Source organism: Paraburkholderia phytofirmans PsJN, assembly GCF_000020125.1.
Classification (GTDB): domain Bacteria; phylum Pseudomonadota; class Gammaproteobacteria; order Burkholderiales; family Burkholderiaceae; genus Paraburkholderia; species Paraburkholderia phytofirmans.
Genome location: NC_010676.1, coordinates 1,148,865 through 1,206,535, shown reverse-complemented (window position 1 = coordinate 1,206,535; position 57,671 = coordinate 1,148,865). Strand labels below are relative to the sequence as shown.

The following is a 57,671-nucleotide window of genomic DNA, read 5'->3' as shown; positions in this document are numbered from 1 at the left end:
GGCAGCCTTGCGTGTGCATCCATTGCTCGCGATGCACACCGCGCGGGTTCTTGCGCATGAACAGGTAGTCGCCCCACTCGCGGTCGGTGAGCTTCTCGGTGTCGAGCGGACGGGCAATGTCCGCTTCGCCGCCGCAGGAAAATTCGGTTTCGGCGCGGGGCCCGCACCACGGGCATTCGATCAATAGCATTTCTTTGTCCTCGTCCCAGTGCGTGACGTTAGTGGGCAACAGCGGCGGCGCCGTGTTCGTCGATCAGGTGGCCGGTATAGAACCGGTCCAGCGAGAACGCCGCGTTCAACGCATGCGGCTCATCCTTGGCAATGGTGTGCGCGTACGCCCATCCGGAACCCGGCGTGGCCTTGAAGCCGCCCGTGCCCCAACCGCAATTGAAGTACAGCCCCTTCACGTCGGTCTTGCTGATGATCGGGCATGCATCCGGCGAGACATCCACGATGCCGCCCCACTGGCGGTTCATCCGCACGCGCGAGAACACCGGGAACATTTCGACGATCGCTTCGAGCGTGCCTTCGATAATCTGGAAACTGCCGCGCTGACCGAAGCCCGTGTACTGGTCCACGCCCGCGCCGATCACCAGATCGCCCTTGTCGGACTGGCTGATATACGCGTGCACCGCGTTCGACATCACCACCGTGTTGACGACCGGCTTGATCGGTTCCGACACCAGCGCCTGCAACGGATGGCTCTCCAGCGGCAGCCTCACGCCGGCCATGTCGGCGAGCGTCGAAGTATTGCCCGCCGCGACGATCGCGACTTTCTTCGCCTTGATGAAACCCTTCGTGGTGTCCACGCCGACCACCTGACTGCCGTTGCGGCGAATGCCCGTTACCTGGCAGTTCTGCACGATATCGACGCCGGCCTGATCCGCGCCGCGCGCGAAGCCCCAGGCCACCGCGTCGTGACGCGCTACGCCGCCGCGCCGCTGGATCGAAGCGCCGAGCACCGGATAGCGGCTGTTCAGATTGATGGTCGGCTCGATTTCCTTGATCTGTGCAGGCGTGAGGAATTCGGCGTCCACGCCGTTCAGCCGGTTCGCATTCACGCGGCGTTCGGTGTCGCGTACGTCCTGCAGCGTGTGCGCGAGATTCATCACGCCGCGCTGGCTGAACATGACGTTGTAGTTCAGATCCTGCGAGAGCCCTTCCCACAGCTTCATCGCTTTTTCATAGAGCGCAGCGGACTCGTCCCACAGATAATTCGAGCGCACGATGGTCGTGTTGCGCGCCGTATTGCCGCCGCCGATCCAGCCCTTCTCCAGCACGGCGACATTGCGCACGCCATGTTCCTTGGCGAGGTAATACGCGGTGGCAAGACCATGCCCGCCGCCGCCGACGATCACGACGTCGTATTCACGTTTGGGCTCAGGGCTCTTCCACTGTCGCTCCCAGTTCTCGTGATACGACATCCCGTTGCGCAACAGGCTGAATATCGAATAGCGGCTCATCGTTAATCCTTGTGGGTACTGTGCTGAATGCTGGCGCTGGTGCTGATGCTGCCTCTCAGGTTCCTGCTTTACTATTTGCGGCTTTCCCTGCGTTACTTCGCGATTCCGTTCTCAACACTCGATGACGTTGACGGCCAATCCGCCGCGCGACGTCTCCTTGTATTTCGTCTTCATGTCCGCGCCGGTTTCGCGCATGGTTTTGATCACATTGTCGAGCGACACGTAATGCTGGCCGTCACCCTTCATCGCCATGCGCGCGGCGTTCAGTGCCTTGATCGCGCCCATTGCGTTGCGTTCGATGCACGGAATCTGCACGAGGCCGCCGACCGGATCGCAGGTCATGCCGAGGTTGTGTTCCATGCCGATTTCGGCGGCGTTTTCGACTTGCGTCGGCGTGCCGCCCATCACGGCGGCGAGCGCCGCGGCGGCCATCGAGCAGGCCACGCCCACTTCGCCCTGGCAGCCCACTTCGGCGCCCGAGATCGACGCCGTCTCTTTGTAGATGATGCCGATCGCCGCCGCCGTCAGCAGGAAGTTGACGATGCCCTCGTCGTTCGACGCGTGCATGAACTTCACGTAGTAGTGCAGCACCGCGGGAATCACGCCGGCCGCACCGTTGGTCGGCGCCGTGACGACGCGGCCGCCCGCCGCGTTTTCTTCGTTGACGGCCATCGCGTAGAGGTTGACCCAGTCGAGCATGGAGAGCGGATCGCGCAGCGACTCTTCCGAGCGCGAACGCAATTGTCCGCACAGATCGGCGGCGCGGCGCTTCACGTGCATCGGACCGGGCAACTCGCCGCGCACCTTGCAGCCGCGTTCGACGCACGCGGACATGGTGCGCCAGATCGCCAGCAAACCTTCGCGCACTTCCTGTTCGGGGCGCGCCGCGCATTCGTTGCGCAACGTGATCTGCGCGATCGACAATCCGGTCTCACGGCACACGCGCATCAGATCGTCGCCGGTACGAAACGGATATGGCACTTCGGCGCCGGCGCGCACGCCGTTCACGCGATCGCCTTCGCGGTTCACCACGAAGCCGCCGCCGACCGAGTAATACTCTTTCTCCACCAGCAGTTGGCCGTTTTCGTCGAAAGCCTGAAAGCGCATGCCATTCGGATGCACGATGCCCGAACCCGGCGCACCCGGCATCAGCTTGCGGAAAAAGCCCAGATGCTCGCGCTCGTCGAATTTGACCGGGTGCTTGCCGAGCAGCACCAGCTGTTTTGTCACGCGGATCGCTTGCAGGCGCGGCTCGATCAGGTCCGGGTCGATGGAATCGGGCAGATTGCCTTCGAGTCCCAACAGCACCGCTTTGTCCGTGCCGTGCCCCTTGCCGGTCGCGCCGAGCGAGCCGAACAGGTCGACCTTCACGCCGCGCACGAAGCCGAGCAGATTGGCGTCTTCGATATGCGAAGCGAAGCGGCATGCAGCGATCATCGGCCCCACGGTGTGCGAGCTTGACGGACCGATACCGATCTTGAACAGATCGAAGACGCTGACGTTCATGGCGTGCCTTGTGCGTTGCGATGCTTTGGGTGGATTGGCCTCTATTGCACCGCAGGTCAAATTGAACCGATAGAATAAAAACGGCATGGCAGTGGGATAGTGGCGTCAACAAAGCCGCGCGCCAAGCGGCACGGCGTTTTTACGACGAGTCCTGACGCATTTGCGAAAGGCCCACGGTTCGCGCGGGCCGCCGCGAGCATGGCTGGCGCTGCCGCCCGCGTTACTGCACGATGCCGGGCGCAGGACGCACCCGGCGCGGTGCTATGCTTGATCCAACCCTTTCCCTTGCTGGCTGCATGCATGAATTCCGCTGAACCGCTTCCCCCTCAATCGATCGACGGCACTTCGAAGCAGCGCATCCGCTTCGGCATCATCCTGTTGCCGAACTTCACGCTGACGGCGTTTTCGGGTTTCGTCGACCTGCTGCGCCTGTCCGCCGATGAAGGCGATTTCAGCAAGCCCGTGCGCTGTTCATGGAGCGTGATAGGGGAAACCCTTGCTCCGGTGCGGGCGAGTTGCGGCATCCAGATCACGCCGTGGGAGACGTTCGATACCGCCGAGCCGTTCGATTACGTCGTGGTGGTCGGCGGCTTGCTGCATTCCGGGCCGGCCGCGAACGATGCCACGCTCGCTTTCATCCGGCGGGCCGCCGCCACCGATGCGACGCTCGTCGGCATGTGCACGGGCGTGTTTTCGCTGATGCGCGCCGGCGTGCTCGACGGTTACCGCATTTGCGTGAGCTGGTTTCACTACTGGGATTTCATCGAGCGTTTTCCGTCGGTGAACGAGGAAGCGCTGATCGCCGACCGGCTGTTCGTGATCGACCGGCGGCGCATTACGTGTTCCGGCGGGCGCGCGTCGATCGACGTGGCCGCCGCGATCCTGTTGCGTCACTTCGAAACCGCCACGGTGCAGAAGGCGCTGCGCATTCTGCTCGTCGACGACATGCAGAAAGGCAACGCACCGCAACCGCATCCGCCGGGGCTCGCGCCCGCCACGCATCCGAAGGTCAAGCGCGCGATTCTGCTGATGGAGCAGCATGTGGGGCGCTCGCTGTCGCTCGATGAACTTGCGGGGAAACTCGATCTTTCGCCGCGTCAGTTGGAACGGCTTTTCAAGGCGGAAACGGGTAAGGCGCCGCAGGCCTACGCGAAGCAGGTGCGGTTGCGGACAGCCGCGTGGTTGTTGACAAGTTCGGATAAGACGGTGGCGGATATTGCTTCGAGTTGCGGGTTTTCCGATGCTTCGCACCTGGGGCGGGAATTCCGCAAGCAATTCGGTTTGCCGCCGATGATGTATCGCGAGCAGCGCGGCACGGCGGCGGAAGCTGAGGATAGTGGGGATTATGATGAGACGTTTCCGGGGCGGGCGCAGGCGATTTGAGGTCATCTCACGCGCCATGGCACTGCCAGCCACGCCTCTGATATGCGCGCGTGTCACGGACTGTTGATCGGGACACGCACGCGACGGCGAAAAATCAAAAACTCAACGCGGGTTCTCGTAAAACCCGATCACCTGCGAATGATCTTGCGCAGGCTTGGGCGCAAACGTGGGATGCGGAAACGAAGCGACGTGTCGCGTCGTTTCCGGTTTGGCTGACTTCCAGATCTATCGCAAGCTATTCAACGATTCTGAACCCTTTAGCCGCGCGCCCGCGGTAGCGCGTGCCTACAGGTCATGAAACTCGGCCGGGCCGTCGACAAAGATTCGCTTTTCCATTTCACTTTAGCCTGATCTTGATTGTCTTCGTGCCGTCGATATAAACGTCTGCGCTCGGCAAGCCTGCGTTCGACTCGTCTCGAACAGTGCATCGTTTATCACCTTTGGTAACCCTCGGTACCTTGCAAGGACAGTAGCGAGCGAAAAATTGCATGCTTCTCAAATTATGGAATTTTTCCAATCGTTGTGACTGGCCTTGAACAGGCTGACGGAGTCAGCCTGTTCGCTCAGAAAAGCGAGAAATTTAATCGCTTATCACAAACCCAGGATTTGTTTTATGGACCTCAAAGGGGTAATGCTGACGTGCAAACTCCAGAACTTCGGGTGGTCCTGCCATCGCGGCCAACTCCTGGTCCCGATCCGCGTAAATCGCCCATTCACCACTGAGCGGAAAAACGATGTACCGCTCAGAGTTTGCGTCGAATGCATCCGCCAAACTCCCTCCCGGATCAGAGTTGAGTGATACGACAAAATCCTCGTCCGAATGGTCAGGTCGAAAAATGAGCGCAGAAAATTTTGAAAAATGATGAAAAAAGTATGCCTCCGGGTCTGGCCGTAAAACGAGCGCCGCAAATTCCGCCTCGCCTCTCTCGGAAAGAAGCGCCCGCAAAAATTTGTGATATCGAAAAGTGCAAATATCGGAAGAGTCAAAGAAAATCGCCGCATTGGATGCAACTGCGGTAGTGACCATTTTCAGCCCCGCGGCCGCTCGCTTCCGCAGGCGATCAAAGGATTGACGGTCTGTCAGATATTCGCTTTTACTCATTTCCCCCCCAGCCTGATCTTCGCTATATTCACCCCGCTAACTTTTACGTCCGCGGTCATAGCGCCAGAGTTTGAATATTCGCGGACAGTATACTGACTTTCACCTTTGGTAAAGATATCGGCCTTTCCGTCTTTGCTCAGCGTCTGCGCGTACCCGCTCTCTGCCAGATTAGCTTCGAACTCCGCCTTGCCTACATCAGTACGAATGTTCCGCATACTATTGCCGGTTGTGATATCCGTATATTCCGAAGTGATCCGCCCCGGCGGGATCCCATCCACCTCCGTCTCCGCAGCGGGCTTGCACATCTGCTTGATGCGATCCCAGTTCTCGGCAGCTTTTCTGGCGCCCTGGCCGATGCCATAGCGCACCACCGGGTTCTGCAACAGCCGATAGACCATCGCGATACCGCGGACCGTGCCGTCGATCAGCCCGGCCGAAAAATGACAGCCGCTGCAAACGGTTGACGTGCCCAGGAAGTTATCCCCCAGCAGTCGACGCGCGCCCTGAAGGTTCGCAGGCGGCCCCACCGGCGAGTCACCATAGTTATAGTTATCGATCCACTGATTGGTTTCGTCGCCGGAGATCGGAATGTCCGTGCCATCGTTCAGGTCAAGAACGCTGCCGTCGTTCGCAACCGTACCTGTGCGCGATACCACCCGTCCGTCTGGCGAGTAGCCGAACCTCGCCTTGAACACGCGTCGAATTCCGCCGTTCGCCGGACTCGCATATTCATTGAACTTGAAGTTGTCGATGCGTCCGCGCCGGTCATAACGGAGATAAAAATCGCCCGTTGGGTTATAGCCGTACTGGACACGATGTGCCGCGTCGCGCGAGATGAACTCGGTCGCTTGTGGAATGTCTCCTAGCGCGATAATGGCGAACACATTGCCCGTTAAGTCACGATTGACCTTCCACTGAGCCGCGGACTTTCCGTCCGCTAGTTGCATCACAAAAGCAAGCCGGTTGTTGGCGTCGTAGGTCATGCCGTACGCGGTAGTCACCCCATCCGCCTTCGCGGCATCGAAAGCGCTGGCGCCCGTCGCGTCCGTAGTCGGCGTCTCACTTATCCCTGTGACATTGCCGTTCGCGTCGTACACGAAAGACTGGATCAACCTTGGAGATGCGATCATCGACGGACGCAGGCCACTGGCCTCGTAGTAACGGATCGTCGTGATTGATGTGCCGCCCGCACTCTTTACCGTCGCCCGAACCGGGCGCCCGGTATCGTCGTAGCTGTATTCAGACGTGCCACCGCTCGCGTCAGTGTCTTTCAGCAAATTGCCTGACGCATCCCACCCCGAGTTCGTATTGCCCGCGGTCGAGGCGCTCCCGGTCGGCCGGAGCATGCCGCCGATCGACGACAGACTCAGCGTGGTGGAACCTTTGCTAGCGGTAATAATCGTCGAGCCCGCGTTGTAGGCCAACTGCACGTTCTGTCCAGCATTCGGATGACTCACCTCCACCGCACGACCTTGAGCGTCGTAGCTCCACGTCGCCATGCGATTGCCCGACTCGTCGATCTCTCCGGTCAATGCGTTCCTGAACCGCGTGTCGTCGTAGACGTAGCGGCGCACGTTTCCATCCGGCCACGTGACCGAAACAAGATTGCCATTCGCGTCGTATCCGTACTGGGTCAGACCGCCCAGTGGATCATTGAGACGCGACAGACGACGCTTGTCGTCGTAGTCAAGCCGAAGCGTGACGTCCTTGTTGGTGTCCGTGCCTTCGGCATGCTGCGTAACAGTGGTCAGCAGACCGGAACCGTCATAGCTCAGCGTGCGAACAAAACCTGTCTTCGTGCGTTCAGCCAGCAGCACGCCTTGGCCGGAGTACGATTCAACGGTCTCTGTGCTGAGGTCGGTGAGTGTCCATCCAGAATCGTTCTGCGCCAGCGCTAATCCAGTGAAGGCCTTGGTGCGCCAGGTACCAGCCGACCAGACGAAGGTAATGGGCTCACCACTCTGCCGATAGGCCAGCACCGTTGACGTGCTGCCGTTATTGGCATTCGCTAGTCCGAGGTTACGCTGCCAGCTATGGAACCAGACCGGCCCCATCGCCGTCGCCGATGCTGTCAGCGGCTTTGAACGATACGTCCGCGCGAAAAGCATCGGAATCTCGTCACCGCTGACAAAATCGGCCTCCGTCAACGTGACTGCTCCGCTGCCGGGATACACCGGGTCAGCAACCGGACAACTGGCCTCAGGCTGATCATCCGCCGGTGTCGCGCACCACGCGTCGATCAGCGGCAAACTCACGCAGTTGTAGTACTGTATGCCGCCAGGTACACCGGCGTAAGCATCCCACCGGCAAGTGGGTGAACCTGGCTTCGCGCCAGTGGCTGCCCACACCGCATTACAATCAGCGGCGTTCGCCCCGAACGCCACCATTAGCAGGATGAACGCGGCCAGCAAGCGGGCCGCCATTCCCGCCGAACTCTCGTTAATTCCGTTTCTTATCATCGTTGCTCCTATTAGTTGTACTTGGTAAAGCCCAAGCACCCTATAGGAACAGGCACAACCGAAATATCCGACAACTCTTAAAATTACAACATGCTTGCGCCGACCCTAACGCGAGTCGAAAAAGCCCGACGCACGTCGAAGGAACATCGAATCGCGGTGACCAGACAACGCCGAGCTACTCTATGGAAATGTCCGATCCGACATCGGCTTGGCAAATTTCCGGTTAAGCGTCCGTCAGGTTGCAAGCACAAGAACAAAAGAGGCGGCGTAGAGACATTCTGCGCGAACGTCCCTACCCGCCAAATGCTACAAATCCCACCTATTTCCCCGCCACATACGCCTTCACAGCCGGCAGCCCATCCTTCCCATCATACGTCTTCACCCCCGCCAGCCATTTGTCCAGCACCGCCGGATTCGCCTTCAGCCATTCGCGCGCGGCTTTGTTCGGATCGGTTTTATTCATGATCGGCAGCATTACGTGATTCTCGATATCGGTCGTGAACTGCAGATTCGACACCAGCTTCGCGACGTTCGGGCAGCGCGTCGAATAATCGCTCGGCGTCACCGTCAGCACCTTGGCTTCACCATAGTTCGGCCCGAACACCGCATCGCCGCCGGACAGATAATCGATCTTCATCTGCACATTCATGGGATGCGGCTCCCAGCCGAGAAACACGATCGGTTTCTTGTCGCGAATCGCGCGGTTCACTTCGACCAGCATGCCCGCCTCGCTCGATTCCACCAGCTTGAACTTGCCGAGCCCATATTGATTGGTGTCGATCATCTTCTTGATCAACGCATTGCCGTCGTTGCCCGGCTCGATCCCGTAGATCTTGCCGTCGAGCTTGTCGTAGTTTTTCGCGATGTCGGCGAACGTCTTGATGCCGGACTGATACGCGTAATCCGGCACCGCCAGCGTGTATTTCGCGCCGGTCAGATTCGGCGTCGGCAATACGCTCAGCTGGCCGGACTTTTTGAACGGGTCGATCATCGGGTCCATGGTCGGCGACCAGTAGCCGAGGAATACGTCGATCTGCTTGCTCTTCACGCCGGCGAACGTGATCGGCACCGAAGCGATCGTCTTGGTCGGCTTGTAGCCGAGCCCTTCGAGCACGGTCGACGCCAGCCCGGTAGTCGCCGCGATATCGGTCCAGCCGACGTCGGCGAATCGCACGTCGCGGCAAGTGGCAGGTTCCGCGGCCAACACAGACGACACAGACAGCGCGCACAACGACGCAGCCCACAAACGTTTCATGGCGTTCCCTCAGGGTGATTGATGTTTTGACTGGATTGGATGAAGCGGATTGTTTTACGCCGCTCATTACGCGGCCAATGAGCGGCCACTAAGCAGACAAGCGCCGCTCGACACTCGGCGCATGACCGAACTGCGCGCGATACGCCTTGCTGAAATGACACGCCGAATGAAAACCGCACACGGTCGTCACACGCGCAATCGACGCGTCCGTATTCCGCAGCAACTCGCGCGCGCGCCGCAATCTCAGCGTCAGGTAATAGTGCGTGGGCGACACGCTCAGGAACATCTTGAACATGCGCTGCAAATGCCGCTGCGAAAGATGCACGAGCCGCGCGAGTTCGTCGAGCGATAAGGGCTCCTCGATATTCGCTTCCATCAGCCGCACCACCTCGACGAGTTCCGCGCGCGAGAAACCGACCCGCGCGTCGACGGGAATATGCTGGTAATCGGTCGAGCCGCGAATCCGTTCGACGATGAACTGCTCGGACACCTGCGCCGCCACCGCATGACCGAGCCGCATGCCCACCAGTTTCAGCATCAGGTCGAGCGGCGCGGTGCCGCCGGTGCAGGTCATGCGATCCCGGTCGATCACGAACAGTTCGTCGGCAAAACGCACGTGCGGGTAGCTCTTGTGCAACGGCGACATGTCTTCCCAGTGCACCGTGCAGCGATAGCCGTCGAGCAGGCCCGCGGCCAGCAACGCAAACGGGCCCGTGCAAATACCGCCGAGCGGCACGCCCTTTTGCGCGACCTCGCGCAGCAGCGCGATCACCGTATCGTCCACGTAATCTCGCACGTGCCAGCCGGCGCAGACGATCAGCACATCCGGCATGCCGGCTTCAGCGAGCGTCGTGGTGGGCTTCACCGTGATGCCGTTGCTCGCTCGCGCAGGCTCGCCGTCCGGCGTAATCACCGACCACCGGTAGTGCTGCGCGCGGCCCACGTAGTTGGCCATGCGCAGTACCTCGACCGCGCTGGTGAACGCGATCATCGAAAAGTTCGGCAGCGTCAGAAAACCGACGTGCGCGAGCCCGGACAGCGGCGAATCGGCCTCGGGCTCGACAGGCGTGAGCGCGTCGCGCTTCATAGGCGGCTCAGCCGTGTTGCGCGGCCGGCTGGCGGCGCACTTTCATGACGCTACGCAGGCCCGACAGCAGCGGCGCGCGCGCCGTGCCCGGCGAACGGCCGAAGCTCTCCGTGATGCGGTCAAGAATGATCGCGAGCATCACCACCGAGAGTCCGCTTTCAAAGCCGAGCCCGATGTCGAGCCGCTGAATACTGGCCAGCACGTCGTTGCCGAGACCGCCCGCGCCGACCATCGACGCGATGATCACCATGGAGAGCGCCATCATGATGGTCTGGTTGACGCCGGTCATGATGGACGGCAGCGCATTCGGAAACTGCACCTTGTAGAGCAGTTGCAACGGCGTGCAGCCGAACGCCTGCCCTGCTTCGACGATCTCGCGATTCACATGCTTGATGCCGAGCGACGTGAGACGCACCGCCGGCGGCATGGCGAAAATCACGGTGGAGAGAATCCCCGGCACGCGGCCGAGACCGAACAGCATCGCGGCCGGAATCAGGTAGACGAACGCCGGCATGGTCTGCATCAAATCCAGCACGGGGCGCACGATCATCTCGACGGTACGGCTCTTCGCGGTCCAGATGCCGAGCGGCACGCCAAGCAGCAGACTGATCAACGTCGACGACAAGGTCAGGCCGAGGGTGATCACCATCTGATCCCAGAACCCGGTGCCATAGATCAGCAGCATGGCGAGCAGCGTGAACAGCGCGAAACGCCAGCCCACCCGCCATAGCCCGATGCCGACGAAGAACGCCATCAGCGCCCACATCGGCACTGCTTGCAAGCCGTGTTCGATCACCGCGGCAAAGCTCTCGATCACCTTGCCGATCGAATCGAAAGTTTTTGCGTCGTGGTCGAGCAGGTAGTGAACGCCGTGATCGACCCAGGCGCCAAGTGGAATGACTTCAGACATGGGAACTCCGATGGCGCGTGAGAACGTTCAGCACGTTCGTCTTGTTGACCGAACCACAGTAAGAACCGTCGGCTTCGACGACCGGCAGCGGCGCGCGGCTCGCCACCACGAGTTCGACCACGTCGTCGAGCGGCGTGGTGCGGCGGATGCATTCGATCTGGTTGACCTGCGGCGAGGCACTGCCCATCGCGTCGCGGCATACGAAGCCGCGAATCTTGCGCTCGCTGTCCAGCACGAACGCGTAGTCGGCGCTGCCGTTGAGGGTGGCGGCCACGCTCGACGCGTCGATCTGCGGCGAGTGCTGCATGAGCGGCACGGCGTCGGTCTGCATCAGATCGCCGGCGGTCAGATAACGGCTGGTGTCGATGCCTTCGAAGAAGGCGCGCACGTAATCGTCGGCGGGATTGGTGATGATCTGCTGCGGCGTGCCGACCTGCACGACCCGGCCGCCTTCCATGATCGCGATACGGGTGCCGATGCGCATCGCCTCTTCCAGATCGTGCGACACGAACAGGATGGTGCGCTGCTGTTCGCGTTGCAGATCGAGCAGCACGTTCTGCATTTCCTTGCGCTTGAGCGGATCGAGGGCGGAAAATGCCTCGTCCATGATCATCAGCGACGGGTTGACCGCGAGCGCCCGCGCGAGGCCCACGCGCTGCTGCATGCCGCCGGACAGTTGCGCGGGCAGCTTTTGCGCGAACGGCGCGAGGCCGACCTGCTCGAGCACGGTCATCGCGCGCTTCTCGCGCTCCTTGCGACCCACGCCCGCCACTTCGAGCCCGAACGCCGCGTTGGACAGCACGGTGCGCTGCGGCATCAGCGCGAAGGACTGGAACACCATGCTCATGTCCTTGCGGCGCAGCGCCGTCAACTCGGAGCGCGGCACGCTGGCCACGTCGCGGCCGTCGATCAGCACCTTGCCGGCCGTCGGCTCGACGAGGCGGTTGATCAGGCGGATCAGCGTCGACTTGCCGGAGCCGGACAGGCCCATCAGCACGAAGATCTCGCCTTCCTTGACTTCGAACGATACGTTGTGGACGCCGACAATCTGACCGGTGCGCGCAAACACTTCCTCTTTCGTCGCGCCACCTGCCAGCATGCCGATCGCCTGTTTCGGGTTGGTGCCGAACACCTTGCACAACCCTTCGACCACGACCTTCGGGGAATTCATTGAATACTCTCCTATGTCGACCGCAGTTAGCGCTTTAGCGCTTACTGCGGTCCCATGCAACGCTTCGACCGCAGTTGGCGCTTTAGCGCTCACTCTGGTCCCATGCAACGCTTCGACCGCAGTTAGCGCTTCAGCGCTTACCTGGCCCCATGCAAGATAGTTGTTGCGGTGACAAACGCTCGTCCGCGCTGTGCATACATAGTTGCCAGAAAAAAGTATCGCTAGCCGACTATTTGCGACAGGCACATGTGGAAATGCGACACCCGTTTTTTGGGCACGTTGGCGGGCGGGGTGCGGAGCCTTGTGGGGCAAGGGTTTGGCGGGTGTCGAGGCGCGTTGTGAGGCATGTCGCGTTCGAGCAAGTGGAGGAGATGCGACGCAGGAAAACGCTATTCGCGGAGGTCTTCCAACCTTGTTGCCGCAGCGCAGCAAGCGCACATCCCCAAAACCCAAGCCGAAAAACCGTCGTTCCTGCCATGCAACGGCGAAATACGCTTGCCAGGGCAAGCGCTCACGACACCGACACGCCCAGCAACCGCCCCACCCCGAACGTGAACGCAGCCGCGATCAGTCCGATCACGACCTGCCGCAACGCGGAAAACCCCGCGCTGCGTCCGTTGAAAAGCGACGTGAACACACCGATCGAAGCGAGCGCCAGCATGCTGAGCACCACGCATTGCATGATCGCGCTATACCCATGCGTCCACAGAAACGGCATTACCGGAAAAATCGCGCCCACGGAGAACAGGCAGAACGACACGCCCGCCGCGGACCATGGATTGCCGCCCAACTCCGCCGGATCGAGTCCGAGTTCTTCGCGAGTGAGCGTGTCGAGCGCCTTGCTTTTGTCGCGCATCATTTGCGAGGCGACCCGTTTGGCCTCGCCCGCGTCGAGACCCTTGGCGCGATAGATCAGCGCAAGTTCGTGTTCTTCGGCTTCCGGCGATTCTTCGAGTTCCTGCGCCTCTTTCGCGACCTGCGTGCTGGCCAGCTCGCGCGCATTGGTCACCGAGAGCCATTCGCCCAGCGCCATCGAACACGCGCCGGCGATGAGTCCCGCCAGCCCCGTCAACAGAATCGCCTTGTTGCCGGTGCCCGCGCCGGCCACGCCCATGATCAGGCAGAAGTTCGAGACGAGGCCGTCGTTGGCGCCGAGCACGGCGGCGCGCAAGTCGTTGCCCGACCCCGCGCCCTTGTGCCACGATTCAGCCGCGGCGATCCGCGCGCCCGGCGCGAGGCTCGCGTCGCCGCCGCCATGAGCCAGCGCCTGCACCATCGCGGCGTGATGATGTTCGTCGGCCGACATGCGGCCCGCGTCCGGCTGCCCCTGGTATTTGTTGCGATCGGCGTACTCCGCGGCCGCCAGCGTGGGCAGCACGAAGCCCGCACCGAACAGGCGGACCAGTCCTTTCATCAAACGCGTTTTGACGGCCTGACCGGTGCCTTTCGGATCAAGGCCGTTGGCTCTCAGCTTGTCGGCCCAGACTTGCGCATGATCGCGCTCGGATCTGGCAAGCTCGCTGTAGACCTGCTTGCGAGCGCCGTCTTGCTCGACCTTCGCGAGCGTTTCGTACAGCGCGGCGCTGTGCAGTTCATCGGAGAGATTGGCTTTGTATCGTTCTACTTCGCGTCTGGATGCCATGGTGCTGTGCCCGCGTGTCGAGTCCACAGCATCAAAGCGTAATCGATTCAGATACGCAAAAGATCAAAGCCCTAAAGCGCGTTGTGAGCGAGAACGACAACGCTTCTCATGACCATTCGAGCGGACTGGATCATTGTGCCGCGTGCGCTGTCCGATACCCGCGCCGGCCGACCGCCAACGTGAGCAAAGCCGAAACCGCGAGACTCGCCGCCACCACATAGAGCCCGGCGGCATATCCGCCCGTCACGCTTTTGAGCCAGCCGATCGCGAACGGTCCGACGAAGCCGCCCAGGTTGCCGATCGAATTGATCATGGCGATGCCGGCGGCGGCCCCGGCGCCCGAGAGAAACGTGCTCGGCATCGCCCACAGCGGGGCCTTCGCCGCGCTGATGCCGACATTCACCACCACCAGCGCCAGCACGACGCCAACCGCCGTATCCGCGAGACCGGCCCAGGCGAGCCCGATGGCGGCCGCCACGCAAGGAATCACCACGTGCCACGTGCGCTCGCCGCGGCGGTCCGAATGACGCGCCCACACCACCATGCCGAGCACCGCCAGCACGCTCGGAATCGCATTCAATGCGCCTGTGCCGAGCGCGCTGAAGCCGAACTGGCGAATGATGAGCGGCGCCCACAAACCGAGCGTGTAGAGTCCCGCGGAGGTGCCGAAATAGATCATCGACATGATCCACACGCGCGAGTCGCGCAGTGCGGCGAGCGCGCCGGCGGCATGGCCTGCCTGCGATTCGCGTCCCATGCGTTCGTCGCGCAAGGTGGCGATGAGCCACGCTTTTTCATCGGCGGCGAGCCATTTGGCTTTGTCCGGCGAATCGGTGAGCGCCTTCAACACCACGAAGCCGAGCAGCACGGCGGGAATTGCTTCGATGACGAACAGCCATTGCCAGTCCTTCAGGCCGAACAACGCGGGCATCTGCATGATCGCGCCGGAAATCGGCGAGCCGATGGCCGTCGAGAGCGGCGCAGCCGCCATGAACGCGGCGGCCGCGACGGCGCGCTGGCGGGCGGGAAACCACTGGCTCAGATACAGGATGATGCCGGGAAAAAATCCGGCTTCGGCCACGCCGAGCAGAAAGCGCAGCGTATAGAACGAAGTCGGCCCCGCCACGAATGCCGAGGCCGCCGAAACCAGCCCCCACGTCACCATCACGCGTGCAATCCAGATGCGCGCGCCGACCTTGTTGAGGATGAGATTCGACGGCACCTCGAACAGAAAATAGCCAAGGAAGAAAATGCCGCCGCCGAGCCCGAACATGGTCGGCGTGAGGCCGAGATCCTTGTTCATGGTGATGGCCGCAAAGCCGACGTTCACCCGGTCGAGAAAGCTGACAAAGTAAAGCAGCATCACAAAAGGCAGGATGCGCCAGGTCAGCTTGCGCACCACTCGGGCCTGCAGTTCATTGTTCATACCTGTCTCCACTCAAGCTCTGCTCGATGCAGCGAGATCGCCCGTGACGCGTTCGTCCGGGCGTTATGTTTTGTGTGACTCTTTGCGCGTGGCGGCCGGCTTCAGGCGGCCTTGACGCTCGCCACCGGTTCGGCTCGTGCAGAGGTAGACGCATCGGTCGGCGAGGCCGCCGCCAGGATCGCGCACACGGCATCGGTCACCCGCGCGGTCGTGGCCGTGCCGCCCAGGTCGCCCGTGTGCAGCGACGGGTCCGCCGTGACGCGCTCGATTGCCGCCATCAATTGCTGTGCGGCGGCGTGCTCGCCGAGATGCTCCAGCATCATCACCACCGACCAGAAAGTGCCGACCGGATTCGCGAGACCCTTGCCCATGATGTCGAATGCGGAGCCATGAATCGGCTCGAACATGGACGGATAGCGACGTTCGGGGTCGAGATTGGCGGTCGGCGCGATGCCGAGACTGCCGGCCAGCGCCGCGGCCAGGTCGCTGAGAATATCGGCGTGCAGATTGGTGGCGACGATCGTGTCGAGCGTGGCCGGCCGGTTGACCATGCGCGCGGTGGCGGCGTCGACGAGTTCCTTGTCCCAGCGCACGTCCGGGAACTCCTTCGAGACCTGCACGGCGATCTCGTCCCACATGACCATGGCGTGACGCTGCGCGTTGCTCTTGGTGATCACGGTAAGCAGCTTGCGGGGCCGCGATTGCGCGAGCTGGAACGCGAAACGCAGAATGCGTTCGACGCCCGCGCGGGTCATCATCGAAACGTCGGTGGCGACTTCGATCGGATGGCCTTGGTGCGCGCGGCCGCCTACGCCGGCATATTCGCCTTCCGAGTTCTCGCGCACGATCACCCAGTCGAGATCCTCCGGTCCGCAGCGCTTCAGCGGTGCGTCGATGCCGGGCAGGATGCGCGTGGGGCGCACGTTCGCGTACTGGTCGAAGCCCTGGCAGATTTTCAGGCGCAGCCCCCACAGCGTCACGTGGTCGGGAATATCCGGGTCGCCCGCCGAGCCGAACAGAATCGCATCCTTGTGACGAATCGCATCGAGTCCGTCGGCCGGCATCATCACGCCATGCTCGCGGTAATAGTCGCCGCCCCAGTCGAAATTCTCGAACTCGAAACCGAAAGCGTCGCCGCTCCCGGCGATGGCTTCCAGAACGCGCCGGCCAGCGGGTACGACTTCCTTGCCGATGCCGTCGCCGGGAATGGTTGCGATGCGATAGGTCTTCATTGGGCGTCTCCATGATGTTGAAAGCATGGAGCGCATCGTAGAACGGCCACTGCCTGGAAAAACGCTGCTAGACTCAAAGCATCCTTAACTTCAGGTTAACAATAGGCCGTTTCATGACCTCGTCGATCCAGCCGGACGATCTCGCTTTTTTCTCCACACTCGCCGCGAGCGGCAGCCTCACGGCGGCCGCACGCGAACTCGGGCTGAGCACGGCGGCCGTGAGCAAGCATCTGGCGCAGATGGAATCGCGGGCGGCCGTCTCGCTCGTCAACCGCACGACGCGGCGCATGAGCCTCACGCCGGAGGGCGAGCTGTATCTGACGCGCGCGCGGCGCATTCTGAGCGAGATGGACGACCTCGCCCAATTGCTCGGCGGTTCGCAGGCGGCACCGAAAGGCCTGCTGCGCGTGAACGCGACGCTCGGATTCGGCCGCAGCCACGTGGCTCCGCTGATCTCGCGGTTCGTGCGGCGCTTTCCCGAGGTGGATGTGCAGTTGCAGCTTTCGGTCGATCCGCCGCCGCTCAGCGACGACGCCTTCGACGTCTGCGTGCGTTTCGGCGAACCGCCGGATGCCCGAGTGATCGCGCGCCGGGTCGCGTCGAACCGGCGCCTGTTGTGCGCCTCGCCGCGCTATCTTGCCGAGCGGCGCGCGCCGCGCAGTCCGGCGGAACTGGCGCAGCACAATTGCATCGGCATTCGCCAGGGCGGCGACGCTTACGGCGTCTGGCGTCTGACCAGCGGACGCGGCGCCGCGGAAAAAACCGAGACAGTGCGCGTGCGCGGCAACCTGACCACCAACGACGGCGAAATCGCGGTGAAGTGGGCGCTGGACGGCCAAGGCATTCTGATGCGCGCCGAATGGGATATCGCGGAATATCTCGCCGATGGCCGGCTCGTGCACGTCCTGCCCGAGTACCGCACGCCGGGCGCGGATATCTATGCAGTGTACCCGCAGCAGTTACAGATGACGGCGCGGGTCAAGGCGTTCGTCGACATGCTGGTCGAGACGCTCGGCGTGCGTTGAATGTGGGTCGTTGAGTCGATGCGGATGAAGTGGGCTGAACCGCGTTGCATGGCTCGCGGACGCGATCCGTACCGGCAGCCGCGCGACATTCAGTCACGTCGTGCGGCTGCCTGGGCGATAGCTGCCTGGGTGACTACTGGCTCGCGCCTGCTCCGACGCCGGCCTTCTTCTGCGCTTTCTGCAGTTTGTCCGGATAGTTCGGGTCGTTCTCGGACGGCTGATAGCCTGCGTCTTCGAGCTTCTTCAACTCGGCATTCTTCTTGGCTCGGGCTTGCTTGCGGGCCTCTTTGCGCTCGGCTTTGGTGGGTTTCGCACTGCTCGCCGCCATACCGGGCGCAGCCGACATGGCAGCGTCGCTCGCGCCTTGAGCCGCGGCGAGCGGAATGGTGCCGGCGACCATGGCGGTAACGGCAACGCCGAGCATGATCTGTTTGATGGCAAAGCTCTTCATTTTCAGTTCCCCTCTCGAAAGTTGGCAATAGCAGTCAAGCGCAGTCAAGCTTGTCTGCGAGTCTTCTATTCACCACGGCAAGCCGCGCACAATACTCAGTACGGACTCGCGCTCAAAGCTTACAGGCAAACCATCAAAAGAGTCAGTTCAGCGCCACGAGCGGTGTTTCATCAAGCAGACGAATCTCGTGAACCGGCCACGCGCGCCGCATCCTGTTCTTGCAATGTGCGCCACAAGATTTTGCCGCTGCCCGACTTCGGCAGCGACGCCACGAACTCGACGATGCGCGGGGCCTTGTACGCGGCCATCTGCTCATGCGCCCAGTCGATGATTTCCTGCGCAGTAATCGTGCCCGCATGCGCGGCGTCCGGCACCACCAGCGCCTTCACGGTCTCGCCGCGCTTTTCGTCCTTCACGCCGATCACACAGACCTCGTGAATCGCCGGATGCCGGTACATCAGCGCCTCGACTTCAGCCGGCCATACCTTGTAACCGGACGCGTTGATCATGCGTTTGAGACGGTCGGTCATGAAGAAATAACCGTCTTCGTCGATATGGCCGAGATCGCCGGTTCGCAGAAACCGCTTGCCGTCGAGTTCGATGAAGACTTCCGCCGTCGCCTTCGGATTTCTCCAGTAGCCCTGCATGACTTGCGGCGCGTGAGTGACAATCTCGCCGGTTTCGCCTTGCGGCAGTTCCTCCAGCGAGACCGGATCGATCACGCGCGAGTCCACGTCGAACACGGGAATGCCGAGGCACTGCGGCTTCGGACGATGCGGCGGATTGATGTGCGTGCCGGCAATCGTCTCCGTCATGCCGTAGCCTTCGACATAGTCGAGTCCGGTCAGCGCCTTGAGCTTTCTGGCAATCGCGTCCGGCATCGCCGCGCCGCCGCCGCGCGTGCCGGTGAGGCTCGACAGATCGTATTCGTCGAGCTTCGGGTTCGAGAGGAAATCGACCATCATCGTCGAGATGGACTGCCATGCGGTGACGCGATATTTCTGCATGCATAGCGCGGCGGCCTCGCGGTCCCAGCGCGGCAACAGCACGATGGTCGTACCGGAAAAGACCGCGCTGTTCATGCCGCCTTGCATGCCGGTCACGTGAAAGAGCGGCAGCACGGATAGATAAACGCCGTCCGGCGGCGACGAGAACCAGACGCAGCCGCCCAGCGCCGTGCTCATCACGCTGCGGTGCGTATGCATGCAGCCTTTGGGCTTGCCGGTGGTGCCCGACGTGTAAGGCATCACGCACAGATCGTCGGGACCGGCGGTGAGCGGCCCCGGCGCAATGTGCCGATCGAGCACTTCCTGCCAGGACGTGACGCCGGCAATCGCGAACGTCTTGCGTGACGCGGCGATGAATTCAGGCACGGGAATCGGCGAGGTTTTCTTCAGATAATCGCTATACGTCGCGACGATTGCGTGCTCGACGCCCTTTCCTGGTCCGCTGCCGATCAACGGCTCGACATTCGAGAACAGGCATTGCGGCGCGATGATCGTGGTCGCGCCGCTGTCCTCGACGTAATGCGCCAATTCGCCCGTCATGTTCATCGGATTGACCGGCACCGCCACCGCGTTCGCCCGCAGGATGCCGTAGTAAGCGATGATCCATTGCGGGCTGTTCTGCATATACAGCAGCACGCGGTCGCCGGCCTTGACCCGACACTCCTGTTGCAGGAAACCCGCTATCCGTTCGGCTTCGTCCTTGAACTCGGCGAACGTGATCGCCGTGTCGTAGAAGACGATGAACGGCTTATTCGGGTAGCGCGCCGCCGAGACTTCGGCGTTGTAGAAGAGATTGGTCTCGGGCAGCGTCAAGTGCAGTGGCAGTTGCGGCGGCCAATGCGGGTGATGGCGTTCGTTCATCAGCGTCTCCAGCTTGTTACTGTCGGTGGGCGTTGGCTTGCTGCCGGGCGCTTCTTTCACAGCGCCGCGTAGAACCCGCGTGACGCTCAGATGATGATCGCGCCGCCATCCACCGCGAACTCCTGGCCGGTGATGTGGCGCGACGCTTCGCTCGCGAGAAACACGATCGGACCTTTGAGATCTTCTTCGCCGCCCAAACGCTGCAAGGGTGTATGTGCGACGATCGTTTCTCCGAGCTTGTCGAGCAGACCCGCCGTCATCTTCGAAGGAAAAAAGCCCGGGCAGATCGCATTGACGTTGATGTTGTACTTGCCCCACTCGGCCGCGAGCGCCCGCGTGAAATTGATCGCGGCGGCCTTGGACGTGTTGTACGCGATCGTGTTCATGCCCGGCGGCGAACCCTTCAAGCCCGCCACCGAAGCGATATTGACGATCTTGCCGGCGCGCCGCGGGATCATGCTGCGCTTGCCGACTTCGCGAGCGAGAAAGAACGGTGCGTTGACGTTCAGGTTCATGACCTTGTGCCACGCTTCGTCGGGATAATCTTCGGCGGGTGCGCCCCATGTCGCGCCCGCGTTGTTGACGAGAATATCGATGCGGCCGTGAAGGCCCAGCACTTCATCCACGAGACCGGGGATGCCTTCGAAGCGCTGCAGATCGTTGACCACCGTTTGCACTTCGATACCGAGTTGTTGCAGATGCGTTTTCGCCTCGGCAAGTTCATCGGCCTTGCGCGCGGTGATGGCGACGCGGCAGCCCATTTCGCCGAGTGCCTCGGCCATTTGCAGACCGAGGCCGCGCGAGCCGCCGGTGATGAGTGCCACTTTGCCGTCCAGTTGAAACAGGTCCTTCACAGACATTGCGTCGCTCCTCCAGATTTGTTCTGCTATGCAGATCGGTATGCCGTGCTTTGCGCCCATCATACGTGCGGGAATTCGGCCTGTAAATAAAAGCACGATCATTCACTTTCGAGATAAACTGGCATGCATGATAGGGGGGCGAAGCATCGGGAATTACCCGAATGCCGCGCCTTTCAGCCGCACCGAGCCGACATGTTCGGGGGCGCTTTTACGCTTTGCTTTACGTCGCTGTTCCGCACGGCGGCTTACTTTTTCACGGGTCTTCTCTCATGCAAGATGCGCAGATCATCAACTCACGTGATCTCGAGTTTCAGTTGTTCGAAGTACTCGAAGTAGAGACGCTCACACGCCGCGCGCGTCACGCCGATCACAGCCGCGAGACCTTCGACGCTGCGCTCGACACCGCGCATACAGTCGCCGTGGAAAAGTTCGCGACACACAACCGTCTCGCGGACGAACACGAGCCGCAGTTCGACGGACAACGCGTCACCCTGCCCGCCGAAGTGAAAGACGCGCTCGACGCCATGCGCGCCAGCGGCTTCCTCGCCGCGGGCAAGGATTACGAATGGGGCGGCATGCAGTTGCCGTCGGTGATTTCGTTTGCGTGCCTGTCGCTCTTCAAGAGCGCGAACATCGCGACCGCGTCGTATGCCATGCTGACCACGGCGAACGCGAACGTGATCGAGCGCTTCGGCAGCGAAACGCAAAAGCGCAAGTATCTGCAAGCGCTCTTCGAAGGGCGCGCGTTCGGCACCATGGCGTTGACGGAGCCGCAAGCGGGTTCGAGCCTGTCCGATCTCGTCACGAGCGCCACGCCCAATGCGGACGGCACTTATTCGATTCGCGGCAACAAGATTTTCATTTCAGGCGGCGACCACGAGTTGAGCGAGAACATCGTGCATCTGGTGCTGGCGCGCATTCCCGGCGGGCCGCCGGGCGTCAAGGGCATATCGCTCTTCACCGTGCCGAAGTTCCATGTCAACGAAGACGGCAGCCTCGGCGCGCGCAACGACGTCGCCCTTGCGGGACTGATTCACAAGATGGGCTGGCGCGGCACGACGTCGACCATGCTGTCGTTCGGCGAACATGGCGAATGCATCGGCGAGCTGGTGGGCGAGCCGCATCACGGTCTCGCGTATATGTTCCATATGATGAACGAGGCGCGCATCGGCGTAGGTCTCGGCGCGGTCATGCTGGGCTACCGCGGCTATCTCGCGTCGCTTGATTACGCGCGCGAACGGCCGCAAGGGCGCCGCCCCGACAACAAGAATCCGCTCGACCCGCAATTGCCGCTGATCGAACATGCCGACGTGCGCCGCATGCTGCTCGCACAAAAAGCCTACGTGGAAGGCGCTTATGCGTTGTGCCTGTACGCGGCGCGTCTCGTCGACGAACAGAACACCGGCGAGAGCGAAACCGTGCGCGCCGAAGCGGGCCTGCTGCTCGATCTGCTCACGCCGGTGGTGAAATCCTGGCCGTCCCAATGGTGTCTCGAAGCAAACAGTCTCGCGATCCAGATTCACGGCGGCTACGGCTACACGCGTGAATATCCAGTCGAGCAGTTCTATCGCGACAATCGGCTCAACATGATTCACGAAGGCACGCACGGCATTCAGGCCATCGATCTGCTCGGCCGCAAGGTGACGATGAAACAGGGCGCGGCGCTCAAACAACTGGCCCGCGAAATCCAGCAGACAATCGGTACAGCGCGCGAGCACCCGGCACTGCACGCACATGCCGATGCGCTCGGCGCAGCATGGACCGATCTGACTGCCACTGTCGAGGCGCTGCTGCCCACGCTGACCCATGAAAGCGAACGCGCGCTCGCCAACGCGAATGCGTTTCTCGAAGCCTTCGGTCATATCGTGATTGCGTGGACATGGCTGCGTCAGGCGATCGTGGCAAACGCCGCGTTGTCTGCTTCGCATAGCGAAGCAGACGCGGACTTCTATCGTGGCAAGCTGCATGCGTGTCAGTGGTTCTTCCGCTGGGAACTGCCGCGCGTCGCGTTGATGCTCGCCACGTTGCGCACCCTGGACGACACCACGCTCGCCATGGCGCCGCAATGGTTCTAGGCGTCGCCGCCGACGCGCGCCTCGGCGCGCAGTGACAAACCGCCAACCCGATATGTGGAACGTCGTAGTCACACGTGCGCAACACAAGCCCTCACCATGATTGCCGGAACGGCTGCCAATGCGGCGTTCAGGGTAGTTTTTCCAGCATGAGCGCTTCGGCTGGAGTATTGTTTAAGCGCGCCGGGAGCGTCGCAACATCACTCTTCTACAAGACAGGGTGCTCCTCGTGGGCGGAGAAGGGCTCGCAAGCGCGTGGTTTTTTGCATGCAACGAAGCGACATCAACTTTTCGAGGATGGAGAAAACGTGAAAACAGTCAATCTTTTGAAGGCGCTCGGCATCGCATTGTGTTTGGCAACGGCGTCCAGCGCCTATGCGCAGGCGAGCGACGCGATGGCGTCCGGCGACATGGCGGCGCCCAGTGCCAAAACGGTCAAGAAGGCAGACCGCGCGCTGGGTCTGCAAGTGCGCAAGGCTCTCTCGAGGGCGCAGGGTTTTGACGTGTCGAACGTGTTCGTCCGGGCCCGTGGCGGCGCGGTGACGATCACCGGATCTGTGCCCGACGGCGCGCAGATTCCGCAGGCAGAGGAAGTGGCGAAAGGTGTGGCCGGCGTGAAGTCGGTGAACAACAGGCTCACCATCGGCACGCAAGGCGGCGGAGGTTGAGCGCCCGCTTTCACCCGATGAGTTGCCGGTGACCTCAGGCAACGCCGCTCGCCGCTCGATGCGAGCGTGAGGCGTTGCCTGTCGTCCTAGTATTTGAAACGCTTATTGAAGCGCCCGTTGAAACCTACGTGCGAGCGCCTATCGTCGGACGAGGCCGACCACGTAACGGCACACGTCTTTGCCCACGTTGAAGAATTCGCATTCGAGCGGCGCCCCGAGTTGCAGACAATCCCCCGCTTCCAGCCGATAAACCTGCTTGCCCTCCCGGAAGGTCAACACCCCGAGCGTCACCCAGATCTGTTGATGCTGGAACACGAAAGCATCCGGCGGGTACGGTACTTTCACGCCCGGCGGCAGTTCTATCTCCAGCAATTCCAGCACACCGCCCGTGGGCGGCGAGATGCGCCGGCGCGTGTAGCCGGTTTCCGGGTCTTGCCAGACTAACTGGTCCGCATGCCGCACGAGCCGTTCGCCAGTCTGCTCGGCGAGCGCCAGCAAGGTCGACAAGGTCAGGCCGAACGCGCCAGACAGACGCCCGAGCACCGTCGCCGTAGGGCTCGCCTCGCCTCGTTCGATCTTGCTGATCATCGCCTTCGACACGCCCGAGCGCTCCGCCAGTTCGCTCAGCGACCAGTTGCGCGCCTCGCGCTCGGTCTTCACGCGCAAGGAGATCGCCTGGGTCAGATCGATGGCAGCGGATTCGGACATGGAAAGATGGACGCGTTGGAGAGTGAGGAAGATGGGCCCCGCAAATTATATCGAGGCCGTGTGGTCATCGACGCTGATCGCTGCGCTCGCCTCGCCGCTCATTAAAAGCCGAAATCAATGTCTTGCATAGTGATTTTTCGTCCACTATATTAAACGCAAGATCGCGACAGCAAGCCGCAAAAGAGCACGCGACTCGAACGCCCAGCCATGAGCATTCGTCCACCCAGCCGGAAGACACCATGCCGAAGGAAATCGTTCTCAACGCTTTTGACATGAACTGCGTCGGCCACATCCAGCAAGGCATGTGGACCCATCCGCGCGATCAGTCCGCGCGCTATACGGATCTACAGTACTGGACCGACTACGCCCGCACGCTCGAAGCGGGCCTGTTCGACGGCATCTTTTTCGCCGATGTCGCCGGCGTCTACGACGTCTACGGCGGCAATCCCGACGCAGCCATTCGCGGCGCCGTGCAGGTACCGGTCAACGACCCGACGCTGCTGATTCCCGCCATGGCCGCGGTGACGCGTCATCTGTCGTTCGGCGTCACGTCCAATCTCACGGTCGAGCAGCCGTATCTGTTCGCCCGGCGCATGTCGACGCTCGATCATCTGACGCGCGGCCGGGTCGGCTGGAACATCGTCACCGGTTATCTGGACAGCGCCTCGCGCGCGATCGGCCTGAGCGGCCAGATGGCGCACGACGACCGCTACGACCTCGCCGACGAATACATGGAACTGGTCTACAAACTGTGGGAATGCAGTTGGGAAGACAGCGCGGTGTTGCGCGACAAGATCCAGGGCGTGTATGCGGACGCGTCGAAGGTGCACGTGATCCACCATCACGGCAAGCAGTATCGGGTCGACGCCATGCATCTGAGCGAGCCGTCGCCGCAGCGCACGCCGGTGCTGTATCAGGCGGGGTCGTCGGCGCGCGGCAAACGGTTCGCCGCGGCGCACGCGGAGTGTGTGTTCGTCAACGGCCAGGCGAGGCCGGCCGTGAAGGCAATCGTCGACGATATCCGCGCGCACGCGGTTGCAGGCGGCCGCAAAGCCGACGACATCAAGGTGCTGCTCGGGCAAACCGTCATCACCGGACGCACGGACAGCGAGGCGCAGGAGAAGTACGCGGAGTACCGCCGTTATGTCAGCTCCGAGGCGGCGCTCGTGCATGCGGCAGCCTCGCTCGGGATCGACTTCGCGCGCTACGACCTCGACGAGCCGATCGAAACCGGCAAGAGCCAGGCCATCGTATCGAACGTCGAGGCCATGACGCGCGCGGCGGGCCCGCAGTGGACGAGACGCAAGCTGCTTGAACAGATGGTGCTGGGCAGCCGTCAGGCGCCGCTGGTCGGCTCGGCCGAGCGAGTGGCGAACGAGCTGATCGCGTGGACCGAAGTAGCGGGCGTGGATGGTTTCAACCTGTCGCGTACGGTCGCGCCGGAATGCTTCGAGGATTTCATCACGCACGTCGTGCCGGTTCTGCAGGAACGCGGCGCTTACAAGCATGCGTATCGTGACGGCACGTTGCGCGAGAAACTCTTCGGGCATGCGCGTCTGCCTGCGAACCATACGGCGGCGAAATTCCGCTCGCCGGATTGTGCCGCCGCGCCCATCTCAAACGATGCCTGACACCAGCAACGTGATACACGCTTCAGTCGCGCGCATTCGGCTGCCAGGCGCGAAGCTGCAAGATACCGCTCGCCGGTTTGCACCGCCGCACTGGTTCCTGGTCATCCTTATCAATGGCATCGTCATGCAGATTCTCACTTCGTGCCGGCCGCGCCGTCATGCTGCGGCACAACGATTCTTTCGCAGAGGCTCACATGCTTGACAGGAGCACTTTCCGCGACGCGATGGCCGGTCTCGGCGCCGCCGTCAACATCATCACGAGCGACGGCGCGGCGGGCCTGGCCGGTTGCACCGCGTCCGCGGTGTGCGGAGTGACCGACGAGCCGCCCACCCTGCTCGTCTGCATCAATCGCAGCAGCCGCAACAACGCGGCTTTCCGCGCCAACGGCAAACTCTGCGTCAATGTGCTCAGCGCCGAACAGCAGACGCTCGCCGCGCACTTCGCCACCGGCACGCTGCCGATAGCCGAACGCTTTGCCGCCGCGCAATGGGACACCCTCGCGACGGGCGCACCGGTCCTGCACGGCGCGCTCGCTTCGCTGGACTGCGAGATCGAATCGGTGACCGAAGTCGGCACGCACACGGTGTTCTTCTGCGCGGTAAAAGCGGCGCATACGCATGTCGAAGGCGACGCGCTGATCTACTACGGCCGCCGCTATCACCGCGTCGGCACGCGCTCCCTGCACGCGACGCATGCGGCCGCGGCCAGCGACGCGCTCGCTGCCGAATCGGCCGGTTAACGGACGATGAAGCGCACGATGTCCCGCACAACACTCGCATGAAAGAAGCCTCGGCAAACCCGCACCGACCGAGCCGCGCGGCAGCCGGCAAGACGCGTTCGCTCGCGATTCTGCTGCTTTGCCAGGTGGGCGCGATGAGCGTGTGGTTTTCATCGTCGGCGGTGGTGGCGATCGTCAGGCAGGCCGAGAGTCTGTCCGCCATGCAAGCGACCCTGCTCACCAGCGCCGTGCAGGCCGGGTTCGTGGCCGGCACTGTCACGAGCGCCCTGCTCTCGCTTGCGGACCGCTTCGATCCACGGCGGCTCTTCATGCTCAGCGCGCTGACGGCGGGCGCGGCCACCGCGTGTCTCGTCTTCCTCACGCCGGCGAGTCCGCTCGCGATCCTGCTGCGGCTGCTGACCGGCATCTGCATGGCCGGCGTTTATCCCGTCGGCATGCGGCTCGCGGCGACGTGGGCGAAAGGCGATCTCGGTCTGTTGATCGGGCTGCTGGTCGGCGCGCTGACCTTCGGCTCGGCGAGTCCGCATCTGCTGGCGGCGCTCGGCGGTTCGAACTGGCGCGCGATCTATGGCATCTCGGCGTGCTGCGCGCTATTGGCGGGCGTCGCGATTCTGCTGTGCGGCGTCGGGCCGAATATGGCGCGCGCGACGCGCATCGAATGGTCCGCGCTGGCCGGCGCCTGGCGCAACCGCGCGCTGCGGCTCGCGAACCTCGGTTATCTCGGCCACATGTGGGAGTTGTACGCGATGTGGGCATGGCTCGCCGTCTTCCTGCAAGCGAGCTTTGCGGCAGCCGGCATGCGAGAGCCGCGCGCGGCGGCCGAATGGCTCACCTTCGGCGCGGTCGCGGCAGGCGCGCTCGGCGCGTGGCTCGGCGGCGTGCTGGCGGACCGGCTCGGCCGCACCACGGTGACGATCGGCGCGATGGCCGTGAGCGGCGCGTGCGCGGCCTTGATGGGCTGGCTGCTCGGCGCGCCGGTCTGGCTGGTCGGCTGCGTGGCGCTGTGCTGGGGGATCTCCGTGATCGCCGATTCCGCGCAGTTCTCGGCGAGCATTGCGGAGCTCGCCGAGCCGGCGTCGATCGGCACGTTATTGACCGCGCAAACCTGCGCGGGTTTTCTGTTGACGCTGGTGAGCATTCATCTGGTGCCGGACGTCGTCGGGTTGGCGGGTTGGCGCGGCGCCTTCAGCATGCTTGCCGTCGGGCCGCTGCTCGGTTGTATCGCGATGGCGCGGTTGCGGCGCTTACCGGATGCGCGACGGCTTGCGGGCGGCCGGCGTTAGAACGCCGGCCGCTACTTGCCTGGTCATCCTCTCCAATGTCCCGGCACCCACGCCCAATGATTGCCTTCCCAACGATAATGGCCCTTCACCCAGTGATAACCGGGCGCGGGCGCGGCGGGCACCACCTCGACGAGCGGCTCGGGTTGCGGCGGACGCGCCGGCTCGACCACGCAGGCCGATAATAGTGCGGCGCAAAGAGCCGCGAGCGATGCGGCGCGTACGTTCGATCTGATTTTCAAGTTTCCTCTCCTGAGTGTTTTCGTTTGGATGTGAGCCGCTCATCTTGCCGACTCGCTGGATGACACCGTGTGTCCCGGCAACATGCCGGCTCGCCGGGCGACTTCATGTGAGCGGCTCGCTTTGCAGCTCTTTGAACAACATCCTCTGCGCCGGTCCCGTTGGCGGATCTCTGCCCGGCAACATGGACAAAAGTGGACTGATTCGCTGCATCCGGCCAGTGTCCATGCGCCGCTACGCGCGCACGATGCCGCTCAGCGGCCGCCCCGCCGACGTCCGCCCGAACAGCGCGGACGCCGTGCGTTGCGGATCGAGCCCGAGACTTTCGCTCGCGGTGCCGGCGATCAACGCGTCGAGCGAGGTGGTCGGCTTGAGATCGCGCGCCTCGTACAGATTGTGAGGCGCGAGACCCGGCCAGTCGGCAATCACGCGTCCGCCCTGCACCGAGCCGCCGAGCACCATCGCCACCGACCCCGTGCCGTGATCGGTGCCGCCCGTGCCGTTGGCGGCGGCTGTTCTGCCGAACTCCGTCGCGACCAGCACGGTGGTCTTGCTCCACAGCGGGCCCATGCCGTCGCGCAACGACGCAAGCATGGTGTCGAGCGCCTTCAACTGGTTGCCGAGGCGCGCGTTCTGCGCGCTGTGCGTATCCCAGCCGCCAGTTTCGATCATCGCGATGCGTGGCCCGTTCTCGCGCGACAGGAACCCCGCGGCGAGCTTGCCGAGACTCGCGGGATCCTGGCGCGCACCGGCGTCGCCCGCGAGACCGCGCGCGGTCATCGCCGACTCCCACAGCGGACGCAATTGCGCGTCCTGATCGTAGAGTTGCGAGACGCGCGCGAGAAGATCGTCAGGGGCTTGCGGCAGCGCCGAAGGCGCATACGACGTGACCGACGCCGGCCCGCGCAGCGCCATCGGCACGGTCGGCGCGAACGCGATCGCGTTCTCACGCGTGGCGGGCAGTTGCGCGACGAGCCGGTTCAGCCAGCCGTCTTTCATCTGATACGGCGAGGTGCCGCCGGTCTCGAGCACGTTCTGTCCGTCGAAGTGCGAACGGTCGCGATACGGCGACGCCACTGCGTGGACGAACAGCGCCTGATGGTTCGCATACATTGCGGCGGTCTGGACCATCGCGGGATGCAGCGCGAAGCTGCCGTCCAGACGCGGCGCGTTCGAAGTGTCGACGGCAAGCGCGCCGCGCAATGTGGCGTAGGCCGGTTCGGCGTACGGCACGACGATGTTCAGACCGTCGGCGGCGCCGCGCTGGATCACGAACACGAAACGGCGCTCGGTGGCGACGCTCGCGAACGCGATGTGCGGCGACACGAGCATCGCGCCCGCGCCCGCAGCGGCGACGCTCAGAAACTTGCGGCGTGACAGCATGGCATTCATCTCCGTTGAAAATCCGGCGAGACCAGCAACAAAGCGATCGCCGTCGAGGCGCTTTCGGCGCGCGAGACTGCGGTGGCAGTCGGCGCACTGAGCGAACCGGCGAGCAGCGTCTGGCCGAGTGCGCGTGCATCGAGCCGGTCGCCGACTTGCGACGCGAAACGCTGCGCCACTTCGACCCGGCGCACGAGCGCGTCGGGCGCGGCCCAGCTCGCGGCGATGTCGTCGTAACCGGCGGGCGAGCCGGGACGCCAGACCGGCTGACCGAGCTGCGTGAGAATGGGCGCCGTCTGCAGCTTGCCGAGGTCCTGCCAGCCGAGGCCGCGCATCGAGGAAATGGTCCACTCCCACGGCGTTTTGAATTTCACTGCGGTGGGCGACCACGCTTGCGGCATATCGATCAACGCGCGATACACGGCCGGCAGATCGCCGCCGCTGCGCTCGAACGCGCTAGCCAGATGTTCGCTCACGCCGGGCGGCGGATTGTCGGCAACGAAATGACGTGCCAGCTTGCCGCCGATATGCTGCGCGGTCGCCGGCGCGCTCGCGAGGTCGTGCAGGATCGCGAGCGCCTGCTCTTCTCCGAGCTGATCGTAGCGACGTCCCATGATGGTCCGCGAACCGGGTTCGTGCAGCGCGGCGCGAAACACGAAGGTGCCCGGCGCGGTGTTCTGCTGCATGGCTAGCCGACCCGCGTTGCCGGGGTTGGCCGGATTGCCCGCGACGCTCCAGCCGGTCAGCGCACGGGCGAATTCGGTGACGTCGTCCTGGCTGTAGCCGCTGCGCACGCCGAGCGTGTGCAGTTCCATGATTTCGCGCGCGAGGTTTTCGTTCAGACCGCGCTTGCGCTCCGGGTTGCGCTGCGCGGCACGCATGGCCGCCGTGCTGTCCGGTCCGACCGAGCGCGTCTGATCGAGGAACACCTGCATGGCCGGATGACGTTCGACGGCCACCAGCATGTCTTCGAAACGGCCCAGCACGTGCGGGCGAATGGCTTCGGCCTCGAACGAACCGGCCAGCGCAGCGACGCCGGGCTTCTCGGTGGAAACCGCGAAATGATTGGCCCAGAAATGCACCAGCCGCTCGATGAACGGCGTCTGCGTGGTCAGCGCACTCGTCACCCGTGCATTCACCGATGAGCGGTACATGTCGAGTATTTCACCGCGAATTGCTTTTCGTTCGGCCTGCCTGGCGGTTTGCGCGTTCGCTTGCGTTGAGTTGGGCGTGTCTGCCTGTGCGTTTGTTTGTGGGTTTGCCTGAGCACGGATTTGCCCGTCAGGCACGGCCACGTTTTGCACGTTCGCGGCACTCGTCGCCGTGCCCTCAGTCGCACTCTGACGAGCCTGCTGATTGAACTGCATGCGCTGCTGCACGAGTTCAGTAGAAAGCGCCACGGAGTCGGGCTGATTCGCCCACGCGGCCGGCCGTGCCTGGTACTGTTCGAACTGCGCGAGCAGCCAGCCTTTCGGATCGGCGGGCGGCGTGTCGTCGGCACGTGCGCCCAGGCCGAAGCGGTTGAGCGCAATCGCCGCGGCGTTCAGGTTCGGTGAGTTGGCCATACCATCCTCTTCGGCTGTGGATAGTCCTTAAACGGCTGTCACGCGAAACTCCGTCGCAGGTGCCGCAGTTTTTTTACTCGCCCGAAGTTCCGCTCGATGCCTGACTCGCCGGCTTCTTCGCATTCGGCGCGGGCGCGGGTTCGCGCCATTGCCCACGCAGCTTCAGACTGTCGGCGAATTGAACGCGCTCCTCGGGCGACAAGGTCGCCGCGAAGTCGGCCACGCTGCCTTCCACCTGCGCGCGCAGATGGCTGTCGGCCTCGCGCGTGCGTTCGAGCGCGGCGTCCAGCGCGGCACGATCGAACTGCGGCGCCGCCAGCAGACGCAACACTTCGCGACGCCCTTCGCGGCCTTCGCGGGCATATTGCCGGCCGTCGCGGCGTGCTTCTTTCAGGCCGTCGATAAAGGCTTTCTGCCGCTCAGCGGATAGCGTTTGCGCGGCGAAGCGCAGCGCGCGCTGCTGCGCCAGCACGGGCGCCGCTGCGCCGCGCGCGGCAAACCATTGATAGGCACCCCCGACGATCGCGCCCACCAGAAACACATTCAGCACCAGCGAGGCTACCAGCACGACTTTCCACGATCGGCCGTTCATTCGTCGCTCCAATCGGCGGATGCCCCACCGAAGCTCGAAGTCAAATAAGACGACTCATGCGCGAGCGGCGCCTGCGCCGCGGTCTCCGTCAACACGAAGAACGACACGGCGAAAGCGCCGGCTACGCCGCCCAGTAGCCCAACGCCCGCGACCGCCGCGCCCGACCACCACAGGCGGCGTCGTGGCGGCGCCGGCTGCCGCACCGGTGCGCTGTCGAGCACGCGCTCGAGCAGGGCCGCGCCCGGCGGCTCGACCTTGTCGGCGGCGAGCCACGCGTCGACGCCGGCCGCCTGCGCCAGCAGCGCGTCGGCTTCGGCGTGATGCGAGTGCGCCCACGCCTGCGCCGCCGCGCGCTCCTGTTGCGGCCAGCGGCGCGGCTCGGCGCCGTAGGCCTCGACGATCTGCTGAAATCTTTCGGGCGTCATGACTTGTCCTTGCTAAGGCCGCTGCCGGCCAGTTGAGCGCGCAGATTGCGGCGCGCGCGTGCCAGCAGACTTTCCAACGCATCGACGCTGATGCCCATCAGGGCTGCGGCGTCGATGTTCGACATCTCCTGGTAGTAGTTGAGCACCAGCGCCTCGCGCTGGCGTGCCGGCAACGCGGCGAGTGCGTCGCGAACCCGCTGGTCCTGGGCGCGCGCTTCGAGTCCGGCCTCGGGCAACGGCGCGGGATCGGCCTCCTCGGGCAGCTCGTCGCGCGGCTCTTCGCGCCGGCCGCGCAGCCGGTCATAGCAGAGATTGAGCGCGACGCGATGAATCCACGTGTCGAACTTCGCCTCGCCTTCGCGCCAGCGCGACGCCTGTTTCCAGATGCGCACGAACACCTCCTGCGCCACGTCTTCCGCTTCCATGCGGTCGCCCAGCATGCGAGTGGCGAGCGCAAGCAGACGCGGCAGCTTGCGCGCGACGAGCGAGCGGACGGCGGCCGGATCTTGCCGGCCGATCTGTTCGAGCAATTGCGCGTCGGGGTCGCGTTCGCTCAAGACATGGCGCTCCTCAGCGCGAGTGCGTGGCGCCGCACGAAACGCGCCGCGGGACGGACGTCAGTCGCGCACAAGCCGCTCATTCCGATGCCTCTCATGCCGGCTACACCTCATATGGATGGTTGCACGCGCACCGGTTCGAACGGTGCGCGCGGATGGCGAAGACGGCATGTCTCGCCATGCATAAGCGCAATCAATATACGACGACCGCCGGCCGATAGTAGGCCGGCCGCGCCGGGTACACCACACAGCCGGCGAGCGTAGCCGCCAGCAGAATCATCACGAGCGTTTTCATATCAGTCTGCCTGGTTGGAGAACGCAGCGGGTCGAAAAAGATCGACCGCCGTGGCGCTCGCGGGTCATGCCCAGTGGCCTTCCACCCAGCGCCAGTTCGGACCGCGCGCCACCCAGTGTCCCGGCACCCAGCGATGACCGACGCGCACCGCCTGCCAGTGGCCGCCCACCCACACATAACGGCCCTGGACCCAGCGCCAGTGGCCCGGATCCCATGCGTAACCCGCGCGCGGCGCCGGCACCACTTCGACGCGCGCCGGCGGCGGCGCCGTCGGCGCGACGATCACTGCTTGCGCGAAGGCCGGCGCGGCGCTGAACGTGGCGGCGCCGGTCAGCGCGGCAGTCAGCATGACGGTAAGCAGGCGAACCGGTTTATTGGATGTCATGTTGGTTTCTCCCATTAAAAGCCGAAGCCGGAAAGCGGCTCCGTTTCCTGTTGAACGCAGCAGCGACAACAATCCGTCGCGGCGGCAGTGTGAAAAATCAAAAAGGAAAGAAGGATGCGGGAAAAAACGCGGTGAAACGCGAGGCGCAGCGTCGCAGCCGGTTCCGCATCGCAATGCGGCGTCAGCAGAATGACAGCAAGAGTTAGGCAATTGAATAAAAAGCGAGGGATTCGGTAAGGTTCGCGCCCCGAAATCTTAATTAACGAATGGTCCAATGCGCGCAGTTTGTCGCGGTAAGACCACTAGCGCCAACTGTATTTCCAACAATATTCCCAGCGAAACATCCACACCTGCGTCGATGCAAACGCTGAACGGCGAAGTCGAATCTGGAGCCTTTCAAATGTTCCGTAGAACCCTCTTACCCATCCCGTTCGCGGCGTTGCTTACGCTCGCAGCCTGCGGCAACAACAGCGTGAACTCGCCCGCGCCGGTGGTATCGGCTCAGGACGCGGTGGCCACGGCCACGCCGATCAAGCACGTGGTGGTGATTTTCGGCGAGAACGTTTCGTTCGATCATTACTTCGGCACCTATCCGAACGCTTCCAACCCGACCGGCGAGCCGCAATTCGTGGCAGCCGCCGGCACGCCCACGGTCAACAACCTCAGCAGCAACAACCTGATCACGGCGAATCCGAACGCGCTGGCCACTTCGCCGAACACGGCGGGCCGCACGGTCGGCAGCGTGACGATCGCGGGCCTCGGCCTGCCGGCAGCCGATCTGCTGCCGTTCCGCCTGGACCGCTCGCAAGCCAATACGTCGAGCCAGAACCACGCCTATGCGGCCGAACAACTCGCCTACAACAACGGCGCGATGGACGCGTTCCCGCTCTTCACGGCAGCCAATTCGACCATCGCCGGCAGCACCGGCGCGTTCGCCACGAAAGGTCAGGTGCTCGGCTACTTCGACGGCAACACGGTCACGGCTCTGTGGAACTACGCGCAGAACTTCGCGATGAACCAGAACGCGTACACGGACACGTACGGTCCGTCGACGCCGGGTGCGCTCGCAGTGGTGTCCGGCCAGAACAACGGCGTGGTCCTGACCGGCGGCACGTCGGCTAACGCGATTCCCGACTCGGCAGGCAGCTTCACGATGATCGGCGACCTCGACCCGACCGGCGACGTCTGCACGATCGCGGCAAAAAGCTCGCCGACCGGCGCGATGTCGTCGAATAACAAGAATATCGGCGACCTGCTCAACGCGAAGGGGCTGACGTGGGGCGGCTTCATGGGCGGCTTCAATCTGCAGACCGTCAACGCCAACGGCACGACCGGCTGCGCGCGTTCGACCTTCTCGCAAGTGCTGAACGCGACCAAGACAGACTACGTGCAGCATCACGCGTGGTTCCAGTATTACGCGAGCACGGCTAACCTGGCGCATACGCGTCCGTCGTCGGCGGCGGTGATCGGCTCCACGGATCCGCTCGACAACACGGCAACGCCGGTGCACCACCAGTACGACACCGACGACTTCTTCGCCGCGGTAAAGGCGGGCAACTATCCGTCCGTCAACTTCCTGAAGGCGCCGGCGATCGGCGACGGCCACCCGGGCAATTCGGACCCGATCGACGAACAGGCTTTCGTCACGAAGGTGATCAACTTCCTGCAACAGCAGCCTGACTGGAAGAACACCGCCGTGATCATCGCCTACGACGATTCGGACGGCTGGTACGACCACCGTTTCAAGGCACCGACGAGCGCCTCGTTCGATTCGACCACCGCGCAATCCGCGGGCGGCAAGACGGTGGCGGGCACCGACAACCTGAGCGGCGTGGGTCAATGCACGGCAGCGGGCGCGGTGCAGCCGCAGGGCGTGAACGGCGGCGCGGTGAACGGCCGTTGCGGCCCGGGTACGCGTACGCCGTTTATCGTGGTGTCGCCGTGGGCCAAGGTCAACTTCGTCGACGATACGCCGATCACCCAGGCTTCCGTGGTGCGCTTTATCGAGGACAACTGGCTGGGCGGTCAACGCCTGGGCGGCGGTTCGTTCGACGCGACGGCGGGCAGCATCATGAACATGTTCAACTTCACGGGCTCCGGCAACAATCCGGCGCTGTTCCTGGATCAGAACCTGGGTACCAAACTGGCAGCCGCGCCGGCAATCTGATCCGCGGACGTGCCTCGCGCTCTTCTCCTGCGCTTGCCGTTGCGTGATGCACGAGTCGCATGCGTGCCTCACGCCGCGCGGCGCCGCGTAGTGAAAAGCGTCGCGCATCCCAAGTCGTAGTTGGGCGTCGAGCCAGTGCAAACGTGCTGGCTCGACTTTGCATTTTTATCGCAGCCGATCGAATCAACTGTCATCACCGCCATGAACCATCCTTCTGACGCCGCCTTGTCTTCGCCTCTGCCCGCAGGCGGCGAGCCCGGCCCCGTGATTACCCGCCGCTCGTGGCTCAGGCTGCTCGCGTGGAGCGCGGCAGGTATCGTGCTCGCGATCATCGTCTATTGCGCGTATGCGCTCGTGTACCCGGAGCGCGCGCCGTCCGCTATCGGCGAGATCGTCGAGGAAATCACCGGCGCGAATCCGCATCCTGTGACGTTGATGCGTCCGCAAAATGCGCCGCTGAGCGCCGTGGCGCTGCTAGGCAAACAGATTTTCTTCGACCAGAGTTTGTCGGCCTCGGGCACGCAGTCGTGTGCTTCGTGTCACTCGCCGCAGCATTCGTATGGGCCGGACAACGCGTTTCCGGTGCAACTCGGCGGCGCGCATATGAACCTGGCGGGTTATCGTCCGCCGCCGTCGCTCACCTATCTGTACCGTCAGGCGCCGTTCAGCATCGGCCCGGATCAGGGCGACACCGACGTGCCGGTGGATATGACGCAACTGGCAACGCAAGCCGCCGGCGTGCAGCGCGCGCAAAAGACCGCGCTCGCCGCGCCCGCCGCTCCGGCAATGGTGCCGCAAGGCGGTTTGTTCTGGGACGGCCGTGCCGATACTTTGCAGGACCAGGCACTCGGACCTTTGACCAACCCGGTGGAAATGGCCAACGCAACGCCGGCAGATGTCGCTCACAAGCTGCTGGCGACCAAATATGTGGATCAATTCAAGCAGATCTTCGGACCGGGTATCGTCACCAACCCGAGCCTGATGGTGTCCGAGGCGATGTTCGCCGTGGGGCGTTATCAGATCGAGGATCAATCGTTCCACGCTTTCAGCAGCAAGTACGACTACTGGCTCGAAGGCAAGGCGCGTTTGACGCATGCCGAGCTGCACGGCTTGCAGTTGTTCAACGACAAGGACAAGGCGAACTGCGCCGGCTGCCACTTGAGCCAGCCGAGCAAGGACGGCTTGCCGCCAGTGTTCACCGACACGCAATACGAAGCGCTCGGCGTGCCGCGCAATCCGGCGATTCCGGCCAACAAGGATCCGAAGTTCTTCGACATGGGCGTGTGCGGCCCATTCCGCAACGACCTTGCCAAACAGACACAGTATTGCGGCATGTTCCTCACGCCGACGCTGCGCAATTCGGCTGAACGCAAGGTGTTTTTCCACAACGGCGTGTACCACGATCTCAAGCAGGTGATGGACTTCTACAACCTGCGCAATACGTCGCCGGAGAAAATCTATCCGCGCGATGCGTCGGGCAAGGTGCAGAAGTACAACGATCTGCCGGCTCAGTACCACGCCAACGTGGACGTGGCCGACGCGCCGTTCGACCGCAAGTTCGGCGATCAGCCGGCCATGAGCGATGAGGATATTCAGGACATCATCGCGTTCATGAAGACGCTGAGCGACGGGTACAAGAACTGAGTTGCATGTGTCGTCGTGCCGTGAAGGCCGCACACGCGGCCTTCACGCTGCGGCGCGCGAGCCGGTGAGGTATCCTTGCCGGTTCCGCGAACTTTATCCGTCCCCTGCCCGATGGCCGATTTCCCCTTCGACGCCGTACTCTTCGACTGCGACGGCGTGCTCGTCGACTCCGAACCCATCACCAACCGCGTGCTCACCGACATGCTCGGCGAGCTGGGCTGGCATTTGAGCGTCGAAGAGACCATGCGTATTTTCGTCGGCAAAGCCGTTCGGGACGAAGCCGCGTTGATCGAAGCGCGCACCGGTGTCGCGATCACGACCGACTGGCTCATGCAGTTTCGCGAGCGACGCAATGCCGCGCTGGATCTCGAACTGGTCGCGATCCCCGGCGCGCCGGATGCGGTGCGCGCGCTTCATGCGGCGCTGAATGGGCGCATTGCGGTGGCGTCAGGCGCGGATCGTATCAAGGTGGAAATGCAGTTGGTGAAGGCCGGCATTTTCGACTGCTTCGAAGGACGCATTTTCAGCGGCCATGAAATGCCTCGCAGCAAGCCCTTTCCTGACGTCTACCTGGCGGCGGCCGCGGCGCTGGATGTGGATCCGCGCCGTTGCGCGGTGATCGAAGACACGGTGACAGGCGCGACCGCAGGCGTGGCTGCGGGCGCGACGGTGTTCGGTTATTGCCCGCTCGAACTCGGCCACAGCAGCGCGACCGCCTTGCATGGCGCGGGTGCCGCGCATGTGTTCAGGGACATGGGTGCGTTGCCCGCTTTGCTGGCGGGATGGCGCGCTCAAACGCACTGACGAAGGTGCAGACTGCGGCGCCGGCCTGCGCGCCGCATCCCGCTTCGACGACGGCGCGCGAAAAAATCGCGCCGACTCTGACGCTTGCCGCCGCGCTTACTCGAAAGCCGGATCGATCGGCACGCGGTATCCCACTGCCAGCCGGTTCGTCTCGTTGGCCATGCCCACGACCGCGAGCAATTCGCCGAACATCTCGTCAGTCATGCCGGCGCGGCGCGCGGCCGCCGTGTGACTCGCCACGCAGTAGCCGCAGTTGTTCGTCACGCTCACCGCGACGTAGAGCAATTCCTTGATGAACGGATCGAGCGCACCGGGCGCCATCACGTCCTTCAGGCTGTCCCACGTGCGCGCGAGAGTTGGCGGATGCTGGGCGATGTACTTCCAGAAGTTGTTGACGTCGTCGACCTGACGGGTCTGTTTGATATCGTCGTACACGGCTTTGACTTCCGGCGACGCCGCAGCGTATTCGACGGCTTTGAGCTGGCTCATGCGTTCTCCTTTCCTTGCTGACGAGATTCCGTGAACCCTGCGCGCCTTGTGCACGATTCGCGGTAGCGGTCTATTGTGACGTGATTTTCAGCGGGCCTCACAACTGCATGACGCGCCAGACGGATGTCGCTGATTCGCCGACACTCGTTGTGCGCCGAGTTGGCCGCTCGCCATCACACCACGCCGGGGAAATCGCGGCAAAGCATATGGCGCGCCGCTTTAGCGCCGATGGCATGGTGCGTGCATTCCGGGGACATGAGCGCGGCATTTTTCCGCTCTCCTCGATCCACCTCGATGCACTCACTCCGCTGGAGATCCACCATGAAAACGCTCGTCCTCAAAGACCTCGCCCGCCTCGACGAACTCGACCGCGCGGCATCGCTATCCGTTCGCGGCGGCACTGGCTGCCTGACGCGCCAGCCACCTTCCGGTTATGGCGGACTGGATCAGCCGATGCACATCGAACGCGGCTGGAGCCCATGCCCGCCGGTTCATTTCGGCTGCGGACCGGTCTACTTCCCGTTCGACCCGCTGCCTTCGCACAAGGAACTGAAGGTGGTGCCGCTGTAGTGCCGCAGCAGGCCGAAAGGCAAACGGCGCCGCCTGTTTGCGCCGTGGCGTGGCGAGCGCGCAAGCCTGAACGCGCTCACCACGCCTTTTTTTCGTGCTACTCCGTCTGGTCACGCAGTCGCAATACCTGGCCGCCCGCGCTGTCTTCCACCAGCCAGCCGGCCGCCGTCATCACGTCGCGCAGACGATCCGCTTCGCTCCATTGCTTTGCGGCGCGGGCTCTTTCGCGTTGATCCGCGAGGGCCGCGATCTCCGCCGGAAGCTCGGGCGTATCGACGTCCTTCCAATCGGCGAGACCCAGTCCAAGCACGACGTCGAAGCAATCGACGCTCGCCCTTCGCGTTGCCGGCGGCAGATCGCTTCTGACCACGTCCCACAGCACCGCGAGCGCGCGCGGCAGGTTCAGGTCGTGATCGACCTCCGCCTTGAAACGCGCCACGCTCGCTGCGTCCGGCTTGCCGCCTTGCGGCCATCGCGCGTAGCTGCGGCGCAAACGGTCCAGTGCGGCTTGCGCGGCATCCAGCGCGGCCTCGCTGAAGCGCAGACTGCTGCGGTAATGCGCGCTCAGGCATAAATAGCGATACGCGAGCGGATCGTTGCCCCGTTCGCTCAACGTCTGCAAACGTAAGAAGTCACCGCCCGACTTCGACATCTTGCCGGCGTCCAGCAACAAAAAATGGCCGTGCATCCAGAAGTTGGCCAGACGCGTGCCGTAGCGCGCCTGGGTTTGCGCGATCTCGTTGCTGTGATGCACCGGAATGTGATCTTCGCCGCCGCAATGAATGTCGAACCACGGGCTCAAATACTTCGCCGACATCGCCGAGCACTCGATATGCCAGCCGGGAAAGCCGCGTCCCCACGGACTGTCCCACTCCATTTGCCGCGTGGCGCCGGGCGGACTGAATTTCCACAGCGCGAAATCGGTCGCGCGCTGCTTCTCGCCGGGCGCGACGCGTTTGCCCGCCTGCAAACCCGCCACATCCAGACGCGCCAGATAGCCGTAGTCATCCTGCCTGCTGGTGTCGAAATAGACGCCGTCGGCCGTGCGGTACGTAAAGCCGTTACGCTCGAGTTCGGCAATGAAGTCGATCTGCTCCGCAATGTGATCCGTCGCGCGGCACCAGAGCGCGGGCTCCAGCAAGTTGAGCGCGCGCCAGTCGTTCATGAAGGCCGCCGTGTACCGCTCGGCGATCGCCCACGCCGATTCGCCAGTGCGCCGGCTGCCCTTCTCCATCTTGTCCTCGCCTTCGTCGGCGTCGGATACGAGATGGCCAACGTCGGTGATATTCACCACGTGCCGCACGTTATATCCGTTCAACACCAGCGCGCGCCGCAGTACGTCTTCGAACACGTAGGTCCGCAGATTGCCGATGTGCGCATGGTCGTACACCGTCGGGCCGCAGCAATACAGGCCGACGTGATCCGGATGAATCGGCGTGAATTCGCGCACGGTGCGCGTCCAGGTGTCGTACAGGCGAAGCGGCATGTGATGTCTCCAGGCGAAGGGTGTTCAACAAGCGTTCAAAAGCAAAAAGGCCACCGGTCGTATGACGGGTGGCCTCAGGGATGCGAATGTGCGCAGATCGACTTGCTAGACGCAAGCTCCCATCGGCAGGCTGTGACAGCATGCGCGCAAAGAATGCGGACGGGAAAGGATAGAAGCGATCATGGCAACGATCCTAACGCGGGTTTGCCGGTTCGGTCAATCTTCAGCGCACCTCAGGCAGCCAGATGCGCCCGCGTTCGTCGCATGAAAAAGCCCCGCAGGACTTTCGCCTTGCGGGGCTTCGTTTCGAACGGAATGTTCGTTCGTTCAGCGCGACATCATGTGCATGCTGACATTGTGCATGACCCACAACGTGCCGCCGATCACGATGACCGCGGTCAGCAGCGTGAAGGCGAACGCCATCACATTCCAGCGCTGCTCCGACGACGTATTCAGATGCAGGAAGAAAATCAGGTGCACGACGATCTGCACGAGCGCGAGGCCCGCGATCGCGAGCAGCGCGTTCTCGCCGGTCAACGTGCCGGTCATGACGAGGCCGAAAGCGGCGACGGTCAGAACGACGGAGAGAATGAAGCCGGTCGTATAGCTGCCGATGCTGCCGTGACTTTCACCTGCGTGGGCGTTATGGCTATGGTCCATTTAGATCACGCTCGCGAGATAGACAAAGGTGAAGACGCCGATCCACACGACGTCCAGAAAGTGCCAGAAAAGGCTCAGGCACGTCAGGCGGATCATGTCGCGTTCGGTCAGATCACGATGGCTGATCACCTGAATGGCGAGCACCACCATCCAGATCAGGCCGCACGTGACGTGCAGGCCGTGCGTGCCGACCAGCGTGAAGAACGACGACAGGAATGCGCTGCGGCTCGGGCCCGCGCCTTCGGCGATCAGGTGCGAGAACTCGCGCAGTTCCAGCACGAGAAACGCGAGACCGAGCAGGAACGTCACGCCGAGCCAGAAGAGCAGCACGCCCTTGCGGTTCTTGTGCGCGCCGAGCATCGCGAAGCCGTACGTGATACTGCTCAGGAGCAGCATGGTCGTCTCGAGCGCGACGCCCGGAATCTCGAACAGATCCTTGCCGCTCGGACCGCCCGCGAACTGGTGGCCCATCACTGCGAACACCGCGAACAGCGCCGCGAAGATGATGCAGTCGGTCATCAGATACAGCCAGAAGCCGAACACCGATTGCGACGGTACGTGGTCCGCGTCGTGATGCGAGTGCGCATCCATAGTCTTGGTCAACATCAATCCACCTCCAACGCGACTCGCGCACCGGCGCCAGAGCGTTTCTCTTCAATTTCCGCGACCGTGGCGGCCGGGATGTAATAGCCTTCGTTCTTCTGGAAGCTATAGACGATCACGGTGCCGATCGCGCCGACCAGGCCGACGATCGCCAGCCACCAGATGTGCCAGACACCGGCAAAGCCGAGCACCAGCGAGAACAGACCGGCGATCACACCCGCGGACGTATTCGACGGCATGTGAATGTCGCGATACACCGGCTTCGCTTGCGTATCCTTGCGCGCCTTCATGTCGGTGAACGCGTCGAGCTTGTGCACCGTCGGGATGATCGCGAAGTTGTAGACCGGCGGCGGCGAGCTCATCGCCCATTCCAGCGTGTGGCCGTTCCACGGATCGCCCGTGAGGTCGCGATTCCGCGGCAGATTGCGGTCGCGAATGCTGACGACGATCTGCAACACCTGCAACGCGATACCGATAGCGATCAGCGCCGCACCGCCCGCGGCCAGGATCAGCCACGGGTGCCACAGCGGGTTGTCATAGTGGTTGATACGGCGCGTCATGCCCATGAAGCCGAGCACGTACAGCGGCGTGAACGCCACCCAGAAACCGATCTGCCAGAACCAGAACGATGCCTTGCCCAGCTTTTCGTTCAGCTTGAAACCGAACGCCTTCGGGAACCAGTAGTTGAAGCCGGCCAGATAACCGAACAGCACGCCACCGATGATCACGTTGTGGAAGTGAGCGATCAGGAACAGGCTGTTGTGCAGCACGAAGTCCGCGCCCGGGATCGCCATCATCACGCCGGTCATACCGCCGATCGTGAACGTGATCATGAAGCCGATGGTCCACAGGATGGGCGGCGTGAATGTCAGCCGGCCCTTGTAGATCGTGAACAGCCAGTTGAACACCTTCACGCCGGTCGGAATTGCAATGACCATGGTGGCGATACCGAAGAACGCATTGACGTCCGCGCCCGAACCCATCGTGAAGAAGTGATGCAGCCACACGAGGAACGACAGCACCATGATCGCGCAGGTCGCCCATACCATCGTCTTGTAGCCGAACAGCGGCTTTTTGGCGAAGGTCGCCACGACTTCCGAGAAGATACCGAAGGCCGGCAGGATCAGGATGTACACCTCGGGGTGACCCCATGCCCAGATCAGGTTCAGGTACATCATGGCATTGCCGCCGCCATCGTTCGTGAAGAAGTGCATGCCGAGGTAGCGGTCCAGACCCAGCAGCGCGAGCGTCACGGTCAGGATCGGGAACGAAGCCATGATCAGCACGTTCGTGCACAGCGCGGTCCACGTGAACACCGGCATCTTCATGAACGTCATGCCCGGCGCGCGCATCTTCACGATCGTCGCGAAGAAGTTCACGCCGGTCAGCAAGGTGCCGATACCGGAAAGCTGCAGGCTCCACAGGTAATAGTCGACACCGACACCCGGACTGAATTGCAGTTCGGAGAGCGGCGGATACGCCAGCCAACCCGTTTGCGCAAACTCACCGATCACCAGCGAGATGTTGATCAGGATCGCGCTGACCGCGGTCATCCAGAACGAGAGCGAGTTGATGAACGGGAACGCGACGTCGCGTGCGCCAATCTGCAGCGGCACGATGATGTTCATCAGGCCGATCATGAACGCCATCGCCATGAAGAAAATCATGATGACGCCGTGCGCCGTGAACACCTGGTCGTAGTGATGCGGCGGCAGGTAACCCGGGTTCGCATAAGCGAGCGCCTGTTGCAGACGCATCATGATCGCGTCCGCGAAACCGCGGAACAGCATGATCAGCGCCACGACGATGTACATCACGCCGAGCTTCTTGTGGTCCACCGACGTGAGCCACTCGGTCCACAGATAGCGCCACTTGCCGAAATAGGTGATCAAACCCAGCAGCGTCGCACCGCCGATGGCGATCATCGCGGCCGTGACCATGATGATCGGCTCGTGGTACGGAATCGCGTCTAGTGAAAGTTTACCGAACATGCGTTACCCCTTGCCCTTTGGCGCACAGTTGGCGTCCTTCATGTTGTCGAGGACGTTGCCGTTGTTGTATCGGGCAATGATGTTGTGAAAGAGCTTCGGATCGACGCTCGAGAAGTAGCGCACCGGCTCTTTCTCGGTCGGCGCGGACACCGTGTGGTAACGGTCCATGCTGAGGTTGTCCGACGATGCGCGCACTTTCGCAACCCATGCGTTGAACTCTTCAGGCGAGGTGGCGAGCGCGCGGAACTTCATGTCCGAGAAGCCCTTGCCGCTGAAATTCGCCGAGGCGCCCGCGTAATTGCCGGCTTCGTCCGCGATCAGATGCAGGCGCGTTTGCATGCCCGCCATCGCGTAGATCTGGCCGCCAAGTTGCGGAATGAAGAACGAGTTCATCACCGTGTCCGACGTGATCGTGAAGTTCACCGGCGTGCCGACCGGGAACGCCAGCTGGTTCACCGATGCAATGCCGAGGTCCGGATAGATGAACAGCCACTTCCAGTCGAGCGCGACGACTTCGACGTTGATCGGCTTGACCTGCGACTCGAGCGGCTTGTACGGATCGAGCTCGTGCGTGGTCTTCCACGTCAGCACGGCGAGGAACAGAATGATCAGCGTCGGAATCGTCCAGATGGCGATTTCAATACCGGTGGAATGCACCCAGCCCGGGCGGTAATCGGCGGCTTTATTCGACGCGCGATAACGCCACGCGAACAGCAGCGTGAGCGCGATCACCGGCACGACCACGATCAGCATGGCCCAGGTGGACGTGGCAATCAGCTCACGTTCCGCCAGACCTACGCTCCCCTTCGGATTCAGAATATCGAGGTTGCTGCAACCCGAGAGCAGCAACACGAGGCTCGCGGAAATGAAACTCATCGACCCTCGCAGAGTCTTTCCTTTCATATCCATTGCCTCTTTTTTACGTCTTCAACGAACGTCATTCGACCGCTCTCCAATAGTAAGCGCTCGCATAATAGGGGCACGCAAGGCCGTAATAAACACTCGATTTAGCAACGATCTATTGCGTCGCAGCACAGTGCGACACGTTGCCGCACAGCTGCGCGCGAATGAGCGTTTGCAATGCCATTTGCCGAGTATCGACATGCCGGCGAAACGCGAAAACCCCTTTAAACAAGCGCAAAAACGCAGCACGGCCTGAGGGGCCGCGCCGCGCGTCATGCGTGCACAGAGACTTGATCCCTAAGGGAAAAGCGCGTTGGCGGCGCGGCATTCGCCGAGTGAATGCTGCGCCTGCGCAATGCCTCGTTCGATTAGCCCGGCGAGCGGGCCGTCGCGGCTGCCGGCGCCGGCACTGCGGCTTGCAGATGCTCACCGCCATCAGCCGGCGCGGTGCCCGAAGGATGAGCCGAGCGCTCCGATTGAGCCAGCAGCGTGCCAACCGACGGATCGATCGCGTCGGTGAACGGCTTCGGATTGATGCCGATGGCGAGCACCAGCAGCGCCATCGCGCCGAGCAGCACGAATTCGCGCTTGCCGAGATCCTTGAGGTTCGCGACGCGCGCGTTGGCGATCGCGCCGAAGATCACGCGCTTGTACATCCACAGCGTGTAGGCCGCGCTCAGGATTAGCGTGGTGGCCGCCATCGCGCCGATCCAGAAATTGAAGCGGATCGCGCCCATCAGCACCATGAATTCGCCGACGAAACCCGACGTGCCGGGCAGGCCGATGTTGGCCATGGAGAACAGCATCACGAACGCGGCGAAGCGCGGCATGGTGTTGGCCACACCGCCGTACTCGGCGATCGACGCGGTCTTCGTGCGGTCGTAGAGCATGCCCGTGCACAACAGCATCGCGCCCGACACGACGCCGTACGACAGCATCTGCACGATCGCGCCGGCCTGGCCGATGCGGTTGAACACGAACAGGCCGAGCGTGACGAGGCCCATGTGCGCGACCGTCGAATACGCGAGCAGGCGGCGCATGTCGGTCTGCACGAGTGCGAGCAGGCTCGCGTAGATCACCGCGACGAGCGAGAGCGTGATCATCATCGGCGCGAAGAAGTGGCTGGCCTGCGGCGCGATCGGCAAAGCGAAACGCAGCAGACCGTAGCCGCCCAGCTTCAGCATGCCGATCATCACGGCGGCGCCCGTCGGACCATCGAGGTGGACGTCCGGTAGCCACGTGTGCAGCGGCCACATCGGCACCTTCACGCCGAACGCGGCGAGGAAACCGAGGAAGATCAGAACCTGCGGCCACGTGCCGAGGTGCGTCTCACGCCACAGCGCGAGGTCGAAGCTGTGCGTCTGGCTGTATAGATACAGCATCGACATGAGCATCAGCAGCGAGCCGAGAAACGACACGAAAAAGAACTTCACCGCGGCGTACGAGCGGTTCGACTGGCCCCACGTGCCGATCAGCAGATACAGCGGAATCAGCGTCGCTTCGAACGAGATGAAGAACAGCATGCCGTCGAGCGATGTGAACACGCCCTGCATGAAACCCGACAGCATCAGAAACGCGCCGAAGTACTGGGCGGTCCGCTCGGTGATCGATTCCCACGAGGCAACCACGATGATGATCGTGGTGAGCGCGGTCAGTGCGACGAGCCACAGCGAAATTCCGTCCACGCCCACATGCCAGGCGATATCGAAGCTGGGCGACCAGCGTGCGTTCTCGACGAACTGCATCGACGTGACGTCGTTGCGGAAATTCGTCACCAACGGAATCACCGGCAGGAAACCCGCAATTGCGCCGATCAGCGCGAGCCACCGGGTGCGACTGCGTGCCGCGTCGGATCCGGCGCGCAAAACCACCACGCCGGCGACAATAGGAATCCAGATTAGAAGGCTAAGAAGAGGCAATGGCATGTGCTCTATCGAAAACTTGAAGTACAAAACGCCGCATCAACGCTTTCAAAATGAAAAGCGCTGAAATGGATATGTAGGCTGGATTTCGCTGAAATGGACGTGGAGTCGGGGTTGTCCGCTACACGTTTACCCGCAGTCGAATGACCAAGGGTGGGAGATTACCAAGATAAGAATACTTTTGCAGCGCAACAACGCGGCAAAGCCGCTGGCAATGTATTGTTGCGACGCCTGCGCTTGCGAAATGGATAAAAATGTGCAGACGCACAAACCCGGCGGCGCGGTGTCGCGGCGGCGAATTTTGCCCGAAAAAGCGCGCAGTTGACGATCATTTGGGAACCGTTGCGCCAGTGCGTCGGTGTGCATCTCTGCCCGGAACGGAACATGCTGACGCATGGTGCGGTGGAGGCATGGGTTTCGGGCGTCCGGAGAAAATTTTCCTCGTCGACACGCGGAAAAATTTTTTGATCGCGTGCTCTAAATAATCCGCATCGCGACGCTGAAATTTTTCCGGACGCGGTCGAGCGGGGTTCGGTTTTTTCAGGCCAGACCTGGGCACGGAGGCTTCTGCGTGCCTTACAGAAGCCGAATATACTTCGGCGATTCAAGCACCAATGTTCGTGCACGCGTGCACCGTTTTCCGGTCCGCGTTTCGCCCGCCCGGACGCCGCCCTCGCCGGCCACACTTTTCGGAAAACGCATGCTACGTGACGAAGGCGTCGTTCCCGCTCTCGAGTGCCGCGGGCTCAGCAAGACCTACGGCGCAGGCCGCATCGTGCTGGCGCAACTGGATTTCATACTCGGACCGGGTGAGTTCGTCGCGATCATGGGCGATTCCGGCGTCGGCAAGTCGACGCTGCTCAATCTGGTGGCCGGCCTCGACAGTGCGGACAGCGGCGAGGTGATCATCGACGGCAGCGCCGTTTCGCGTCTGGACGACGACGCGGCGACGCGCCTGCGACGGCAAAAACTCGGCTTTGTCTTCCAGGCGTTTCACGTGCTGCCGCATCTGACGCTTGCGCAGAATGTGGCGCTGCCACTGCTGCTCAACGAACTGCCCACCGCCGCCGCGCTCGACATGCTCGCGGCGGTCGGACTTGGTGGACGCGGCGATGATTTTCCGCGTCAACTCTCGGGCGGCGAATTGCAGCGCGTCGCGATTGCGCGAGCGCTGGTGCATCGCCCGAAACTGCTGCTCGCCGACGAACCCACGGGCAACCTCGATCCCGATACCGCACACGAAGTGCTCGGCCTGTTCCGTGCGCAAAGCAAGGCAACCGGCGCGGCCACGATCATGGTGACGCACTCGGAAGCCGCCGCGGCCGTCGCCGATCGGATCCTGATCCTGAGCGACGGCGGTTTGCATGCGACGCGTCCTTCCACCGCCACGACCTCCGGTATCTGCACACCTTCCGCCGATGACGTCCGCTGATTCTCGTCATCTACCGCGCTTGCGAGGCCATCGTGCTCTCGCGCGCTGGCTGCTCGGCGCCGAATGGCGCAGTCATCGCGGGCGCGCTCTGGTTGCGATTGCTACGATCGCGCTCGGCGTCGCGCTCGGTTACGCCGTGCAGTTGATCAACAGCGCGGCCTTCAATGAATTCTCCGCGGCGGCCCGCAGCCTGTCGGGCGAAGCCGATCTGCAGGTGCGCGGCGCCCAACCATTAGTCGACGAAGCCATCTATCCGCTGCTCGCCAACGCGCCCGGAGTCGCGCTGGCCAGTCCCGTGCTTGCACTCGATGTCACCGTGCCCGACCGGAGCGCCGCACTGCCGGTGCTCGGCATCGACGTTTTCAAAGCGGGCCGTATTGCGCCCGATCTGATCGGCGTGCCGTCGCCGGATAAACCGTTCGACAGCCTCGCGACCGACACCGTATTTCTCTCGACAGCAGCCCAGCAATGGCTGAAGGTGAAAGCAGGCGACGAGGTGGCGCTGCGAAGCGGCACCTCGATCGTGCATTTGCGCGTGGCGGGCGGCATCGTGAGAACACGGCCGGGCCAGCGGCTCGCCGTCATGGATATCGCCGCCGCGCAGTGGAAATTCGGCAAATTGGGCAAGCTGTCGCGAGTCGACGTGCAACTCGAACGCGGCGTCGACCGCGAGCGCTTCAGACGTGAACTGCAAGCGCGACTCGGCAACCAGTGGGTCATTGCCGAAACGCGTGACGCCGAAAGCCGCACCGATCGCCTTTCACGGGCGTATCGGATCAATATGAACGTGCTCGCGCTGGTGGCCTTGTTCACGGGCGCATTTCTGGTGTTTTCGACGCAGGCGCTGAGCGTCGTGCGACGCCGCGCGCAATTCGCCATGCTGCGTGTGCTCGGGTTGACGCGCGGCCAACTGCTGCGCCAGATCCTGGTGGAAGGCGCGCTGCTCGGTCTGCTGGGCTCGCTCGCGGGGCTCGCGCTCGGCTACGCGATGGCGAGCAGCGCGCTGCATTTTTTCGGCAGCGATCTGGGCGGCGGCTACTTTCCTGGTGTGCAGCCGCGAGTCGGCTTCGAACCGCTGGCGAGCGCGTTGTTTCTGATGCTCGGGCTGGCCGTATCGGTGTTGGGCAGTCTCGCCCCCGCGCTGGAAGCGGCGCGTGCGCGGCCGGCCACAGCGCTCAAGGCGGGCGCCGAAGAAGGCGCGTTGGCGCGGCTCGCCACACCGTGGCCCGCCCTGCTGTGTCTGCTGGCCGCCGCAGCGCTCACCCAGTTGCCGCCGCTCTTCGATGCGCCGATCGGCGGCTATCTGGCCGTCGCATTGCTGCTGGTCGGCGGAATTGCGCTGATGCCGCGCGTGACCGCGCTCATCTTCGGCGCGGCGAGCCGTGCTTTCGCCACGCGACGCCGGACCGGCGCGGCCGGCACGCTGGCGCTCGCGCGTCTCGCGAATGCGCCTGGGCACGCGTCGATCGCCATGGGCGGTGTGCTGTCGAGCTTTGCGCTGATCGTCGCGATGGCCATTATGGTCGCCAGCTTCCGGGTTTCCGTCGAAGACTGGCTGGTTCATCTGCTCTCCGCCGATCTCTATGTCCGCGTGGCGCCGAACGGCGACACCGGCGGTTTGCGGTTGGACGAACAGAGCCGGCTCGCGGCCGTTCCCGGTATTAAAACAGCCGCATTCGCCCGCACTTCGCATCTGACGCTCGACCCTGCGCGGCCCGACATCGCGCTGCTCGCGCGCGAGATCGACGCAGCCGATCCGGGCGCGAATCTGCAGATAACTGGAGCTGTGCTGCCGCCTGCGGAACTTCACGCCGGCGAAACGCCTGTTTGGGTATCCGAAGCAATGGTCGACCTGTATCAATACAAGCTGGGTCAGCGAGTTCGATTGCCGTTCGGCGAGCGCGGCCATGTGTTCGTGGTGGCGGGCGTATGGCGCGATTACGTGCGGCAGACCGGAGCCATTCAGATACGGCTTGCCGATTTCCGGCGCTTGACCGGTGACACGAGTGCAACCGATGTCGCCGTCACCGTTCAGCCGGGAACGAGTGTCGATCAGGTGGTCGAGGGGCTGCGCGCACTGCCCTTCGGCGCATCGCTGGATTTGTCGCTACCTGGTGAAATCCGCGCGCGCACGCTGGTGATTTTCGATCGCAGTTTTGCGGTCACCTATCTTCTCGAAGCGGTCGCTATCGTGATCGGCCTGTTCGGCGTGGCAGCCACGTTCTCCGCGCAGACGCTCGCTCGGTCGCGTGAGTTCGGCATGCTGCGGCACGTCGGCGTGACGCGCTCGCAGGTGCTCGCCATTCTCGCGCTCGAAGGCGGCATGCTCACCGCGTGCGGCATCGCACTGGGCTTCGTGCTCGGCTCTGCGATCAGTCTGATTCTGGTGTTCGTCGTCAATCCGCAGTCGTTTCATTGGAGCATGTCACTGCATGTGCCGTGGATCGCGCTTGCTACCGTCGCGGTGGTGATGCTCGCTTCGTCGTGTTCGACAGCAGTGATCGCGGGACGCGACGCAGTATCGGTGGATGCTGTGCGTGCCGTGAAGGAGGATTGGTGATGCGGTCTTTGTCCCGCGATTTGGCGCGGTGGGTTATGCGGACAGTGGCGGCGCGCTTTGATCGCGCTTTGTGGCGGCGTGAACCGGGGATGGTGGTCGTGGTTTCGGACGGGAGCACGTCGGAAGACGCGTCGATTGGGCGCGAGGTGTCGTGGGCGGGAGCGCGCTTCGATTTGGCCTCTGGCGGCCGGTATTGCGCCACTCTGCAAGTGCGTGAGTCGCGGATCATGGGCGTGGTTTGGAGCGAGAGTGTCCCGCGCGACGGGCGGATCGGCCGCGAAGTGTCATGGATGTCGGCTCGCTTGGCTGTCGCCAGTGGCGGATCGGATGTCGCCCTGCGATCACGTGCGCTGCGGCTGGCGCGCGCGGCGTCGGGCCAGAATATGCGGCACTGCAAGCCGCCGGTTAAGCCCGCTCGCGTGACGAATCGGCGCATAGGTCGGCGTATTCGCAGCTTGCTGTCCATCTTGATGCTGACTGCGTCGCCCGCGTTCGCCGAGTCGCCCGAATTCGCAGCGGTCACACCCGATCACGCAATCTCCCTGCCGCAAGACACCGGTGCGCACGCGGGCTTTCGCACCGAGTGGTGGTATGCGACGGGCTGGCTCACCACGCCGGATAATCAGCCACTCGGATTTCAGATCACATTCTTCCGTTCCGCAACCGGGCATGATGCCGCCGATCCGAGTGCTTTCGCGCCTTCGCAATTGATCATTGCCCATGCCGCGTTAAGCGATCCCTCGCTCGGCCATCTTGCGCATGATCAGCGCATTGCCCGTCAAGGCTTCGGCCTGGCGTATGCGAAGCCGGCCAACACCGACGTCAAACTCGACGCATGGAAAATGATTCGGGCCGCCGACGGTCATTACGATGTCGTTGCGGATGCGAACGGCTTTTCGCTGCATCTCAAGTTGACACCGACGCAGGCACCGCTGATTCAGGGTGAACGCGGCTATTCACGCAAAGGTCCGCGGCCTGAGCAGGCGAGTTATTACTATAGCGAGCCGCAATTGCGCGTTACTGGCGGTGTGGTTCGACCGGTCGCGGCAGGCGGTCCGTCGCGTGGCGAGACTACTGTAACGGGAATGGCGTGGCTCGATCACGAATGGTCGAGCACGTTGCTCGATGCCAATGCGGCAGGCTGGGATTGGCTGGGTGCCAACCTCGCCGACGGCTCCGCGCTGATGGCATTCAAGGTGCGAAGTCGCGACGGACACGCCGTGTGGGCGCATGCGGCATTTCGCAAACCCGACGGCGAGGTGACGACATTCGGTCCCAATCAAGTCGACTTTACGCCGCTTCGCACATGGCGCTCGCCCCGCACGAACACTTCTTATCCCGTCTCGATGGCGGTCAAAACCGGCCTGCTGACATGGAAACTCGACCCGCTGATGGACGATCAAGAACTCGATTCGCGGCAATCGACGGGCGCGGTGTACTGGGAAGGCGCGGTGCGGGTAAGCCGCGAAGGTGTGGATGCCGGACGGGCCTATCTGGAACTGACGGGCTACGCGAACGCGTTGCGACTGGGCGGGGAATGAAGGCGGCTGTATTGCGCGGGATTGTCTGAGTATTTCTGCGGCGTAAACGCAGAAACCCCACCTTTGATGGGGTGGGGTTTCTGATGCTGCAGGGGAGCCTGACGATTACCTACTTTCACACGGGTAATCCGCACTATCATCGGCGTGGAGTCGTTTCACGGTCCTGTTCGGGATGGGAAGGGGTGGGACCGACTCGCTATGGTCATCAGGCTTTGACGGGTTGCCGTGTCGCCGGTTGGGCGGCACAGCCAATCTGGAAGAAGTAGTTTCTGGTGATGCTCACCAGGGGTAAAGCTGTTGGGGTTGTGTTGATTCTGGCACAACACGATCACTTAACCTGAGTGTTCCTGCCCCCTTCGGGGGTTGACCTGAGCAAGCGCTGAAGCGCTGACTCATGTCGAAACACACCTGTTATAGGATCAAGCCTTACGGGCAATTAGTATCAGTTAGCTTAACGCATTACTGCGCTTCCACACCTGACCTATCAACGTCCTGGTCTTGAACGACCCTTCAAGGGGCTCGAAGCCCCGGGGATATCTCATCTTAAGGCGAGTTTCCCGCTTAGATGCTTTCAGCGGTTATCTCTTCCGAACATAGCTACCCGGCGATGCCACTGGCGTGACAACCGGTACACCAGAGGTTCGTCCACTCCGGTCCTCTCGTACTAGGAGCAGCCCCCTTCAAATATCCAGCGCCCACGGCAGATAGGGACCAAACTGTCTCACGACGTTTTAAACCCAGCTCACGTACCTCTTTAAATGGCGAACAGCCATACCCTTGGGACCGGCTACAGCCCCAGGATGAGATGAGCCGACATCGAGGTGCCAAACACCGCCGTCGATATGAACTCTTGGGCGGTATCAGCCTGTTATCCCCAGAGTACCTTTTATCCGTTGAGCGATGGCCCTTCCATACAGAACCACCGGATCACTATGACCTGCTTTCGCACCTGCTCGACTTGTCGGTCTCGCAGTTAAGCACGCTTATGCCATTGCACTATCAGCACGATTTCCGACCGTACCTAGCGTACCTTCGTACTCCTCCGTTACACTTTGGGAGGAGACCGCCCCAGTCAAACTGCCTACCATGCACTGTCCCCGATCCGGATTACGGACCAAGGTTAGAACCTCAAACAAACCAGGGTGGTATTTCAAGGATGGCTCCACGCAGACTGGCGTCCACGCTTCAAAGCCTCCCACCTATCCTACACAGACCGGTTCAAAGTCCAATGCAAAGCTACAGTAAAGGTTCATGGGGTCTTTCCGTCTAGCCGCGGGGAGATTGCATCATCACAAACACTTCAACTTCGCTGAGTCTCGGGAGGAGACAGTGTGGCCATCGTTACGCCATTCGTGCAGGTCGGAACTTACCCGACAAGGAATTTCGCTACCTTAGGACCGTTATAGTTACGGCCGCCGTTTACCGGGACTTCAATCAAGAGCTTGCACCCCATCATTTAATCTTCCGGCACCGGGCAGGCGTCACACCCTATACGTCCACTTTCGTGTTTGCAGAGTGCTGTGTTTTTATTAAACAGTCGCAGCCACCAGTTTATTGCAACCCCTTCACCCTTTGCGCGCAGGCGCATCAGGCTACAGGGGCGTACCTTATCCCGAAGTTACGGTACCAATTTGCCGAGTTCCTTCTCCCGAGTTCTCTCAAGCGCCTTAGAATACTCATCTCGCCCACCTGTGTCGGTTTGCGGTACGGTCCTGTTAAACTGAAGCTTAGAGGCTTTTCTTGGAACCACTTCCGATTGCTTCTTCACCGAAGTGAATGGCCTCGCACCCTTGAATTCCGCGCCCGGATTTGCCTAAGCGCCTTCTCCAATGCAAGGACCGGGACTTCCAACACCCGGACAACCTTCCGCGATCCGTCCCCCCATCGCATTTAACAATGGTGCAGGAATATTAACCTGCTTCCCATCAGCTACGCATTTCTGCCTCGCCTTAGGGGCCGACTCACCCTACGCCGATGAACGTTGCGTAGGAAACCTTGGGCTTACGGCGAGGGGGCTTTTCACCCCCTTTATCGCTACTCATGTCAGCATTCGCACTTCCGATACCTCCAGCACACTTTTCAATGCACCTTCGCAGGCTTACGGAACGCTCTCCTACCATGCACATAAATGTGCATCCGCAGCTTCGGTATATTGCTTAGCCCCGTTACATCTTCCGCGCAGGACGACTCGATCAGTGAGCTATTACGCTTTCTTTAAAGGATGGCTGCTTCTAAGCCAACCTCCTGACTGTTTTAGCCTTCCCACTTCGTTTCCCACTTAGCAATATTTGGGGACCTTAGCTGGCGGTCTGGGTTGTTTCCCTCTTGACACCGGACGTTAGCACCCGATGTCTGTCTCCCGTGATTGCACTCTTCGGTATTCGGAGTTTGCTATGGCGTAGTAATCCGCAATGGACCCCACAACCATGACAGTGCTCTACCCCCGAAGGTGATACACGAGGCACTACCTAAATAGTTTTCGGAGAGAACCAGCTATTTCCAGGTTTGTTTAGCCTTTCACCCCTATCCACAGCTCATCCCCTAACTTTTCAACGTTAGTGGGTTCGGACCTCCAGTACGTGTTACCGCACCTTCATCCTGGCCATGGATAGATCACCTGGTTTCGGGTCTACACCCAGCGACTGAATCGCCCTGTTCGGACTCGCTTTCGCTACGCCTGCCCTAATCGGTTAAGCTTGCCACTGAATGTAAGTCGCTGACCCATTATACAAAAGGTACGCCGTCACCCCTTGCGAGGCTCCGACTGTTTGTATGCATGCGGTTTCAGGATCTGTTTCACTCCCCTCCCGGGGTTCTTTTCGCCTTTCCCTCACGGTACTGGTTCACTATCGGTCGATCACGAGTATTTAGCCTTGGAGGATGGTCCCCCCATCTTCAGACAGGATTTCACGTGTCCCGCCCTACTTGTCGTACACCTAGTTCTTCCTCGCTGTTTTCGTCTACAGGGCTATCACCTGCTATGGCGGCACTTTCCAGAGCCTTCGACTAACAATGAAGATAAAGAGTACAGGCTGGTCCCATTTCGCTCGCCACTACTCTGGGAATCTCGGTTGATTTCTTTTCCTGCGGTTACTTAGATGTTTCAGTTCACCGCGTTCGCTTCTCATGACCTATGTATTCAGTCATGGATGACCCATTCGGGCCGGGTTTCCCCATTCGGATATCGGAGGATCAAAGCTCGTTTGCCAGCTCCCCTCCGCTTTTCGCAGGCTACCGCGTCCTTCATCGCCTGTGATCGCCAAGGCATCCACCACATGCACTTGTTCGCTTGACCCTATAACGGGTGTGTCTCGCACGCCCTTCACTGGGAAGGACCGTGGCTGCCACACTCGCTACAGGTTGAGTATTCGTGTTGCGCCGTATTCCAAAGCAATCTTTCGATCACCTTTTCATACATTGATACAATCACAACCCTGATTCACCTACTCGCACACCCATCTCTAAGCATGCTTTCGTGAATCTCTTTACTACTTCTTCCTGATTGTTAAAGAACGACAGCCGATATCATGGTTGCTATAACCATGTATCACTCTGACTGGCTCAATCGCCAATGCACAGCACTCTGCTTCTCACAGCAGCGCTACGCATTGAGGATTGGTGGAGGATGACGGGATCGAACCGACGACCCCCTGCTTGCAAAGCAGGTGCTCTCCCAGCTGAGCTAATCCCCCAGTCATGCACAGACCATCATCTGTTGCCACTCAGGGGTTTTGCCGGTCAGCCATCGCAGACAAGACAATGGTGGGTCTGGATGGATTCGAACCATCGACCCCCGCCTTATCAAGACGGTGCTCTAACCGACTGAGCTACAGACCCCTGAGTCTGTCTGCGTTTCTGTCTTTAATTCACAGCCGATAAGCGTGAGCGCTCAACACGATTGACACGTGAGCTCGAGAAAGGAGGTGATCCAGCCGCACCTTCCGATACGGCTACCTTGTTACGACTTCACCCCAGTCATGAATCCTACCGTGGTGACCGTCCTCCTTGCGGTTAGACTAGCCACTTCTGGTAAAACCCACTCCCATGGTGTGACGGGCGGTGTGTACAAGACCCGGGAACGTATTCACCGCGGCATGCTGATCCGCGATTACTAGCGATTCCAGCTTCACGCACTCGAGTTGCAGAGTGCGATCCGGACTACGATCGGTTTTCTGGGATTGGCTCCCCCTCGCGGGTTGGCGACCCTCTGTTCCGACCATTGTATGACGTGTGAAGCCCTACCCATAAGGGCCATGAGGACTTGACGTCATCCCCACCTTCCTCCGGTTTGTCACCGGCAGTCTCCCTAGAGTGCTCTTGCGTAGCAACTAGGGACAAGGGTTGCGCTCGTTGCGGGACTTAACCCAACATCTCACGACACGAGCTGACGACAGCCATGCAGCACCTGTGTTATGGCTCCCTTTCGGGCACTCCCACCTCTCAGCAGGATTCCATACATGTCAAGGGTAGGTAAGGTTTTTCGCGTTGCATCGAATTAATCCACATCATCCACCGCTTGTGCGGGTCCCCGTCAATTCCTTTGAGTTTTAATCTTGCGACCGTACTCCCCAGGCGGTCAACTTCACGCGTTAGCTACGTTACCAAGTCAATGAAGACCCGACAACTAGTTGACATCGTTTAGGGCGTGGACTACCAGGGTATCTAATCCTGTTTGCTCCCCACGCTTTCGTGCATGAGCGTCAGTATTGGCCCAGGGGGCTGCCTTCGCCATCGGTATTCCTCCACATCTCTACGCATTTCACTGCTACACGTGGAATTCTACCCCCCTCTGCCATACTCTAGCCCGCCAGTCACAAATGCAGTTCCCAGGTTAAGCCCGGGGATTTCACATCTGTCTTAGCGAACCGCCTGCGCACGCTTTACGCCCAGTAATTCCGATTAACGCTTGCACCCTACGTATTACCGCGGCTGCTGGCACGTAGTTAGCCGGTGCTTATTCTTCCGGTACCGTCATCCCCCTCAGGTATTAACCAAGAGGTTTTCTTTCCGGACAAAAGTGCTTTACAACCCGAAGGCCTTCTTCACACACGCGGCATTGCTGGATCAGGCTTGCGCCCATTGTCCAAAATTCCCCACTGCTGCCTCCCGTAGGAGTCTGGGCCGTGTCTCAGTCCCAGTGTGGCTGGTCGTCCTCTCAGACCAGCTACAGATCGTCGCCTTGGTAGGCCTTTACCCCACCAACTAGCTAATCTGCCATCGGCCGCCCCTGTAGCGCGAGGTCCTAAGATCCCCCGCTTTCATCCACAGATCGTATGCGGTATTAATCCGGCTTTCGCCGGGCTATCCCCCACTACAGGACACGTTCCGATGTATTACTCACCCGTTCGCCACTCGCCACCAGGGTTGCCCCCGTGCTGCCGTTCGACTTGCATGTGTAAGGCATGCCGCCAGCGTTCAATCTGAGCCAGGATCAAACTCTTCAGTTCAAACCTGTTACTGTTTTTCGGTTGTCGCAGTTGCCTGCTTGCAACCGGTCGCTCACTCAACGTACTGACGA

Annotated in this window: 45 protein-coding genes, 2 tRNA genes, 3 rRNA genes and 1 pseudogene (1 of these 51 only partly in view); 14 read left to right on the top strand and 37 right to left on the bottom strand. The window is 62.1% G+C overall.

All coding sequences use genetic code 11. The features are described 5' to 3' along the window. The 3 genes from BPHYT_RS25110 to BPHYT_RS25100 form a co-directional block, all read right to left on the bottom strand. Positions 1–190 carry the 5' portion of a sarcosine oxidase subunit delta gene (locus BPHYT_RS25110; protein ID WP_012426924.1) on the bottom strand. 149 nt of this gene lie to the left of the window's left edge, so the window shows 190 of its 339 coding nt (coding positions 1–190); it begins with the start codon at positions 188–190; the stop codon falls past the left edge of the window. A gap of 28 nt (positions 191–218) precedes the next feature. Continuing rightward, the gene (locus tag BPHYT_RS25105; protein WP_012426923.1) at positions 219–1,463 is read right to left on the bottom strand and encodes a sarcosine oxidase subunit beta family protein; all 1,245 of its coding nucleotides are present in this window, start codon (positions 1,461–1,463) and stop codon (positions 219–221) included. 111 nt (positions 1,464–1,574) lie between these two features. After that, positions 1,575–2,969, bottom strand: coding sequence for an L-serine ammonia-lyase (locus BPHYT_RS25100; RefSeq protein ID WP_012426922.1), 1,395 nt, complete (start codon positions 2,967–2,969; stop codon positions 1,575–1,577). 300 nt (positions 2,970–3,269) lie between these two features. Here BPHYT_RS25100 and BPHYT_RS25095 point away from each other — a divergent pair, with 300 nt between their 5' ends. Next, positions 3,270–4,352 (top strand): GlxA family transcriptional regulator, encoded by a 1,083-nt coding sequence (locus tag BPHYT_RS25095; RefSeq protein ID WP_012426921.1) that lies wholly within the window; start codon positions 3,270–3,272, stop codon positions 4,350–4,352. A 580-nt stretch (positions 4,353–4,932) separates the two neighbouring features. Here the strand turns inward: BPHYT_RS25095 and BPHYT_RS25090 are convergent. The 9 genes from BPHYT_RS25090 to BPHYT_RS25050 form a co-directional block, all read right to left on the bottom strand. Next, on the bottom strand, positions 4,933–5,454 hold the full coding sequence (locus BPHYT_RS25090; protein WP_012426920.1) for a hypothetical protein: 522 nt from the start codon (positions 5,452–5,454) through the stop codon (positions 4,933–4,935). Then, complete coding sequence (locus BPHYT_RS25085) at positions 5,451–7,913, bottom strand: DUF6531 domain-containing protein (protein ID WP_012426919.1); 2,463 nt, start codon at positions 7,911–7,913, stop codon at positions 5,451–5,453. Before BPHYT_RS25085 ends, BPHYT_RS25090 begins: the two co-directional genes overlap by 4 nt. 319 nt (positions 7,914–8,232) lie before the next feature. Further along, positions 8,233–9,168 (bottom strand): choline ABC transporter substrate-binding protein, encoded by a 936-nt coding sequence (locus BPHYT_RS25080; protein WP_012426918.1) that lies wholly within the window; start codon positions 9,166–9,168, stop codon positions 8,233–8,235. 88 nt (positions 9,169–9,256) lie between these two features. Continuing rightward, complete coding sequence (locus tag BPHYT_RS25075; RefSeq protein ID WP_012426917.1) at positions 9,257–10,255, bottom strand: GlxA family transcriptional regulator; 999 nt, start codon at positions 10,253–10,255, stop codon at positions 9,257–9,259. Between the two features lie 7 nt (positions 10,256–10,262). After that, positions 10,263–11,165, bottom strand: a complete 903-nt coding sequence (gene choW, locus BPHYT_RS25070; RefSeq protein ID WP_012426916.1) for a choline ABC transporter permease subunit — start codon at positions 11,163–11,165, stop codon at positions 10,263–10,265. Next, the gene (locus BPHYT_RS25065) at positions 11,158–12,336 is read right to left on the bottom strand and encodes a quaternary amine ABC transporter ATP-binding protein (RefSeq protein WP_012426915.1); all 1,179 of its coding nucleotides are present in this window, start codon (positions 12,334–12,336) and stop codon (positions 11,158–11,160) included. The genes choW and BPHYT_RS25065 overlap by 8 nt, the downstream gene beginning before the upstream one ends. A gap of 511 nt (positions 12,337–12,847) precedes the next feature. Beyond that, entirely contained in the window at positions 12,848–13,978 is a 1,131-nt protein-coding gene (locus tag BPHYT_RS25060) for a VIT1/CCC1 transporter family protein (protein ID WP_012426914.1), read from the bottom strand. Between the two features lie 130 nt (positions 13,979–14,108). After that, positions 14,109–15,404, bottom strand: coding sequence for an MFS transporter (locus BPHYT_RS25055; RefSeq protein WP_012426913.1), 1,296 nt, complete (start codon positions 15,402–15,404; stop codon positions 14,109–14,111). 101 nt (positions 15,405–15,505) lie between these two features. Then, positions 15,506–16,636, bottom strand: a complete 1,131-nt coding sequence (locus tag BPHYT_RS25050) for a tartrate dehydrogenase (protein ID WP_012426912.1) — start codon at positions 16,634–16,636, stop codon at positions 15,506–15,508. Between the two features lie 113 nt (positions 16,637–16,749). On the opposite strand from BPHYT_RS25050, the gene BPHYT_RS25045 reads away from it, so the two are divergent. After that, complete coding sequence (locus BPHYT_RS25045; RefSeq protein ID WP_012426911.1) at positions 16,750–17,661, top strand: LysR family transcriptional regulator; 912 nt, start codon at positions 16,750–16,752, stop codon at positions 17,659–17,661. Positions 17,662–17,794: 133 nt separating this feature from the next. Here the strand turns inward: BPHYT_RS25045 and BPHYT_RS25040 are convergent, their stop codons facing one another. From BPHYT_RS25040 to BPHYT_RS25030, 3 genes are all read right to left on the bottom strand, one after another. Continuing rightward, positions 17,795–18,112, bottom strand: coding sequence for a DUF4148 domain-containing protein (locus BPHYT_RS25040; RefSeq protein ID WP_012426910.1), 318 nt, complete (start codon positions 18,110–18,112; stop codon positions 17,795–17,797). Between the two features lie 170 nt (positions 18,113–18,282). Then, a complete protein-coding gene (locus BPHYT_RS25035; protein WP_012426909.1) occupies positions 18,283–19,980 on the bottom strand; it encodes a long-chain fatty acid--CoA ligase in 1,698 nt (565 codons plus the stop codon). 86 nt (positions 19,981–20,066) lie between these two features. After that, entirely contained in the window at positions 20,067–20,840 is a 774-nt protein-coding gene (locus BPHYT_RS25030) for an SDR family oxidoreductase (protein WP_012426908.1), read from the bottom strand. A gap of 269 nt (positions 20,841–21,109) precedes the next feature. Between BPHYT_RS25030 and BPHYT_RS25025 the strand changes: the two genes are divergently transcribed. Both BPHYT_RS25025 and BPHYT_RS25020 read left to right on the top strand, forming a co-directional pair. Then, entirely contained in the window at positions 21,110–22,915 is a 1,806-nt protein-coding gene (locus BPHYT_RS25025) for an acyl-CoA dehydrogenase (protein WP_012426907.1), read from the top strand. A gap of 305 nt (positions 22,916–23,220) precedes the next feature. Then, complete coding sequence (locus BPHYT_RS25020) at positions 23,221–23,580, top strand: BON domain-containing protein (RefSeq protein ID WP_012426906.1); 360 nt, start codon at positions 23,221–23,223, stop codon at positions 23,578–23,580. Between the two features lie 138 nt (positions 23,581–23,718). Here the strand turns inward: BPHYT_RS25020 and BPHYT_RS25015 are convergent, their stop codons facing one another. Next, complete coding sequence (locus BPHYT_RS25015) at positions 23,719–24,288, bottom strand: helix-turn-helix domain-containing protein (protein WP_012426905.1); 570 nt, start codon at positions 24,286–24,288, stop codon at positions 23,719–23,721. A 239-nt stretch (positions 24,289–24,527) separates the two neighbouring features. Between BPHYT_RS25015 and BPHYT_RS25010 the strand changes: the two genes are divergently transcribed. From BPHYT_RS25010 to BPHYT_RS25000, 3 genes are all read left to right on the top strand, one after another. Then, a complete protein-coding gene (locus tag BPHYT_RS25010) occupies positions 24,528–25,919 on the top strand; it encodes an LLM class flavin-dependent oxidoreductase (protein WP_012426904.1) in 1,392 nt (463 codons plus the stop codon). A 194-nt stretch (positions 25,920–26,113) separates the two neighbouring features. Beyond that, on the top strand, positions 26,114–26,659 hold the full coding sequence (locus tag BPHYT_RS25005; protein ID WP_012426903.1) for a flavin reductase: 546 nt from the start codon (positions 26,114–26,116) through the stop codon (positions 26,657–26,659). Positions 26,660–26,697: 38 nt separating this feature from the next. Then, a complete protein-coding gene (locus BPHYT_RS25000; RefSeq protein ID WP_012426902.1) occupies positions 26,698–27,942 on the top strand; it encodes an MFS transporter in 1,245 nt (414 codons plus the stop codon). Positions 27,943–27,965: 23 nt separating this feature from the next. Here the strand turns inward: BPHYT_RS25000 and BPHYT_RS37485 are convergent, their stop codons facing one another. From BPHYT_RS37485 to BPHYT_RS24965, 7 genes and pseudogenes are all read right to left on the bottom strand, one after another. After that, positions 27,966–28,181, bottom strand: a complete 216-nt coding sequence (locus BPHYT_RS37485) for a YXWGXW repeat-containing protein (RefSeq protein ID WP_012426901.1) — start codon at positions 28,179–28,181, stop codon at positions 27,966–27,968. Between the two features lie 232 nt (positions 28,182–28,413). Further along, on the bottom strand, positions 28,414–29,562 hold the full coding sequence (locus tag BPHYT_RS24995; RefSeq protein ID WP_012426900.1) for a DUF1501 domain-containing protein: 1,149 nt from the start codon (positions 29,560–29,562) through the stop codon (positions 28,414–28,416). Positions 29,563–29,567: 5 nt separating this feature from the next. Next, positions 29,568–31,127 carry a DUF1800 domain-containing protein gene (locus tag BPHYT_RS24990; RefSeq protein ID WP_012426899.1) on the bottom strand — a complete coding sequence of 520 codons (1,560 nt, stop codon included), beginning with the start codon at positions 31,125–31,127 and terminating at the stop codon, positions 29,568–29,570. 73 nt (positions 31,128–31,200) lie between these two features. Continuing rightward, complete coding sequence (locus tag BPHYT_RS24985) at positions 31,201–31,719, bottom strand: periplasmic heavy metal sensor (protein ID WP_012426898.1); 519 nt, start codon at positions 31,717–31,719, stop codon at positions 31,201–31,203. After that, positions 31,716–32,144 (bottom strand): hypothetical protein, encoded by a 429-nt coding sequence (locus BPHYT_RS24980; protein ID WP_012426897.1) that lies wholly within the window; start codon positions 32,142–32,144, stop codon positions 31,716–31,718. The genes BPHYT_RS24985 and BPHYT_RS24980 overlap by 4 nt, the downstream gene beginning before the upstream one ends. Further along, positions 32,141–32,728, bottom strand: a pseudogene (locus BPHYT_RS24975) (RNA polymerase sigma factor); the annotation flags it as partial. The gene BPHYT_RS24980 and the pseudogene BPHYT_RS24975, both read right to left, overlap by 4 nt. 332 nt (positions 32,729–33,060) lie before the next feature. Beyond that, positions 33,061–33,381 carry a YXWGXW repeat-containing protein gene (locus BPHYT_RS24965; RefSeq protein ID WP_012426894.1) on the bottom strand — a complete coding sequence of 107 codons (321 nt, stop codon included), beginning with the start codon at positions 33,379–33,381 and terminating at the stop codon, positions 33,061–33,063. 400 nt (positions 33,382–33,781) lie between these two features. Here BPHYT_RS24965 and BPHYT_RS24960 point away from each other — a divergent pair, with 400 nt between their 5' ends. The 3 genes from BPHYT_RS24960 (at position 33,782) to BPHYT_RS24950 (ending at position 37,996) form a co-directional block, all read left to right on the top strand. After that, a complete protein-coding gene (locus BPHYT_RS24960; RefSeq protein ID WP_012426893.1) occupies positions 33,782–35,548 on the top strand; it encodes a phospholipase C in 1,767 nt (588 codons plus the stop codon). 201 nt (positions 35,549–35,749) lie between these two features. After that, positions 35,750–37,192: a cytochrome-c peroxidase gene (locus tag BPHYT_RS24955; protein ID WP_012426892.1), complete on the top strand. Its 1,443-nt coding sequence runs from the start codon at positions 35,750–35,752 to the stop codon at positions 37,190–37,192. Positions 37,193–37,303: 111 nt separating this feature from the next. Continuing rightward, positions 37,304–37,996 carry an HAD family hydrolase gene (locus BPHYT_RS24950; protein ID WP_012426891.1) on the top strand — a complete coding sequence of 231 codons (693 nt, stop codon included), beginning with the start codon at positions 37,304–37,306 and terminating at the stop codon, positions 37,994–37,996. Positions 37,997–38,092: 96 nt separating this feature from the next. Here the strand turns inward: BPHYT_RS24950 and BPHYT_RS24945 are convergent, their stop codons facing one another. Together BPHYT_RS24945 and BPHYT_RS38780 are read right to left on the bottom strand one after the other, a co-directional pair. Further along, positions 38,093–38,485, bottom strand: coding sequence for a carboxymuconolactone decarboxylase family protein (locus tag BPHYT_RS24945; protein ID WP_012426890.1), 393 nt, complete (start codon positions 38,483–38,485; stop codon positions 38,093–38,095). A 173-nt stretch (positions 38,486–38,658) separates the two neighbouring features. Further along, the gene (locus BPHYT_RS38780) at positions 38,659–38,808 is read right to left on the bottom strand and encodes a hypothetical protein (protein WP_167315770.1); all 150 of its coding nucleotides are present in this window, start codon (positions 38,806–38,808) and stop codon (positions 38,659–38,661) included. Between BPHYT_RS38780 and BPHYT_RS24940 the strand changes: the two genes are divergently transcribed. Next, on the top strand, positions 38,807–39,055 hold the full coding sequence (locus BPHYT_RS24940; protein WP_012426889.1) for a hypothetical protein: 249 nt from the start codon (positions 38,807–38,809) through the stop codon (positions 39,053–39,055). The genes BPHYT_RS38780 and BPHYT_RS24940 overlap by 2 nt on opposite strands. 97 nt (positions 39,056–39,152) lie before the next feature. Here BPHYT_RS24940 and cysS read toward each other — a convergent pair whose 3' ends face one another. The 7 genes from cysS to BPHYT_RS24905 all read right to left on the bottom strand — a co-directional run bounded on the left by cysS (position 39,153) and on the right by BPHYT_RS24905 (position 47,016). After that, the gene (gene cysS / locus BPHYT_RS24935; protein ID WP_012426888.1) at positions 39,153–40,541 is read right to left on the bottom strand and encodes a cysteine--tRNA ligase; all 1,389 of its coding nucleotides are present in this window, start codon (positions 40,539–40,541) and stop codon (positions 39,153–39,155) included. Positions 40,542–40,868: 327 nt separating this feature from the next. Beyond that, a complete protein-coding gene (cyoD, locus tag BPHYT_RS24930) occupies positions 40,869–41,201 on the bottom strand; it encodes a cytochrome o ubiquinol oxidase subunit IV (protein ID WP_012426887.1) in 333 nt (110 codons plus the stop codon). Continuing rightward, on the bottom strand, positions 41,202–41,807 hold the full coding sequence (gene cyoC, locus BPHYT_RS24925; RefSeq protein ID WP_012426886.1) for a cytochrome o ubiquinol oxidase subunit III: 606 nt from the start codon (positions 41,805–41,807) through the stop codon (positions 41,202–41,204). Further along, positions 41,807–43,795 (bottom strand): cytochrome o ubiquinol oxidase subunit I, encoded by a 1,989-nt coding sequence (gene cyoB, locus BPHYT_RS24920; RefSeq protein ID WP_012426885.1) that lies wholly within the window; start codon positions 43,793–43,795, stop codon positions 41,807–41,809. The genes cyoC and cyoB overlap by 1 nt, the downstream gene beginning before the upstream one ends. A 3-nt stretch (positions 43,796–43,798) precedes the next feature. Next, positions 43,799–44,698, bottom strand: a complete 900-nt coding sequence (cyoA, locus tag BPHYT_RS24915) for a ubiquinol oxidase subunit II (protein ID WP_012426884.1) — start codon at positions 44,696–44,698, stop codon at positions 43,799–43,801. 368 nt (positions 44,699–45,066) lie between these two features. Continuing rightward, positions 45,067–46,623, bottom strand: coding sequence for an NADH-quinone oxidoreductase subunit M (locus tag BPHYT_RS24910; protein ID WP_012426883.1), 1,557 nt, complete (start codon positions 46,621–46,623; stop codon positions 45,067–45,069). Positions 46,624–46,749: 126 nt separating this feature from the next. Beyond that, entirely contained in the window at positions 46,750–47,016 is a 267-nt protein-coding gene (locus BPHYT_RS24905) for a hypothetical protein (RefSeq protein WP_041759125.1), read from the bottom strand. Positions 47,017–47,320: 304 nt separating this feature from the next. Between BPHYT_RS24905 and BPHYT_RS24900 the strand changes: the two genes are divergently transcribed. From BPHYT_RS24900 to BPHYT_RS24890, 3 genes are all read left to right on the top strand, one after another. Further along, positions 47,321–48,052: an ABC transporter ATP-binding protein gene (locus BPHYT_RS24900; RefSeq protein ID WP_012426882.1), complete on the top strand. Its 732-nt coding sequence runs from the start codon at positions 47,321–47,323 to the stop codon at positions 48,050–48,052. After that, positions 48,039–50,612: an FtsX-like permease family protein gene (locus tag BPHYT_RS24895; protein ID WP_012426881.1), complete on the top strand. Its 2,574-nt coding sequence runs from the start codon at positions 48,039–48,041 to the stop codon at positions 50,610–50,612. Before BPHYT_RS24900 ends, BPHYT_RS24895 begins: the two co-directional genes overlap by 14 nt. Positions 50,613–51,082: 470 nt before the next feature. Beyond that, positions 51,083–52,153, top strand: a complete 1,071-nt coding sequence (locus tag BPHYT_RS24890) for a lipocalin-like domain-containing protein (protein ID WP_041759588.1) — start codon at positions 51,083–51,085, stop codon at positions 52,151–52,153. A gap of 96 nt (positions 52,154–52,249) precedes the next feature. Here BPHYT_RS24890 and rrf read toward each other — a convergent pair. The 5 genes from rrf to BPHYT_RS24865 all read right to left on the bottom strand — a co-directional run bounded on the left by rrf (position 52,250) and on the right by BPHYT_RS24865 (position 57,600). After that, positions 52,250–52,363 (bottom strand): 5S ribosomal RNA (gene rrf / locus BPHYT_RS24885). A 205-nt stretch (positions 52,364–52,568) separates the two neighbouring features. Continuing rightward, a 23S ribosomal RNA gene (locus BPHYT_RS24880) occupies positions 52,569–55,448 on the bottom strand. Positions 55,449–55,769: 321 nt separating this feature from the next. Then, a tRNA-Ala gene (locus BPHYT_RS24875) sits at positions 55,770–55,845 on the bottom strand. Between the two features lie 68 nt (positions 55,846–55,913). After that, a tRNA-Ile gene (locus BPHYT_RS24870) sits at positions 55,914–55,990 on the bottom strand. Between the two features lie 79 nt (positions 55,991–56,069). Then, positions 56,070–57,600, bottom strand: a 16S ribosomal RNA gene (locus BPHYT_RS24865). The 16S, 23S and 5S rRNA genes sit together here with 2 tRNA genes alongside, the layout of an rRNA operon. Positions 57,601–57,671: the final 71 nt, after the last annotated feature.

Excerpts from the sequence above, each read along its gene's own strand:
- BPHYT_RS25105 (WP_012426923.1), bottom strand. The coding sequence starts at position 1,463 with ATGAGCCGCTATTCGATATTCAGCCTGTTGCGCAACGGGATGTCGTAT.
- BPHYT_RS25100 (WP_012426922.1), bottom strand. The coding sequence starts at position 2,969 with ATGAACGTCAGCGTCTTCGATCTGTTCAAGATCGGTATCGGTCCGTCA.
- BPHYT_RS25095 (WP_012426921.1), top strand. The coding sequence starts at position 3,270 with ATGAATTCCGCTGAACCGCTTCCCCCTCAATCGATCGACGGCACTTCG.
- BPHYT_RS25090 (WP_012426920.1), bottom strand. The coding sequence starts at position 5,454 with ATGAGTAAAAGCGAATATCTGACAGACCGTCAATCCTTTGATCGCCTG.
- BPHYT_RS25085 (WP_012426919.1), bottom strand. The coding sequence starts at position 7,913 with ATGATAAGAAACGGAATTAACGAGAGTTCGGCGGGAATGGCGGCCCGC.
- BPHYT_RS25080 (WP_012426918.1), bottom strand. The coding sequence starts at position 9,168 with ATGAAACGTTTGTGGGCTGCGTCGTTGTGCGCGCTGTCTGTGTCGTCT.
- BPHYT_RS25075 (WP_012426917.1), bottom strand. The coding sequence starts at position 10,255 with ATGAAGCGCGACGCGCTCACGCCTGTCGAGCCCGAGGCCGATTCGCCG.
- choW (WP_012426916.1), bottom strand. The coding sequence starts at position 11,165 with ATGTCTGAAGTCATTCCACTTGGCGCCTGGGTCGATCACGGCGTTCAC.
- BPHYT_RS25065 (WP_012426915.1), bottom strand. The coding sequence starts at position 12,336 with ATGAATTCCCCGAAGGTCGTGGTCGAAGGGTTGTGCAAGGTGTTCGGC.
- BPHYT_RS25060 (WP_012426914.1), bottom strand. The coding sequence starts at position 13,978 with ATGGCATCCAGACGCGAAGTAGAACGATACAAAGCCAATCTCTCCGAT.
- BPHYT_RS25055 (WP_012426913.1), bottom strand. The coding sequence starts at position 15,404 with ATGAACAATGAACTGCAGGCCCGAGTGGTGCGCAAGCTGACCTGGCGC.
- BPHYT_RS25050 (WP_012426912.1), bottom strand. The coding sequence starts at position 16,636 with ATGAAGACCTATCGCATCGCAACCATTCCCGGCGACGGCATCGGCAAG.
- BPHYT_RS25045 (WP_012426911.1), top strand. The coding sequence starts at position 16,750 with ATGACCTCGTCGATCCAGCCGGACGATCTCGCTTTTTTCTCCACACTC.
- BPHYT_RS25040 (WP_012426910.1), bottom strand. The coding sequence starts at position 18,112 with ATGAAGAGCTTTGCCATCAAACAGATCATGCTCGGCGTTGCCGTTACC.
- BPHYT_RS25035 (WP_012426909.1), bottom strand. The coding sequence starts at position 19,980 with ATGAACGAACGCCATCACCCGCATTGGCCGCCGCAACTGCCACTGCAC.
- BPHYT_RS25030 (WP_012426908.1), bottom strand. The coding sequence starts at position 20,840 with ATGTCTGTGAAGGACCTGTTTCAACTGGACGGCAAAGTGGCACTCATC.
- BPHYT_RS25025 (WP_012426907.1), top strand. The coding sequence starts at position 21,110 with ATGCAAGATGCGCAGATCATCAACTCACGTGATCTCGAGTTTCAGTTG.
- BPHYT_RS25015 (WP_012426905.1), bottom strand. The coding sequence starts at position 24,288 with ATGTCCGAATCCGCTGCCATCGATCTGACCCAGGCGATCTCCTTGCGC.
- BPHYT_RS25010 (WP_012426904.1), top strand. The coding sequence starts at position 24,528 with ATGCCGAAGGAAATCGTTCTCAACGCTTTTGACATGAACTGCGTCGGC.
- BPHYT_RS25005 (WP_012426903.1), top strand. The coding sequence starts at position 26,114 with ATGCTTGACAGGAGCACTTTCCGCGACGCGATGGCCGGTCTCGGCGCC.
- BPHYT_RS25000 (WP_012426902.1), top strand. The coding sequence starts at position 26,698 with ATGAAAGAAGCCTCGGCAAACCCGCACCGACCGAGCCGCGCGGCAGCC.
- BPHYT_RS24995 (WP_012426900.1), bottom strand. The coding sequence starts at position 29,562 with ATGCTGTCACGCCGCAAGTTTCTGAGCGTCGCCGCTGCGGGCGCGGGC.
- BPHYT_RS24990 (WP_012426899.1), bottom strand. The coding sequence starts at position 31,127 with ATGGCCAACTCACCGAACCTGAACGCCGCGGCGATTGCGCTCAACCGC.
- BPHYT_RS24985 (WP_012426898.1), bottom strand. The coding sequence starts at position 31,719 with ATGAACGGCCGATCGTGGAAAGTCGTGCTGGTAGCCTCGCTGGTGCTG.
- BPHYT_RS24980 (WP_012426897.1), bottom strand. The coding sequence starts at position 32,144 with ATGACGCCCGAAAGATTTCAGCAGATCGTCGAGGCCTACGGCGCCGAG.
- BPHYT_RS24965 (WP_012426894.1), bottom strand. The coding sequence starts at position 33,381 with ATGACATCCAATAAACCGGTTCGCCTGCTTACCGTCATGCTGACTGCC.
- BPHYT_RS24960 (WP_012426893.1), top strand. The coding sequence starts at position 33,782 with ATGTTCCGTAGAACCCTCTTACCCATCCCGTTCGCGGCGTTGCTTACG.
- BPHYT_RS24955 (WP_012426892.1), top strand. The coding sequence starts at position 35,750 with ATGAACCATCCTTCTGACGCCGCCTTGTCTTCGCCTCTGCCCGCAGGC.
- BPHYT_RS24950 (WP_012426891.1), top strand. The coding sequence starts at position 37,304 with ATGGCCGATTTCCCCTTCGACGCCGTACTCTTCGACTGCGACGGCGTG.
- BPHYT_RS24945 (WP_012426890.1), bottom strand. The coding sequence starts at position 38,485 with ATGAGCCAGCTCAAAGCCGTCGAATACGCTGCGGCGTCGCCGGAAGTC.
- BPHYT_RS24940 (WP_012426889.1), top strand. The coding sequence starts at position 38,807 with ATGAAAACGCTCGTCCTCAAAGACCTCGCCCGCCTCGACGAACTCGAC.
- BPHYT_RS38780 (WP_167315770.1), bottom strand. The coding sequence starts at position 38,808 with ATGGTGGATCTCCAGCGGAGTGAGTGCATCGAGGTGGATCGAGGAGAG.
- cysS (WP_012426888.1), bottom strand. The coding sequence starts at position 40,541 with ATGCCGCTTCGCCTGTACGACACCTGGACGCGCACCGTGCGCGAATTC.
- cyoD (WP_012426887.1), bottom strand. The coding sequence starts at position 41,201 with ATGGACCATAGCCATAACGCCCACGCAGGTGAAAGTCACGGCAGCATC.
- cyoC (WP_012426886.1), bottom strand. The coding sequence starts at position 41,807 with ATGTTGACCAAGACTATGGATGCGCACTCGCATCACGACGCGGACCAC.
- cyoB (WP_012426885.1), bottom strand. The coding sequence starts at position 43,795 with ATGTTCGGTAAACTTTCACTAGACGCGATTCCGTACCACGAGCCGATC.
- cyoA (WP_012426884.1), bottom strand. The coding sequence starts at position 44,698 with ATGAAAGGAAAGACTCTGCGAGGGTCGATGAGTTTCATTTCCGCGAGC.
- BPHYT_RS24910 (WP_012426883.1), bottom strand. The coding sequence starts at position 46,623 with ATGCCATTGCCTCTTCTTAGCCTTCTAATCTGGATTCCTATTGTCGCC.
- BPHYT_RS24905 (WP_041759125.1), bottom strand. The coding sequence starts at position 47,016 with ATGCGTCAGCATGTTCCGTTCCGGGCAGAGATGCACACCGACGCACTG.
- BPHYT_RS24900 (WP_012426882.1), top strand. The coding sequence starts at position 47,321 with ATGCTACGTGACGAAGGCGTCGTTCCCGCTCTCGAGTGCCGCGGGCTC.
- BPHYT_RS24895 (WP_012426881.1), top strand. The coding sequence starts at position 48,039 with ATGACGTCCGCTGATTCTCGTCATCTACCGCGCTTGCGAGGCCATCGT.
- BPHYT_RS24890 (WP_041759588.1), top strand. The coding sequence starts at position 51,083 with ATGCTGACTGCGTCGCCCGCGTTCGCCGAGTCGCCCGAATTCGCAGCG.